The 45,631-nt window shown below is 61.6% G+C and carries 49 protein-coding genes; 26 read left to right on the top strand and 23 right to left on the bottom strand.

Annotation, left to right across the window (positions count from 1 at the left end; all coding sequences use genetic code 11):
- The coding region (locus RA20_RS20360) for an isopentenyl transferase family protein (protein WP_039132996.1) at window positions 1–342 on the bottom strand (342 nt) is incomplete at its 3' end.
- 128 nt (window positions 343–470) lie between these two features.
- On the opposite strand from RA20_RS20360, the gene pyrH reads away from it, so the two are divergent.
- Window positions 471–1,220 (top strand): UMP kinase, encoded by a 750-nt coding sequence (gene pyrH, locus RA20_RS20365; protein WP_039132999.1) that lies wholly within the window; start codon window positions 471–473, stop codon window positions 1,218–1,220.
- A gap of 111 nt (window positions 1,221–1,331) precedes the next feature.
- On the opposite strand, the gene RA20_RS20370 is transcribed toward pyrH, so the two are convergent.
- The gene (locus RA20_RS20370; protein ID WP_039133002.1) at window positions 1,332–1,976 is read right to left on the bottom strand and encodes a hypothetical protein; all 645 of its coding nucleotides are present in this window, start codon (window positions 1,974–1,976) and stop codon (window positions 1,332–1,334) included.
- Window positions 1,977–2,235: 259 nt separating this feature from the next.
- Here RA20_RS20370 and frr point away from each other — a divergent pair, with 259 nt between their 5' ends.
- The 12 genes from frr to lpxB all read left to right on the top strand — a co-directional run bounded on the left by frr (window position 2,236) and on the right by lpxB (window position 13,641).
- Entirely contained in the window at window positions 2,236–2,799 is a 564-nt protein-coding gene (frr, locus tag RA20_RS20375; protein WP_039133006.1) for a ribosome recycling factor, read from the top strand.
- Between the two features lie 9 nt (window positions 2,800–2,808).
- Window positions 2,809–3,567 carry an isoprenyl transferase gene (locus tag RA20_RS20380; protein ID WP_039133009.1) on the top strand — a complete coding sequence of 253 codons (759 nt, stop codon included), beginning with the start codon at window positions 2,809–2,811 and terminating at the stop codon, window positions 3,565–3,567.
- Complete coding sequence (locus RA20_RS20385) at window positions 3,564–4,340, top strand: phosphatidate cytidylyltransferase (RefSeq protein WP_039133011.1); 777 nt, start codon at window positions 3,564–3,566, stop codon at window positions 4,338–4,340. Before RA20_RS20380 ends, RA20_RS20385 begins: the two co-directional genes overlap by 4 nt.
- Before the next feature lie 16 nt (window positions 4,341–4,356).
- Complete coding sequence (gene dxr / locus RA20_RS20390) at window positions 4,357–5,529, top strand: 1-deoxy-D-xylulose-5-phosphate reductoisomerase (RefSeq protein ID WP_039133013.1); 1,173 nt, start codon at window positions 4,357–4,359, stop codon at window positions 5,527–5,529.
- Window positions 5,530–5,533: 4 nt separating this feature from the next.
- Entirely contained in the window at window positions 5,534–6,883 is a 1,350-nt protein-coding gene (gene rseP / locus RA20_RS20395; protein ID WP_039133015.1) for an RIP metalloprotease RseP, read from the top strand.
- A 142-nt stretch (window positions 6,884–7,025) separates the two neighbouring features.
- Complete coding sequence (locus tag RA20_RS26320; protein ID WP_275041467.1) at window positions 7,026–7,151, top strand: hypothetical protein; 126 nt, start codon at window positions 7,026–7,028, stop codon at window positions 7,149–7,151.
- A 127-nt stretch (window positions 7,152–7,278) separates the two neighbouring features.
- Entirely contained in the window at window positions 7,279–9,732 is a 2,454-nt protein-coding gene (gene bamA / locus RA20_RS20400) for an outer membrane protein assembly factor BamA (RefSeq protein ID WP_039133017.1), read from the top strand.
- A gap of 82 nt (window positions 9,733–9,814) precedes the next feature.
- Window positions 9,815–10,351 (top strand): OmpH family outer membrane protein, encoded by a 537-nt coding sequence (locus RA20_RS20405; protein WP_039133117.1) that lies wholly within the window; start codon window positions 9,815–9,817, stop codon window positions 10,349–10,351.
- Between the two features lie 76 nt (window positions 10,352–10,427).
- Window positions 10,428–10,898 (top strand): 3-hydroxyacyl-ACP dehydratase FabZ, encoded by a 471-nt coding sequence (fabZ, locus tag RA20_RS20410; protein ID WP_039133019.1) that lies wholly within the window; start codon window positions 10,428–10,430, stop codon window positions 10,896–10,898.
- Window position 10,899: 1 nt separating this feature from the next.
- On the top strand, window positions 10,900–11,685 hold the full coding sequence (lpxA, locus tag RA20_RS20415) for an acyl-ACP--UDP-N-acetylglucosamine O-acyltransferase (RefSeq protein WP_039133021.1): 786 nt from the start codon (window positions 10,900–10,902) through the stop codon (window positions 11,683–11,685).
- A gap of 4 nt (window positions 11,686–11,689) precedes the next feature.
- Window positions 11,690–12,478, top strand: a complete 789-nt coding sequence (locus tag RA20_RS20420) for an LpxI family protein (protein WP_039133024.1) — start codon at window positions 11,690–11,692, stop codon at window positions 12,476–12,478.
- Entirely contained in the window at window positions 12,475–13,641 is a 1,167-nt protein-coding gene (gene lpxB, locus RA20_RS20425; protein WP_039133027.1) for a lipid-A-disaccharide synthase, read from the top strand. The genes RA20_RS20420 and lpxB overlap by 4 nt, the downstream gene beginning before the upstream one ends.
- Before the next feature lie 274 nt (window positions 13,642–13,915).
- Here lpxB and mnmA read toward each other — a convergent pair whose 3' ends face one another.
- Window positions 13,916–15,061, bottom strand: a complete 1,146-nt coding sequence (mnmA, locus tag RA20_RS20430; RefSeq protein WP_039133030.1) for a tRNA 2-thiouridine(34) synthase MnmA — start codon at window positions 15,059–15,061, stop codon at window positions 13,916–13,918.
- A gap of 149 nt (window positions 15,062–15,210) precedes the next feature.
- Here mnmA and sciP point away from each other — a divergent pair, with 149 nt between their 5' ends.
- The 5 genes from sciP (at window position 15,211) to RA20_RS26325 (ending at window position 21,117) form a co-directional block, all read left to right on the top strand.
- Window positions 15,211–15,498 (top strand): CtrA inhibitor SciP, encoded by a 288-nt coding sequence (gene sciP, locus RA20_RS20435; protein ID WP_039133032.1) that lies wholly within the window; start codon window positions 15,211–15,213, stop codon window positions 15,496–15,498.
- A 117-nt stretch (window positions 15,499–15,615) separates the two neighbouring features.
- Entirely contained in the window at window positions 15,616–16,335 is a 720-nt protein-coding gene (gene ctrA, locus RA20_RS20440; protein WP_039133034.1) for a response regulator transcription factor CtrA, read from the top strand.
- Between the two features lie 171 nt (window positions 16,336–16,506).
- The gene (ligA, locus tag RA20_RS20445) at window positions 16,507–18,759 is read left to right on the top strand and encodes an NAD-dependent DNA ligase LigA (protein WP_052249105.1); all 2,253 of its coding nucleotides are present in this window, start codon (window positions 16,507–16,509) and stop codon (window positions 18,757–18,759) included.
- Complete coding sequence (gene recG, locus RA20_RS20450) at window positions 18,756–20,846, top strand: ATP-dependent DNA helicase RecG (protein ID WP_039133038.1); 2,091 nt, start codon at window positions 18,756–18,758, stop codon at window positions 20,844–20,846. Before ligA ends, recG begins: the two co-directional genes overlap by 4 nt.
- Before the next feature lie 148 nt (window positions 20,847–20,994).
- Window positions 20,995–21,117, top strand: coding sequence for a hypothetical protein (locus RA20_RS26325; protein ID WP_275041468.1), 123 nt, complete (start codon window positions 20,995–20,997; stop codon window positions 21,115–21,117).
- A gap of 241 nt (window positions 21,118–21,358) precedes the next feature.
- Here the strand turns inward: RA20_RS26325 and RA20_RS20455 are convergent, their stop codons facing one another.
- Window positions 21,359–21,811 (bottom strand): iron-sulfur cluster assembly scaffold protein, encoded by a 453-nt coding sequence (locus tag RA20_RS20455; RefSeq protein ID WP_039133040.1) that lies wholly within the window; start codon window positions 21,809–21,811, stop codon window positions 21,359–21,361.
- Window positions 21,812–21,888: 77 nt separating this feature from the next.
- Here RA20_RS20455 and hisI point away from each other — a divergent pair, with 77 nt between their 5' ends.
- Complete coding sequence (gene hisI, locus RA20_RS20460; RefSeq protein ID WP_039133042.1) at window positions 21,889–22,260, top strand: phosphoribosyl-AMP cyclohydrolase; 372 nt, start codon at window positions 21,889–21,891, stop codon at window positions 22,258–22,260.
- A gap of 49 nt (window positions 22,261–22,309) precedes the next feature.
- Here the strand turns inward: hisI and gluQRS are convergent, their stop codons facing one another.
- From gluQRS to RA20_RS20480, 4 genes are all read right to left on the bottom strand, one after another.
- Window positions 22,310–23,170, bottom strand: coding sequence for a tRNA glutamyl-Q(34) synthetase GluQRS (gene gluQRS / locus RA20_RS20465; protein WP_039133044.1), 861 nt, complete (start codon window positions 23,168–23,170; stop codon window positions 22,310–22,312).
- Complete coding sequence (locus RA20_RS20470) at window positions 23,167–23,781, bottom strand: class I SAM-dependent DNA methyltransferase (RefSeq protein ID WP_039133046.1); 615 nt, start codon at window positions 23,779–23,781, stop codon at window positions 23,167–23,169. The genes gluQRS and RA20_RS20470 overlap by 4 nt, the downstream gene beginning before the upstream one ends.
- A gap of 34 nt (window positions 23,782–23,815) precedes the next feature.
- Window positions 23,816–25,159, bottom strand: coding sequence for a methylenetetrahydrofolate--tRNA-(uracil(54)-C(5))-methyltransferase (FADH(2)-oxidizing) TrmFO (gene trmFO, locus RA20_RS20475; RefSeq protein ID WP_039133123.1), 1,344 nt, complete (start codon window positions 25,157–25,159; stop codon window positions 23,816–23,818).
- Window positions 25,160–25,532: 373 nt separating this feature from the next.
- Window positions 25,533–26,321 carry an enoyl-CoA hydratase gene (locus RA20_RS20480; protein WP_039133048.1) on the bottom strand — a complete coding sequence of 263 codons (789 nt, stop codon included), beginning with the start codon at window positions 26,319–26,321 and terminating at the stop codon, window positions 25,533–25,535.
- 58 nt (window positions 26,322–26,379) lie between these two features.
- On the opposite strand from RA20_RS20480, the gene RA20_RS20485 reads away from it, so the two are divergent.
- Window positions 26,380–26,802, top strand: coding sequence for a PaaI family thioesterase (locus tag RA20_RS20485; protein WP_039133056.1), 423 nt, complete (start codon window positions 26,380–26,382; stop codon window positions 26,800–26,802).
- Here RA20_RS20485 and asd read toward each other — a convergent pair.
- From asd to RA20_RS20505, 4 genes are all read right to left on the bottom strand, one after another.
- The gene (gene asd, locus RA20_RS20490) at window positions 26,799–27,689 is read right to left on the bottom strand and encodes an archaetidylserine decarboxylase (RefSeq protein ID WP_039133058.1); all 891 of its coding nucleotides are present in this window, start codon (window positions 27,687–27,689) and stop codon (window positions 26,799–26,801) included. The genes RA20_RS20485 and asd overlap by 4 nt on opposite strands.
- 281 nt (window positions 27,690–27,970) lie before the next feature.
- A complete protein-coding gene (speE, locus tag RA20_RS20495; protein ID WP_039133061.1) occupies window positions 27,971–28,822 on the bottom strand; it encodes a polyamine aminopropyltransferase in 852 nt (283 codons plus the stop codon).
- Window positions 28,819–29,325, bottom strand: coding sequence for an adenosylmethionine decarboxylase (gene speD, locus RA20_RS20500; RefSeq protein ID WP_039133064.1), 507 nt, complete (start codon window positions 29,323–29,325; stop codon window positions 28,819–28,821). Before speD ends, speE begins: the two co-directional genes overlap by 4 nt.
- Before the next feature lie 244 nt (window positions 29,326–29,569).
- Window positions 29,570–29,803 carry a DUF1127 domain-containing protein gene (locus RA20_RS20505; protein WP_039133069.1) on the bottom strand — a complete coding sequence of 78 codons (234 nt, stop codon included), beginning with the start codon at window positions 29,801–29,803 and terminating at the stop codon, window positions 29,570–29,572.
- A gap of 94 nt (window positions 29,804–29,897) precedes the next feature.
- On the opposite strand from RA20_RS20505, the gene RA20_RS20510 reads away from it, so the two are divergent.
- Window positions 29,898–31,301: an aminotransferase-like domain-containing protein gene (locus RA20_RS20510; RefSeq protein WP_039133072.1), complete on the top strand. Its 1,404-nt coding sequence runs from the start codon at window positions 29,898–29,900 to the stop codon at window positions 31,299–31,301.
- A gap of 53 nt (window positions 31,302–31,354) precedes the next feature.
- Here the strand turns inward: RA20_RS20510 and RA20_RS20515 are convergent, their stop codons facing one another.
- The gene (locus RA20_RS20515; protein WP_039133074.1) at window positions 31,355–31,894 is read right to left on the bottom strand and encodes a hypothetical protein; all 540 of its coding nucleotides are present in this window, start codon (window positions 31,892–31,894) and stop codon (window positions 31,355–31,357) included.
- A 292-nt stretch (window positions 31,895–32,186) separates the two neighbouring features.
- Here RA20_RS20515 and rplM point away from each other — a divergent pair, with 292 nt between their 5' ends.
- The 4 genes from rplM to RA20_RS20535 all read left to right on the top strand — a co-directional run bounded on the left by rplM (window position 32,187) and on the right by RA20_RS20535 (window position 34,829).
- Window positions 32,187–32,645, top strand: a complete 459-nt coding sequence (gene rplM, locus RA20_RS20520) for a 50S ribosomal protein L13 (RefSeq protein ID WP_039133077.1) — start codon at window positions 32,187–32,189, stop codon at window positions 32,643–32,645.
- Window positions 32,646–32,650: 5 nt separating this feature from the next.
- On the top strand, window positions 32,651–33,136 hold the full coding sequence (gene rpsI / locus RA20_RS20525) for a 30S ribosomal protein S9 (RefSeq protein WP_039133080.1): 486 nt from the start codon (window positions 32,651–32,653) through the stop codon (window positions 33,134–33,136).
- A gap of 269 nt (window positions 33,137–33,405) precedes the next feature.
- Window positions 33,406–33,774, top strand: coding sequence for a group I truncated hemoglobin (locus tag RA20_RS20530; RefSeq protein ID WP_039133084.1), 369 nt, complete (start codon window positions 33,406–33,408; stop codon window positions 33,772–33,774).
- Window positions 33,771–34,829, top strand: coding sequence for an adenylate/guanylate cyclase domain-containing protein (locus RA20_RS20535; RefSeq protein WP_039133087.1), 1,059 nt, complete (start codon window positions 33,771–33,773; stop codon window positions 34,827–34,829). Before RA20_RS20530 ends, RA20_RS20535 begins: the two co-directional genes overlap by 4 nt.
- 9 nt (window positions 34,830–34,838) lie before the next feature.
- On the opposite strand, the gene RA20_RS20540 is transcribed toward RA20_RS20535, so the two are convergent.
- The 10 genes from RA20_RS20540 to guaA form a co-directional block, all read right to left on the bottom strand.
- A complete protein-coding gene (locus RA20_RS20540) occupies window positions 34,839–35,456 on the bottom strand; it encodes a TetR/AcrR family transcriptional regulator (RefSeq protein ID WP_039133090.1) in 618 nt (205 codons plus the stop codon).
- Window positions 35,449–36,318 (bottom strand): polyphosphate kinase 2, encoded by an 870-nt coding sequence (gene ppk2 / locus RA20_RS20545; RefSeq protein ID WP_039133093.1) that lies wholly within the window; start codon window positions 36,316–36,318, stop codon window positions 35,449–35,451. The genes RA20_RS20540 and ppk2 overlap by 8 nt, the downstream gene beginning before the upstream one ends.
- 61 nt (window positions 36,319–36,379) lie before the next feature.
- Window positions 36,380–37,330, bottom strand: a complete 951-nt coding sequence (locus tag RA20_RS20550; protein WP_039133126.1) for an alpha/beta fold hydrolase — start codon at window positions 37,328–37,330, stop codon at window positions 36,380–36,382.
- A gap of 14 nt (window positions 37,331–37,344) precedes the next feature.
- Window positions 37,345–38,283 carry a homoserine O-acetyltransferase MetA gene (metA, locus tag RA20_RS20555; RefSeq protein ID WP_039133096.1) on the bottom strand — a complete coding sequence of 313 codons (939 nt, stop codon included), beginning with the start codon at window positions 38,281–38,283 and terminating at the stop codon, window positions 37,345–37,347.
- 59 nt (window positions 38,284–38,342) lie between these two features.
- Entirely contained in the window at window positions 38,343–39,206 is an 864-nt protein-coding gene (locus tag RA20_RS20560) for an ATPase (RefSeq protein WP_039133128.1), read from the bottom strand.
- 66 nt (window positions 39,207–39,272) lie between these two features.
- On the bottom strand, window positions 39,273–40,187 hold the full coding sequence (locus RA20_RS20565; protein WP_039133099.1) for a DMT family transporter: 915 nt from the start codon (window positions 40,185–40,187) through the stop codon (window positions 39,273–39,275).
- A gap of 106 nt (window positions 40,188–40,293) precedes the next feature.
- The gene (locus RA20_RS20570) at window positions 40,294–41,388 is read right to left on the bottom strand and encodes an OmpP1/FadL family transporter (RefSeq protein WP_039133108.1); all 1,095 of its coding nucleotides are present in this window, start codon (window positions 41,386–41,388) and stop codon (window positions 40,294–40,296) included.
- Window positions 41,389–41,493: 105 nt separating this feature from the next.
- A complete protein-coding gene (locus tag RA20_RS20575) occupies window positions 41,494–42,366 on the bottom strand; it encodes a DMT family transporter (protein WP_039133109.1) in 873 nt (290 codons plus the stop codon).
- Window positions 42,366–43,016 carry a YdcF family protein gene (locus RA20_RS20580; RefSeq protein ID WP_152618574.1) on the bottom strand — a complete coding sequence of 217 codons (651 nt, stop codon included), beginning with the start codon at window positions 43,014–43,016 and terminating at the stop codon, window positions 42,366–42,368. The genes RA20_RS20575 and RA20_RS20580 overlap by 1 nt, the downstream gene beginning before the upstream one ends.
- A complete protein-coding gene (gene guaA, locus RA20_RS20585; protein ID WP_039133114.1) occupies window positions 43,013–44,581 on the bottom strand; it encodes a glutamine-hydrolyzing GMP synthase in 1,569 nt (522 codons plus the stop codon). Before guaA ends, RA20_RS20580 begins: the two co-directional genes overlap by 4 nt.
- Window positions 44,582–44,719: 138 nt before the next feature.
- On the opposite strand from guaA, the gene RA20_RS25550 reads away from it, so the two are divergent.
- The gene (locus RA20_RS25550) at window positions 44,720–45,412 is read left to right on the top strand and encodes a hypothetical protein (RefSeq protein WP_152618575.1); all 693 of its coding nucleotides are present in this window, start codon (window positions 44,720–44,722) and stop codon (window positions 45,410–45,412) included.
- Window positions 45,413–45,631 lie beyond the last annotated feature (219 nt).

Here is a 45,631-nt window from a genome sequence, read left to right on the forward strand (position 1 = left end):
CATGCCTTCTGTCAGGGCGGTAAAATACAGGCCGGTGCCGCCAACGATGATCAGCCGCTCAGGGCCCTTCAGCAGCGGCAGCGCCTCGCGCAGCCAGTGGCCGGCAGAATACTCCGCATCAAAAGGCTGATGGCCGTAAAGCGCATGCGGCGCCAGCGCTTCTTCCTCAGGCGAGGGGCGGGCAGTGATCACCCGCCAGCAATCGTAAACCTGGCTGGCGTCGGCATTGACGATGACGCCGCCCTGGCGTGCTGCAATGTCCAGCGCCAGCGCCGACTTGCCCGAGGCGGTGGGGCCTGCAATCAGCACAGGCAGGTCCGGGTCGATTTCAGGCAGGTTCATTGCGGCAGGGTCCGTGATTAAGTCCAGTTCCGCAATTCTGCGCGGAAACCGCGCTGCGCGGATTGAAACCGGCAGCGATTTACTCCATTTTGCGCGCAAAATAACCCTCACATCTTCTGGAGCGCAACATGCCTCAACCGCAAGACAAGCCGGAACTGGATCCGGCCGCCGCCTATAAACGCGTCATGCTGAAAATTTCGGGCGAGGCATTGATGGGCGATCAGGGGTTCGGCCTGCATCCGCCGACCGTGCAGCGCATCGCAAAAGAAGTGAAATCGGTCCAGGAGATGGGCGTCGAGATCTGCATGGTGATCGGCGGCGGCAACATCTTCCGCGGCCTGTCGGGCTCGGCCCAGGGGATGGAGCGCACCACCGCCGACTACATGGGCATGATGGCCACAGTGATGAACGCGCTGGCGATGCAGTCGGCGCTGGAAGGCTTGGGCGTCTTTACCCGGGTGATCTCGGCGATCCGCATGGATGAGGTGGCAGAGCCCTACATCCGCCGCCGCGCCGTGCGCCACCTGGAGAAAAAACGGGTCTGCATCTTTGCGGCGGGCACCGGCAACCCCTATTTCACCACTGATACCGCCGCGACCCTGCGCGCCAACGAAATGGCCTGCGAGGCGATCTTCATGGGCAAGAACGGCGTCGATGGCGTCTATGACAAGGACCCGGCGCTGCATGACGACGCCGTGCGCTACGATGAAATCAGCTATGACGAGGTCTTTGCCAAGCGCCTGAAGGTGATGGATGCCTCGGCAATTGCGCTGGCCCGCGATAACAACCTGCCGCTGATCGTGTTCCCGCTGGATGAGCCCGGCGGCTTCCGCGGCATCCTGGCGGGTGAGGGGACTTACACCAAGATTCAGGGCTGAAGCTTACGCTCGCAAGCGGTTCATGGCCGTTTGCCCAAACTGATTTGCGCCGCTGGTTTGCCAGCGGCGTGTTTCGTTTTCAGTAAACAGGAAACGGGAGCGTTGTGCCGGTCACCGCCTGGTTTCTGCCCGTTGGTCCCGTGCGCGCTGTTTTTGCCTGTCATCAAAAAGCTCGATCAGACCTGGTATGTAGGCAAGGCTCATCAAGAAAAGTGCAGCCGGATAAGAATAGACTGCAATCTCCGCAAATTTGACACTGGCAGGTGCAAAGCAGTCTTTGCAAATCGGGTTGCAGGGCCCCCAGGCATTCAGTGCGGGCAATGCCGTTGCCACGGCCAAAAACAGGCTTGCCTTAGTGAGTTCCGCAATTCTGCTGGCCGGCTCATGCAGCGGGTCTGACTGAATCCCGCTCTTCACATAGCGGCCGGCTTCCAGTGACTGTGCCATGCTGCGCAATGTGTCCAGTTCAATGCAGGTGGTATGTTTCGAAAGAAGGTCCCGGGCGCGCGGACTGAATGCCGCCAGCTTTTCCAGGCTTCCCAGAATGGTGTCATTCCTGCCGAACCGGTAAACCGGCATAGAGTTAATGATTGCTTCAATGTCGGTTCCAAATTCCTCTGCGCTCCTGGCAAAAACCTCCCTGTAGTCATCATCGTCGAATCCGAGTTCCGGCAGAGGCGTATCAATCTCCAGTTCCTCTTCGGGTGCTCCAATCACTTCTGACGAGACTTTCAGCAGGATTTGCGTTGCGTCCATGAAGGGTTCTCCTGATCGGCCTTAGGTAGTGCGGCTCTGGGTAGGTCACAATTGCGGCGAAAGTTTGCTGCCGCCTCCAAATGCGTGACTGCGACGAAAGAATTTCCAGATGCCAAGGTGTTCGGATAGACTTTTCTTGAACGCACCAGATGGAATTGCTTCCTGTTAGGAGAATACCCGGCCTGGGGCGCCTATACATCGGTCCTCCAATGGCTTATGAGCCAATGGAAGACCGCCTCAGATAAGGGGAGAGAGCAGCATGTCTGATGATTTCGAACTGGATACCGACGACCTGAAACGCCGCATGGAAGGCGCGATGGCAAACCTGCGCACCGAATTTGCGTCCCTGCGCACGGGCCGTGCCTCGGCTTCGATGCTGGAGCCGGTGATGGTGGATGCCTACGGCTCGATGACGCCGATCAACCAGGTGGGCACCGTGAACGTGCCGGAGCCGCGCATGGTTACCATCAACGTCTGGGACAAGTCGCTGGTGGGCAAGGTGGAAAAAGCGATCCGCGAATCCGGCCTGGGCATCAATCCGCAGCTCAACGGCACCATCATCATGCTGCCGATCCCGGAGCTGAACGAAGAGCGCCGCCGCGAGCTGGGCAAGGTTGCCGGCCAGTATGCCGAGCACGCCCGCGTGTCGATCCGCAACGTGCGCCGCGACGGCATGGACCAGATCAAGAAAGCCAAGGCCGACGGCATGTCGGAAGACGATCAGAAATTCTGGGAGGCCGAGGTGCAGGAGCTGACCGACCAGATGATCAAGCACGTGGATGAGGCGCTTGAGACCAAGCAAGCCGAGATCATGCAGGTCTGACGGCGCAGTATGCCTGGAGATGTAAATCCGCAGACGGGCGCCGCCGGAGTTTCTCCGGCGGAAGGCCCGGGCCCGCGCCATGTGGCGATCATCATGGACGGAAACGGCCGCTGGGCGCAGGCGCGCGGCCGGCCGCGGCTGTTCGGCCACCATGCCGGCGCGCGCCGGGTGCGGGAGATTGTCGAGTGCTGCCCTGGTTTGGGCGTTCAATATCTGACTATTTTTGCCTTCTCGACCGAGAACTGGAAACGGACCCAGACCGAAGTGGCGGGTCTGATGAGCCTGTTCCGCCGCTATATTTCCAAGGAAATGAACGCTTTGGCGGAAAAGAACGTGCGGGTGCGCTTTATCGGCGACCGGGTGCGGCTGGATACCAAGCTCAAAGACCTGATGGACAAACTGGAGCGCAAGACCGAAGGCAACGACGGCACCCAGCTGACCATTGCGCTGAACTACGGCGGCCGTGACGAGGTGGCGCGCGCCACTAAGCGGCTGGCCCGGGATGTGGCGGAGGGCCGCTTGAACCCCGAGGATGTCGATCAGGAAACGCTGCCGCGCTACCTGGACACCCATGTACTGCCGGACCCGGATCTGGTGATCCGCACCAGCGGCGAGGCCCGGATCTCGAACTTCCTGCTGTGGCAGTCGGCTTATGCCGAGTATGAGTTCATCGATACGCTGTGGCCGGACTTCACCAGCGAGGAAATGGCGCGGCTGTGCAACAGCTTCGGCCGCCGCGACCGCCGGTTCGGGGCGGTCAAGATATGAGTGCTGCCAAGGGCCGCTGGGCCGATCTGATGCCGCGGGTTCTGTCCGCAATCGTGATGGTGGCTGCGGGCGGATATGCTGTCTGGGCCGGCGGGCTGGTCTTTGACGTGCTGATTGCGCTTTGCTGCGGCGGCATGATTTGGGAACTGGTGCGGATGCTGCAGCCTGCGCGCGGTGCCACGGCGCTGCAGCTGGGGGCGATCTCCGCCGCAGCGGTGCTGCTGGCCTCTTTGCTGCCGGTTCTGTGGGTTTTGCCGGTGCTGGCTGCGCCGGTTGCAGCGGGTTTCAATCAGATCCGTGAACAGCGGCAATCGTTTACCAGCTTTGCCCTATGGGTGATGCTGGCCGGGTTCGGCTTCATTTGGCTGCGCGGCCAGCTGGGCCTGGACTGGATGCTGTGGCTGATTGGCATTGTGGTCGCCACCGATGTGGCCGGCTATTTTGCGGGCAAGGCAATCGGCGGGCCGAAATTCTGGCCGCGGGTCAGCCCCAAGAAAACCTGGAGCGGCACTTTGGCCGGCTGGCTGGCCGCTGCCATCGTGGGCGCCATCTTTGCGGCGCAGGCTGGTTTGGGCTATGGCATTGTGGTGCTGTCGGTGCTGCTGTCGATGGCAAGCCAGGCCGGTGATGTGGCCGAAAGCGCCTTGAAGCGGAAGGTGGGCGTCAAGGATTCCAGTGCGCTGATTCCCGGCCATGGCGGGCTGTTCGACCGGTTCGACGGGATGCTGGGCGCGGCGGCCATGTTCCTGGCCGTGACCTTCATCTGGAGCTAACCAGACAGGAAAGACCATGCGGAAAGTCTCGATTTTCGGCGCCACCGGGTCGATTGGCCAGAACACCATCGACCTGATCCGCCGCGCGCCGGACGCCTATCAGGTGGTCGCGCTGACAGGCGGTGCCAACATTGCCCGGCTGGCCGAGGACGCCATTGCGCTGCGGGCGGAGATCGCCGTCACCGCTTTTGAGGACCGCTTGCCGGATCTGCGGGCGGCGCTGGAAGGTACTGGCGTTGAGGCCGCCGCGGGGCAGGCGGCTTTGGTCGAGGCGGCGGCACGGCCCGCGGATTGGATCATGTCGGCCATCGTTGGCGCGGCCGGGCTGGCGCCGGGCATGGAAGCGCTGAAGCACGGCACCACGCTGGCACTGGCAAACAAGGAATCGCTGGTATGCGCCGGCAAGCTGCTGCTTGAGACGGCAGAGAAACACGGTGCCCGGCTGCTGCCGGTGGACAGCGAGCATTCGGCGGTGTTCCAGGGGCTGGTTGGTGAAGACATTAGCGCGGTCGAGCGGATCATCATCACCGCATCGGGCGGCGCCTTCCGCGACTGGCCGCTGGAGGACTTGCCGAACGCCACCCTGGCGCAGGCGTCCTCGCATCCCAATTGGGACATGGGGCAGCGGATCACCATCGACAGCGCCTCTATGTTCAACAAGGCGCTGGAAGTGATTGAGACGCGGGAATATTTCGGCGTCCGGCCGGGGCAGATCGAGGTTCTGGTGCATCCCGAATCCCTGGTCCATGCGCTGGTGGGCTTTAATGATGGGGCGATCATGGCGCATCTGGGGGCGGCCGACATGCGGCACGCCATCGGCTATGCGCTGCATTGGCCCGAGCGCCAGCACCTTCCGGTCGAACGGCTGGATCTGGCCCGCATCGGCCAGCTGAATTTCCGTGCCCCGGATCTGGCCCGCTACCCTGCGCTGCGCCTCGCCTATGAGGTGATGGAGCGCGGCGGTATGATGGGCGCAGCCTTCAACGCCGCCAAAGAGCAGGCGCTGGACGAGTTTATCGCCGGCCGCATCCGGTTTACCGATATGGCAGCGGTGACCGAGACGGTGCTGGAGCGATTAGCGGCGGAAAGCGGCCTCATAGATGCCGCAATGACACTTGATAACGTGACCCGGGTTGACCATCTCGCACGCAAACAGGCAGCAAAAGCTGCCGCAGAACGCATAGGGTAGATTTTTGGACGCACTTGCCTTTGTCCCGCAGTTTGGCGGTTTTCTATATACCATCGCCAGCTTTGTCGTTGCCTTGTCGGTGATCGTGGCGGTGCATGAATACGGTCACTACGTCGTTGGCCGCTGGTCGGGCATTCACGCTGAAGTGTTCTCGATCGGCTTCGGCCCGGTTTTGTGGAGCCGGGTCGACAAGCACGGCACCCGCTGGCAGATCGCAGCGCTGCCCTTTGGCGGCTACGTGAAATTCCTGGGCGATGCCGACGCGGCTTCAGGCAAGGATTCCGAGGCGATGCAGGCCGCAGCCGGTGATCCGGCGGCCCTGCGCCGGACCATGCATGGCGCCCCGCTTTGGGCGCGTTCAGCAACCGTTGCAGCGGGCCCGGTGTTCAACTTTGTGATGTCGGCGGCGATCTTTACCGCTGTGGCCCTGTCCCAAGGCGTGATGCGCGACCCGCTGACCATCGGCAACCTGGCGCCGCTGCCCGGGATCGAGAACGGCCTGCAGGAAGGCGATGAGCTGATCACCGCGGGTGGTGTCGAGGTTCCGAACTTCCTGGACACAGATGCCTGGGATGCGTTCCGCACAGCGGTTCCGCAGCAGCAGCCGCTGGAGTATCTGGTGCGGCGCAACGGGGCGGAGGTCAGCGCTTCGGGCCCGTACCTGTATCCGCCTCTGGTGCGTGGCGTGGCACCCCGCAGCGCAGCGTCAGACGCCGGTCTGAAACCTGACGATGTGATTGTGGCTGTGGATGGCACGCCGATCGTGTCCTTTGACGAGCTCAAGCAGCACGTTGAAGCGGCCGATGGCAAGGTGCTGGTGCTGGATGTCTGGCGCGATGGCCAGCAGGTAGAGATGGCGCTGGCGCCGCGGCGCACCGATGAGCCGCAGCCGGACGGCAGCTTTGCAACCCATTGGCGGATTGGGATCATTGGGGGAATGGCCTTTGAGCCGGCCACAGATTCGGCGGGTTTCGGTGAATCTCTGGCGGTCGGCTCCTATCAGGTCTGGGCAGTCGTGGAGACCTCTTTGTCGGGCCTCAAGCACATGATCACTGGCGCGATCAGCACCTGCAATCTGTCCGGGCCGATTGGCATCGCAGAAACTTCCGGAGCGATGGCGAGCCAGGGGGCAGAGAGCTTTATCCGCTTTATTGCCGTGCTGTCGACTGCCGTTGGCCTTTTGAACCTGTTTCCGGTGCCGGCTTTGGATGGCGGCCATCTGATGTTCTACGCGTACGAAGCGGTTACGGGCCGCCCGCCCAGCGACCGGGCTGTACGGGTGCTGATGTCCTTGGGCATCGCCATCGTGCTGTCGCTGATGGTGTTTGCGCTTGGCAATGATTTGTTCTGCTAGGCTTTCTGTGCTGGCGCGGTGAATTGGGGCGGCCATAGTGCCGCCCAACTGCTGCCACATTCCCCGGTTAACCTTTTATCAATCCGCAGGACGCGCAGGGCTGCGCTTCCTTGGGTGACGGGTGAACTCTGGGGAACGACCGATGCAAACACTCACGCATTCCTACCGCGGCCTTGGCCTTTTGATGCGGCTGAACTGGGACCGTGCTCTGGCCGGTTTTACCATCCTGGGCGCGCTGACAGCAGGTGCCTGGCTCGCCACATTGTGATTCCCGCATCCGGCACGGGCGCCTGCCGCGCCGGATGCCGGCCAAATGCGTTTTGTTGGTTTTGACAAGCGCTTTCAAACCCGGTACGCACGTGCCAAAGCTGCTATAATAATCGGGTTCTGAAAAAATGGTTTGGGGGAAAGTCGCAGGCAAGTCCTGTGGTGAGCGCAAGTCGGGCATCAACATCTTGTACCGGAAAGTTTCTGCCATTTCTCTGGCAGTTGCGCTGGGATACGCATTGTCTCCGCTTCCGGCGGAGGCGCAAAGCTTCCGCTTCAATTCGGTTCAGGTCGAGGGCAATCAGCGGATCCAGACGTCCACGGTTGTTGCCTACACAGGAATCGAACGCGGCCAGGCTGTCAGCGCGGGCGAGCTGAATGACGCCTACCAGCGCATTCTTGACAGTGGCGTATTTGAAACAGTGGAGCTGGTGCCCCGCGGCAATACCCTGGTGATCAAGGTCACCGAGTTCCCGACCATCAATCAGATCAGTTTCGAGGGCAACCGGCGTCTTAAGGACGACACGCTGGGGCAGATTATTGAATCGGCGCCGCGCCGGGTCTTCAGCCCGTCGCAGGCAGAACGCGATGCCGCCCTGATCGCCGAGGCCTACAGCGTGCAAGGCCGCTTGGCGTCGCGCGTGACCCCGCGGATCATCCGCCGCAGCAACAACCGGGTCGACCTGGTGTTCGAAATCTCCGAAGGCGATACCGTCGAAGTGGAGCGCGTTTCGTTTACCGGCAACCGGGTCTATTCCGACCGCCGTCTTCGCCGGGTGCTGGAGACCAAACAGGCGGGCTTGCTGCGCGCCTTCATCAATTCCGACACGCTGATCGAAGACCGGCTGGAGTTCGACAAGCAGGTGCTGCGCGATTTCTATCTTTCGCGCGGCTATGTCGATTTCCGGGTCAACAGTTCAAACGCCGAAGTCACCCGCGAGCGGGATGCGGTGTTCCTGGTAGTTGACGTGACCGAGGGGCAGCAGTTCCGGTTTGGCAATATCTCCGTCACCAGTGAGATGCCCGAAGCGGATGCAGATCAGTTCCAGTCAACTCTGAAGATCAAGCCGGGGGTGGTGTATTCGCCGTCGCTGGTGGAGAATGCGATCGACCGCATGGAGGGGCTGGCGGTCAAGAACGAGATCGATTTTCTGCGTGTTGAGCCGCGTGTCACCCGCAATGACCGGGACCTGACTTTGGATGTCGAGTTTGTGCTGCGCCGCGGCCCGCGGGTGTTTGTCGAACGGATTGATATCGAAGGCAACACCACCACTCTGGACCGGGTGATCCGGCAGCAGTTCCGTTCAGTGGAAGGCGACCCGTTCAACCCGCGCTCGATCCGCAACAGCGCCGAACGAATCCGGGCTCTGGGGTTCTTTTCAAATGCGGATGTCGAAACCCGTGAGGGCAGCTCCGGTGCTCAGGTTATTGTCGATGTCGATGTGGAAGAGCAGCCGACGGGTTCGTTGAACCTTGGTGGTGCCTATTCTGTCGAGAATGGTTTCGGAGTGAACATCGGCTTGTCCGAGAACAACTTCCTGGGCCGCGGCCAGCGGTTGTCGTTCCAGCTGGCAACTGCGACCGAGACCGATTCCTATGTTCTAGGTTTTTCCGAACCGTTTCTGCTGGGGCGTGAATTGCGGTTTGATCTGGACCTAGGGCTGAACGAGACCGACTCCAGTTTCTCAGAATATGACACCAAACGTGTCTTTTTCCAGCCGGCGCTGACTTTTAGCACAGGCGAACGCTCCAGGGTGCGTGTCAGGTACACCTGGGAGAACTCTGAGATGATCGCCCGTGATCCAATTAGCTTCGAGGTCGACGACCCTTCGACACCCGATCCGGACGACACGACGACTGTGTCCTTTCCTTCGGCAGGTCCTGTTGTCAGCAGCGAAATTGCTCAGGGAGAGCGGTCAACCAGCAGCATCGGGCTGTCTTATACCTATGACAGCCGTATTTCCGGCCTGGACCCGAATGCCGGATTCCTGGTCGAAGTCGGCGGCGTATACGCCGGTCTGGGCGGGGACAACGAGTACTTCAAGGCCAACGCAAAGTTTGTAGCCCAGAAGAGGATCCTGAACGAAGAGGTCACGCTGCGGGCCACGTTTGAAGGCGGTGCCTTCAGCTGGCAAGGGAATGGCTTCAGCCGGTCGGTTGACCGCTTCGTCCTGTCTCCGTCGATCATCCGAGGGTTCGAGCCTGGTGGTATCGGTCCGCGCGACATGTCGGCACGGGACCCCAGCGACGCGACTTTCGGAAACTACGACGACTTCCTCGGCGGCAACTACTTTGCAGTGGCCCGCCTGGATGCCGAATTCCCCTTGGGACTGCCTGAAGAACTGGGGATGCGCGGCGGCGTGTTCTATGACGTTGGCAGCCTGTGGGGGTTGGGGAACGTCGACACCAGCGGGTCGACTGATATCCGAGGCGCCGACAGTTCGCTTCGTCAGGTGATCGGCGTGTCGCTGCTATGGACCACGGGCATCGGCCCGCTCCGGTTCAATTTTTCCAGGGCGATCCAGAAGGAAGACTTTGACCGGGAGCAGAGTTTCGACCTGACCTTGCAGGCGAGGTTCTGATCTGGTGCGAGGCGGGGCATACTGCACTTGGGCAGCCTGCGGTTTTGCCGCAGCATTTGCCTGGTCGGGTGCGGCCCCTGCACTGGCTCAGCAGGCGCTGGCGCCCTCTGCACTGGCGGGCAGTGAGTTTCCTTTGGGGCTGCCGCAAAGCGGAATCCTGACCATCCAGCCCGAGCGGCTGTTCTCCGAGAGCGCCTTTGGCCAGCGGGTTGAGCAGGAGATTGAAGCTGAGGGTGCAGTCCTGACGGCGGAAAACCGCCGCATTGAGGCAGAACTGCGTGCCGAGGAACTGGAACTGACCGGGCGGCGAAGCGAAATGGAGCCGGACGCGTTCCGCGCGCTGGCAGATGCCTTTGACCAGAAGGTTCAGGAAACCCGCCGCCGCCAGGATCAGAAACTGCGTGAAATCAACCAGCTGGGCGAGGAAGCCCGGCGTGAGTTCATCTCGGCGTCGCTGCCGGTTCTGCAGCAGATCATGCGCGAGACCGGCGCCGGGGCGATTCTGGACCATTCCTCGGTGTTTCTGAGCGCCGACGCGGCTGACATCACCAGCCTGGCCATCACCCGGATTGACGAGGTTCTGGGCGACGGTGCACAGGACGAAGACGGCGAGCCCTGAGCAGGGCAAACTTGCCCAAAAGCCGCCTGCTTGCTAGGGACGGCGCGACACATTTGACGAAAATGGGAAACCAAGCATGACCACCGAGCTGCAAAGCGCTGATATTCAACTGATCCAGCGGATCCTGCCGCACCGCTACCCGTTCCTGCTGGTCGACAAGGTGGTCGATATCGACAGCTACAAGTCGGCCCGCGGCATCAAGAATGTCACCATGAACGAGCCGCATTTCCAGGGCCATTTCCCGGGCACGCCGATTATGCCGGGCGTCACCATTGTTGAGGCAATGGCGCAGACCGCGGGTGTGATGCTGGGCGTCGGCATGGATATGGTCGACACCGATCTGCTGATCTATTTCATGAACATCGACAAGTGCAAATTCCGCCGCAAGGTGGTGCCGGGCGATGTGCTGGAAATGCATGTGGAAACCCTGCGCGGCAAGCCGGGCGGCAAAATCTTCAAGTTCCTCGGCCGTGCAACCGTTGACGGTGAAGTCGCTGCTGAAGCTGAATTCACGGCCATGGTCGACCGGCAAAGCGAGGACGGCTGACATGAGCGGCATCCACCCCAGTGCAGTCATCGAAAAAGGCGCCAAGCTTGGGCAGGACTGCGAAATCGGCCCGTTCTGCGTGGTTGGTGCCGATGCGGTGCTGGGGGACCGTGTTGTTTTGAAGTCCCATGTGGTTGTCACCGGTGATACCGAGATCGGCGACGAAACCGTGGTTTTCCCCTTTGCGGTGCTGGGAGAGATTCCGCAGGACCTGAAGTTCAAGGGCGAGAAGTGCAAGACCGTGATCGGCAAGCGCAACCGCATCCGCGAGCATGTGACGGTGAATGCCGGAACCGAGGGCGGCGGCGGCGTGACCCGCATCGGCGATGACGGATTGTTCATGGCGGGCTGCCATATCGCCCATGACGCGCAGGTCGGCGACCGGGTGATTGTGGTGAATTCTGCCGCCGTGGCGGGGCATTGCGTGCTGGAAGACGACGTGATCATCGGCGGCTTGTCCGGCATCCACCAGTGGGTGCGCATCGGCAAGGGTGCCATCATCGGCGCGGTCACCATGGTGACCAATGATGTGATCCCCTACGGCCTGGTGCAGGCGCAAAGGGGCGAGCTGGACGGGCTCAATCTGGTCGGCCTCAAGCGCCGCGGCGTTGCCCGCAGCGACATCACCGCTTTGCGGGCGGCGTTCCAGATGCTGGCCCAGGGCGAGGGGACCTTTCAGGAACGCGCCAAGCGTCTGGGGGATGAAACCGACAGCGCTTATGTGCAGGAGATCGTTGCCTTCATCACTGGTGAAAGCGACCGCTCTTTCCTGACACCTGGAGGCTGATCCGATGCTGGCAGTGATTGCAGGCACCGGCGCGCTGCCGGGGGAAGTGGCGGCGCGGGCTCCGGGCCGTCCGCTGATCTGTGCGATGGCAGGGTCCGAGCCGGATCTGGTGGATCCCGAGATCACCTTCCGCTTTGAACAGCTTGGCACCTTTCTGGAGCGTCTGAAGGCGGCTGAGGTCACTGAGATCTGCATGGCAGGCGCTGTGCGCCGCCCGAACATCGATCCCTCCGCCATCGACGCAGCCACCATGCCGCTGGTTCCGGTGCTGCAAGGCGCGCTGGCTGCTGGTGATGACGGCGCCTTGCGGGCAATTATCGGCATTTTCGAACAAGCGGGTTTTGCGGTGCGTGCCGCCCATGAGGTTGCGCCGGATCTGCTGATGGCCGAGGGAGTGCCGACCAAGGTGCAGCCGGGCGAGCTGGACAAGGCGGATGCCGTCCGCGGGGCGGAGATCGTTTCGGCGATGTCTGCTGCCGATATCGGCCAGTCCTGTGCGGTGCGCGGACGGCAGGCGATTGCGGTGGAAAATCTCTTTGGAACCGACTGGATGCTGAATGCGCTGCAACAGCGTCCGGACGGGCAGGGCGGCCTCCTGTTCAAGGCGCCGAAACCCTCCCAGGACCGCCGCGCCGATCTGCCAACAATCGGCGTTGGGACAGTTGAATCTGCTGCTGCAGCAGGGCTTTCTGGCATCGTGCTGGAGGCAGGCGGGGTGATCGTGCTGGACCAAGAGGCGGTGATCGCGGCTTGCGACCGGCTCGGCTTGTTCTTGTGGTTGCGCCCGGCATGAGCCTTAGGGTCTTTATCCTGGCTGGCGAGCCTTCGGGCGACCGGCTGGGCGGGGCTTTGATGGCGGGGCTGAAGCAGCTGGAACCCAGTGTCCGTTTTGATGGTATCGGCGGTGCGCTGATGGCGGAGCAGGGGCTGGTCTCGCGCTTTCCGATGGATGAACTGTCGGTGATGGGGCTGGCTGAGGTGCTGCCAAAGTACCGCCACCTGAAACGCCGGATCCGTGAGACCGCTGAAGCGGTACTGGAAACCAAGCCTGATGTGCTGATCACCATCGACAGCCCGGATTTCTCTCTGCGGGTGGCGCGGCTGGTCAAAGAGCAAAGCGATATCCGTACCGTGCATTACGTGGCGCCGTCGGTCTGGGCCTGGCGGCCCAAGCGGGCGGCAAAGATGGCGGAAGTCATTGACCATGTGTTGGCACTGCTGCCGTTTGAGCCGCCCTATATGGAAGCGGCTGGAATGGACTGCGATTTTGTCGGCCATCCGGTGGTGGCTGAGCCGCGGGCTACGGAAGCAGAGATCGCTGCCTTCCGGGAGGCGTTCGCTCTGAGTGATGCACCGTTTGTGCTGGCGCTGCCCGGCTCCCGGCGTTCGGAAGTCTCCCGGTTGGCGCCGGAGTTCGGCGGGGCTTTGGCCGGGTTCTCAATAGCTCACCCGCAGTACCGGATTGTGGTGCCGGCAGCTGCGCCGGTTGCGCCATTGGTCCGGGAGGCCTTGAGGGGCTGGCCGGAGGGAACGGTGCTGGTGGACCCCGGCCTGTTTGATCCCTCCACCGCCAAGGCGCATAAACGCGCGGCCTTTGCCGGCGCGGAATTGGCGTTGGCGGCCTCCGGTACCGTGTCGCTGGAACTGGCAGCATCAGCCACACCAATGGTGGTCGCTTACAAATTCCAGTGGCTGACCTGGCAGATCATGAAGCGCATGGCGCTGATCGATACGGTGACGCTGGTCAATCTGGTCAGCGATACCCGCGTGGTCCCTGAGTGTTTGGGGCCGGACTGCACGCCACAGGCCATTGCAGCGGAGCTGGAGAAGCTGGCGGCTGAGCCGCATGCGCAGCGCGAGGCGATGGCGCTGACCATGGAGCGTTTGGGGCTCGGCGGTGAAGCGCCGGGGCTGCGGGCGGCCCGCGCGGTTCTCGAGAGGCTGCCCGTTAAGTAGCGCAGAGGCGCAGCAAAAGCGGAGCTTTCACTGCGCAGATTCTGGTGGCGCGGGCGCTTTGCGCCCGCGCGGGCCTGCCGCAACAGCTGCGCGGAACATGGGCACCAGGACAAGATGATCCGGGAGAAAGTGTTTTGCTGAGAAGCGCCTAAGGGCAGGTCTGCCCTTGAGGCGCATTTTCGATTTTGAACTGGTTTTCCGCGTCAAGGGCAAGCCGCGCGTGCCGCGCGGAGGCTGCGCCTCCCTTGACCCGGTGCCGCGGATGTTCTGCGCCTCAGTAGCCGCGCCAGATCCAGCCGCCGCCGAAGATGCGGCTGCCCTCAGGCGCGTAGAACACGCAGGCCTGGCCGGGGGAGACCCCTTCCTCAGGCGTCAGCAGCTCAACCTCGGCTGTGGTGTCCGTCAGCGGCCGGATGATGGCCTCGCGCGGGGGGCGGGTGGAGCGGACCTTGACCTTCAGGTGCCACTCCTTGCGTGAGGTGAAGGGCTCATCGCCCAGCCAGTTGATCTCGCGCACCGGGATGGTGCGGGTGGCCAGCAGTTCCTTGGGGCCAACGACAACCTGTTTCTTGTCCACATCGAGGCGGACCACATAGAGCGGTTCCGACAGGCCGCCGATGCCCAGGCCGCGGCGCTGGCCGATGGTGTAGTGAATCACCCCCTCGTGGCTGCCCAGCACCCGGCCGTCGTCATGCACGATCTCGCCGGGTTCAGCCGCGCCGGGGCGCAGTTTCTCGATCACGGAAGCGTAGTTGCCGTTGGGCACAAAGCAGATGTCCTGGCTGTCGGGCTTATCGGCCACGGCCAGCCCATATTGCGCCGCCATTTCGCGGGTGGCGTCCTTGGAGGGCAGATGCCCCAGCGGGAAGCGCAGGTAGTCCAGCTGCTCAGGCGTGGTGGAGAACAGGAAATAGCTCTGGTCGCGGTTTGCATCCTCAGCTGAGTGCAGTTCCGGCCCGTGCGCGCCCATCTTGCGCTGGATGTAATGGCCGGTGGCCATGCAGTCGGCCTCCAGATCCTTGGCAGTTTCCAGGAGGTCCTTGAACTTTACCCGCTCGTTGCAGCGGATGCAGGGAACCGGGGTTGCGCCGGCCAGATAGCTGTCGGCGAACTCGTCAATCACCGCATCTTTAAAAATGTTCTCATAATCCAGAACGTAATGCGGGAAGCCGCGCTCCTCCGCCACACGGCGCGCATCGTGGATATCAATGCCCGCACAGCAGGCGCCTTTTTTCGCTAGCGCCGCGCCGTGGTCGTAAAGCTGCAGCGTCACACCAACCACGTCATAGCCCTGATCGGCCAAATATGCAGCAACAACAGAGCTGTCGACGCCGCCGGACATGGCCACCACAACCCGGGTCTCCGAGGGCGGTTTGGCAAAGCCGAGCGAGTTCAGGTTCGAGTCGTGATCCAGCGCCATGGGGGCAGCTCCTAAAGGCAAGGGGGCAGGCGCCGCAGAATATAGGAAAATCCTAACGACTCTCAAGGGGCGTGGTTCACGCGCCGTTAAGCCTGATCGGAAATTCTTTTGCCGACCCCAACGAAAAAGATCTTCGAGAGGGAAGACGAATGTTTTTGAAGAAAGTCGACGGGCCGCGCGCGGTCACCCTGCCGGACGGCACCATTATGACCCGGGCAGACCTGCCGCCGGAAACCACCAGGCGCTGGGTGGCCTCGCGCAAGGCGGCGGTGGTGCGCGGCGTGCTCTACGGGCTGCTGCCGCAGAAGGAGGCAATGCGCCGCTACGGGTTGAGTGAAGAGGAATTCCGCAGCTGGGTTGCGGCGGTTGCCGACCATGGCGAGGAGGCCTTGAAGACCACCCGGCTCAAGAAATTCCGCAACCCGGACGGAAATTAATTTTCGCCGCCCTTGAGTTGCATTCGTAAATTAACCATCATGGTAACGAGGCATTAACTTTTTTCCACCAAGGTTAACGCGACCTGAGGGAAACAGTGTACAGGCGGAGAAAATAATATGCGCATTCTTCTGGTTGAGGATGACCCGACCACAGCGAAGAGCATCGAGCTGATGCTGACCCATGCCAACCTGAACGTCTACTCGACGGATCTGGGCGAGGAAGGCATCGATCTGGCGAAACTTTATGATTACGACCTGATCCTGCTGGATCTGGGGCTGCCCGATATGAACGGCCATGAGGTGCTGCGCCAGCTGCGCATGTCCCGCATCGAAACCCCCATTCTGATCCTGTCCGGTGCTGATGATACCGACAATAAAATCAAGGGGTTCGGCTTTGGCGCGGATGACTATCTGACCAAGCCCTTCCATCGGGAGGAACTGGTGGCGCGGATCCACGCGATCATCCGCCGCTCCAAAGGCCATTCGCAGTCGATCATCAAGACCGGCAAGATCTCGGTCAACCTGGATGCCAAAACGGTTGAGGCTGACGGCAAGGCAGTTCATCTGACCGGCAAGGAATACCAGATGCTGGAGCTTCTGTCCCTGCGCAAGGGCACCACGCTCACCAAGGAGATGTTCCTTAACCACCTCTATGGCGGCATGGATGAGCCGGAACTGAAGATCATTGACGTTTTCATCTGCAAGTTGCGCAAGAAGCTGAGCAATGCAACGGGCGGCGAAAACTATATCGAAACTGTCTGGGGCCGCGGCTATGTGCTTCGTGATCCGCAGGAGGACCACATGTCCGGCGATCACCGGATGGCGGTTGGCGCCTGAAAGGGCGAGGACCTGGGCGGCACATGACGCATGTGCCGCCGGTTGCAAGGACCTGCCGGCAGGCGGGTCTTTTTGCTTTCCGGGACCCCTGCGCCGATGGGCCGCCGGATGCGCTGGACGCGGCGCGCGCAGCACCTTATCACCGATGGTGAGAACGAAGAGGGACCGCGCGTGGCAGAACAATCAGAAAAAGACGTGGCCAGCCTGACGGCAGAACAAGCCAAGGCAGAGTTTCTGGCCCTGGAGGGCCGGCTGCAGGCCGCGGACCTGGCCTATCATCAGGCGGATGCACCAGAGATCAGCGACGCGGAGTATGATTCGCTGAAACGGCGCTACCGGGCTTTGGCCGAAGCGCATCCGGACCTGGCATCTGAAGCCACCCGACTGGAAACCGTCGGTGCACCCGCAGCCTCGGGCTTTGGCAAGATCAGCCACGCCATCCGCATGCTGTCCCTGGGCAATGCCTTTGAAGACGAGGATGTCACGGATTTCGACCGCAGCATCCGCAAGTACCTTGGCCTTGCAGGCAGCGACAGCCTGGGGTTCACCGCAGAACCCAAAATTGACGGGCTCTCTCTGTCTTTGCGCTATGAGCAGGGCAGGCTGACCCAGGCTGCGACCCGAGGCGATGGCTCGGTTGGGGAAAATGTCACCGCAAATGCCATGACAATTGCCGATATCCCCCATCAGCTGGAAGGCGCGCCGGATGTGCTGGAAGTGCGCGGCGAAGTCTACATGAGCCACGCGGATTTTGAGGCGCTGAACGCGCGTCATGAAGAACGCGGGGGCAAGACCTTTGCCAATCCGCGCAATGCCGCGGCAGGCTCTTTGCGGCAGCTGGATGCAGAGATTACCCGCGCCCGGCCTTTGCGGTTCTTTGCTTACAGCTGGGGTGAGCTGAGCCAGCCGCTGGCAGAAACGCAAATTGAAGCGATATCGCGGCTGCAAGCTCTGGGCTTTCAGACCAACCCGCTGACCCGGCTTTGCGCCACGGTGGCAGAGATGATCGCCCACTACCGTAGCATCGAGGAACAGCGGGCTACGCTGGGCTATGACATCGACGGCGTGGTCTACAAGGTAAACAACCTGGCTCTGCAGGGCCGGCTGGGTTTCCGCTCCACCACCCCCCGCTGGGCGATTGCGCATAAATTCCCGGCGGAACTGGCCTGGACCCGGCTCGAAGCCATCGACATTCAGGTCGGCCGCACCGGGGCGCTGAGCCCTGTGGCGCGTCTGGCGCCGGTAACTGTGGGCGGCGTGGTGGTTTCCAACGCGACGCTGCACAATGAGGACTACATTCAGGGGCGCGATTCCAAAGGGGAAGAAATCCGCGGCGGCAAGGACATCCGCGCAGGCGACTGGGTGCAGATCTACCGCGCAGGCGATGTGATTCCCAAAGTTGCGGATGTGGACCTGTCCAAACGCCCCGCTGAGGCTGAGGCCTACGCCTTCCCGCATCTTTGCCCGGAATGCGGCAGCCCGGCGGTGCGCGAAGAGGGCGATGCTGTGCGCCGCTGCTCGGGCGGGATGATCTGCCCGGCACAGGCGGTTGAGAAGCTGAAGCATTTCGTCTCCCGCGCGGCCTTTGATATCGAAGGCCTCGGCGCCAAGCAGGTGGAGCAGTTCCACAGCGATGGCTGGATCAAGGAACCTGCAGATATCTTTGATTTGCAAGCGAATTACGGCTCTGGGCTGCAGCAGTTGAAGAACCGTGAAGGCTGGGGGGATAAATCCGCCGACAATCTTTTTGCCGCGATTGAGGAAAAGCTGACGATCCCGCTGGCCAAGCTAATCTTTGCCCTGGGCATGCGCCACGCGGGCGAAGTTGCGGGCCGTGATCTGGCGCTGCACTACCGCAGCTGGCAAGCAATGGCTGAGGCGGTTGATACGGCCCGCCCGGCCGCTTTGGCGCATCGGGCTGCGGATGAAGCGGAGGAGGCGGAACGCCAGGCCGCTGCCGGCGAGGGCCGCCGTGCCAGGATCTCTGATACCCGTGCCGCTGCCGTGGCTGCCTGCAATGTCCCTGTGGCCGCTGCGGCGGCTTGGGCGGATCTGATTGGCGTTGACGGCATTGGCGCGGTCCTGGGCCTGTCGCTGTCGGATGCTTTTGCCAATCCTGAGGAACGCGCCGCGATTGACCGGCTGGCGGCCAAGCTGACCATTGTTGCGCCGGATGCACCGGCGGCAGACAGCCCGGTTGCGGGCAAGACCGTGGTCTTTACCGGCACGCTGGAAAAGATGACCCGCGCCGAGGCCAAGGCCCGCGCCGAGGCGTTGGGCGCCAAGGTTTCGGGTTCGGTGTCGAAAAAGACTGATATTCTGGTGGCGGGTCCTGGCGCTGGCTCCAAGGCCAAGAAAGCGGCGGAGCTGGGTATTCAGACGCTGGATGAAGACGGCTGGCTGGAGCTGATCGCAGAGGCATGAGCGGGCGTCCCGAAATTCTGTTTCCGCTGTTTGCCGGCGCCGAAACCCTGCAGGGTGTCGGCCCGAAAACAGCGCAATCCCTAAGCCAGATTGATATAGAAACGCCTCGGGACCTTTTGTTTTCGCTGCCTTATTCCGTGGTGGACCGGCGGCGGCGGACGTCAATTCAAGGCGCCGAGCTGCCCGCCACGCTGACGGTGGAGGTCACCATCGGCCGCCACCGCCCGGCGCGCAACCGGGGCGGTGCCTACCGGATTCATGTGGAAGATGCAGAGACCGAATTCCAGCTGGTCTTTTTCCACGGCCGCAGCCGCTATCTGGAGGCGCAACTGCCCGAAGGCTCCCGCCGGGTGGTTTCGGGAAAGGTGGAGTTGTTCGACGGCATCGCCAATATGGTGCACCCGGACCACATGCTGCCGCTGGCCGAGGCAGATAGCATCCCGTCCTTTGAGCCAGTCTACCGCCTGACACACGGGGTGACGCAGAAGACGATGTTCAAGGCGGCGCAAAGTGTCTTGGAAAGGGTGCCTGAGCTGGAAGAATGGATCGACCCAGCGCAGGCCCTGAAAGAGAACTGGCCTGCCTGGCACGAGGCGATCGCCGCGGCGCATGAACCGCAGGGCGCGGATGACTTGGCGGCCGAGGCTCCGGCACGGGCGCGATTGGCTTATGACGAGCTGTTTGCGCACCAGCTGACCCTGGCGCTGGCCCGGCAGACCGAGCGCAAGGCACGCGGCATTCAAAGCGTGGCAACCGGACGTCTGCAGTCCCGTGTTCTGAAGGCGCTGCCGTACCGGCCCACCGGCGCGCAGGCCCGGGCGATCGAAGAAATCTCGGGCGACATGGCCGCGGACAAGCGCATGAACCGGCTGCTGCAGGGGGATGTTGGCGCGGGGAAAACATTGGTTGCTTTCATGGCTTTGCTGGTTGCAGTTGAAGCGGGCGGGCAGGGGGTGATGATGGCCCCGACCGGCATTCTGGCGCAGCAGCATATGGAAGGCCTGGCGCCGCTGGCCGAGGATGCCGGCGTGGTGCTCGAGATCCTGACCGGGCGTGACAAGGGCTCTGAGCGCAAGGCCAAACTGGCGGCGCTCAAACGCGGCGACATTCATATCCTTGTCGGCACCCATGCAGTGTTTCAGCAGGATGTGGAATTTCGCGACCTGCGGCTGGCGATTGTCGACGAACAGCACCGGTTCGGCGTGCGCCAGCGAATGGAGCTGGCAGAAAAAGGCAAGGGCGCCGATGTGCTGGTAATGACAGCGACGCCGATCCCGCGGTCCTTGGCGCTGGCGCAATACGGCGACATGGATGTTTCGGTGCTGGATGAGAAACCGCCGGGGCGCAAGCCGGTTAAAACCGCGGTGATCAGCACCGAGCGGATGCAGGAGGTGGTGGACCATCTGCGCAAGGCAATTGCCGAGGGGCGGCAGTGCTACTGGGTGTGCCCGCTGGTGGATGAGTCCGAGCTGAGCGACCTGACCGCGTCCGAGGAACGCTTCAAACATTTGCGTGCGGTTCTGGGTGAAGGCACGGTTGGCCTGGTGCATGGCCAGATGCCGCCCGCCGAGAAGGATGCCGCGATGGCGGCGTTCCAGGCGGGCAAGACCAAAGTTCTGGTCGCCACCACGGTGATCGAGGTGGGGGTGAACGTACCCAATGCCTCGATCATGGTGATCGAGCGGGCTGAGATATTTGGCCTGGCGCAGCTGCACCAGCTGCGCGGCCGGGTCGGGCGGGGCAGTGCCGAGTCGACCTGCCTCCTGATGTATCAGCCGCCGCTGACCGAAGGCGGCCGCAAGCGGCTGGAGGTGCTGCGCGAGACGGAGGACGGCTTCCGGATCTCTGAAACCGATCTGCAGATGCGCGGGGCGGGCGACATGATCGGCACCGCGCAATCCGGCCTGCCGAAATTCCTTATTGCCGACCTCGAACGCCAGGCCGGGCTGATGGCGGTTGCGCAAAGCGACGCGCGGGCGCTGCTGGCGGCGGATCCGGCGCTGGAAAGCCCCCGCGGCAAGGCGGCGCGTGTTCTCTTGTGGCTGATGAAGCAGGATCAGGCAATCCGTTTGATTACAGTAGGTTAGGGCCCGCACTCGCAAGCATTGCCTGGCGATGTTCCACTCTGTTCGCAAATGTTCTCAAAAAGTTCTTTACAGGTGTCCTGAAAAATGAGAACAAAGGGGCAACAAGGTTGCCAGAGAGCAGCGAGACAGACTGGAGGAGGCCCGAGCCATGATTGCACAGATCAAAAGCACTATTCAGAATGCCCACTCGACCCTGCTGCAGGACGCCATTGGCGCGGCCTCGCTGATGGTGATGCTGGTGGCTGCGCTGCATCTTCCGGGCCTGCTTTGATCCGGCAGCGTTTTACGTTTTCCTGATTGCATCTGCTGTGCCGGGCCGGCCCTTTCCTGTCCCGGACTGCTTCAGAGATCATCCGCCTGTTCCGATCTCTATTTGGATTGCCTCAAGATCCTGCCTGGCCTGCCCGGGTCCCGCATAGCAGAGCAAAACTGCCGCCGCCATCTGCCCGGATGCGCGGCGGTTTTTTCATTGGCTCAGGTGAAGATGCCGCAGAGCGGCAGGCCGGGTCGCCTTAGGCGCATTGCTCCTTGGCGGCGGTCTGCATGGCTTCCAGCGTGGCCTCCAGCGCCAGCATGATCGAAGCGTGGCGGTTCTTGAATTCCTTGGCGGGCTGCAGCACTTCCAGGCCGTCAAAGGGCGCGCCCGGCACCGGACCGTCCTGAGTCAGCATGGCCTTGAGCTGGTTGCGGGCGGTCTCAACCTCTTCCAGCGAGCGGCCGATCACATTGGCGCCAACCACTGCGGCGGAGGCCTGCCCCAGGGCACAGGCCTTTACGTCCTGGCCGAAATCCGAGATCCGCCCGTCCTCGACCGTGATGTCGACGGTCACGGCGGAGCCGCAAAGCGGCGAGCGCTTCTTGACTGTGGCGTCCGGGGCCTCCAGCCGTTCCAGGTGCGGAATATCCGCCGCCAGCGCCAGAATGCGCGAGGAATAGAGCTTGATCAGATCGGAGTCGCCAGACATGTGCTTCCCGGGGTTTCCCTGTTTCACCGTTCCCCATACATAGGGAGCCAAACAGCAGATGCAAAAGGTTTTTGCCCATGTCTTCGCCCTTGTCTTTCGATCCCGCGAGCCTGACCTACAACGAGGCCGGTTTGATCCCCTGCATTGCCCAGGATGAAACCTCGGGCGAGGTGCTGATGATGGCCTGGATGAACGCCGATGCGGTGATGCAAACACTGGAAACCGGCCGGGTCACCTATTGGTCGCGCTCGCGCCAGTCGTTCTGGATCAAGGGCGAAACATCGGGGCACGTGCAGGAACTGGTCGATCTGCGGGTGGATTGCGACCGCGACTGCCTGCTGGCAGTGGTGCGCCAGACCGGGGCGGCCTGCCACACCAACCGGCGGACCTGCTTCTATACCGCGGTGCGGGATGGGGACGAGGTTGAACTGATGAAGCCGATGGGCTGAAACGTTTCAGGTACGGCCCTGGCGGGCCGTGCCTCCGGCGGGGGTATTTTCATCCAGAAAGAAGCGGCAGGCCCACCATTTTGCGGATGTCCTGCGGAGTGGCGCCCTCGGCACGGTATTTGGCGATGGCGCGGGCGTCGTCGCGTTTGGCGAGACGTTTGCCCTGATCGTCGCGGATCAGGCGGTGGTGGTGGTAGACGGGTGTGGGCAGGCCCAGCAGGCTTTGCAGCAGCACGTGGATTTGAGTGGCCTCAAACAAATCCGCCCCGCGCACCGCATGGGTAATGCCTTGGTCCGCATCGTCGGTGACAACCGAGAGATGGTAGGAGCTGCCCATGTTGCGGCGCACCAGAATGATGTCGCCGACCGTTGAGATGAGCTGGTCCGGGTCCAGCTGGTGCTGGCCCTCGAACTCGGATCCGGTCTCGGTGAAGCTGCGCAGATCGGTTGCGCGCACGGCCTTTTCCATATTCAGACGGATCACGTCCTGACCGGTGGCTTCAACTGCCGGGCGGTTGCGGCAGGTGCCGGGGTAGATGCGGCCATCGGGGCCGAATTGCGGAACGCCTTCCTGCGGCGCGCCGGCTGCGGCCTCAATGTCAGCACGGTTGCAGCGGCAGGGATAAGTGAGACCCATGGCAGTTAGCTGTTCCAGCGCGGTGCGGTAGCGCGGCAGCCGGTCCGACTGGCGCATCACTGGCTGCGGCCAGGAGAGGCCGAGCCATGCCAGATCCTCATAGATCTGCGCCTCCCAGGCAGGGCGGGCACGGGATTGGTCGATATCTTCGATGCGCAAAAGGAACGTGCCGCCCTCTGCCATGGCCATATCATGGGCCAGCATCGCCGAATAGGCGTGGCCCAGGTGCAGCGGTCCGGTTGGCGAGGGCGCAAAACGGGTGGTGAATATCACGCTTTCTCAATCACATAGACGGTGGATTTCAGGTCTAGCCCGGGGAGGTGCTCCCCGTGTTCCTGAAATAGCAGCCTTGCGGCGCCAACGTCGACCCATTCGATGAGCTTTCCGGTATAAGCGCGGTCCGCCAGGGCGTGATCATTGTAGGAGAAAGTGAACAGCCCGCCCCGGGGCAGCGCGTGCAGGATCATGTCGAAGACTTCCGGCGGCGCCGCGCCGGTGCCCAGCACGCCGCAGCCGGTGACCAGCCGGTAGGCGCCGCGCGGGATCGGCTTGCGGTTGGCGGTATCAATTTGGGTGATCTTGCGGTAGGCGCCTTTTGCCTGCGCCTGGGCCAGCATTTCTGCCGAGGGTTCCATGCCGTCGACGGTTTCAAACCCCTGCCGCCGCAGCGCCAGGCCCGAAAGCCCGGTGCCGCAGCCGAAGTCCAGCACAGGCTCGCTCAAGTCTGATTGGAACTGCGCCAGCGCCTCGGCAATCCGCCCCGGGGTTGCGTAGCCGTTTTCGGCAATCTCGGCATCATAGGAAGCGGCCCATTGATTGTAAAAATCCTGGGTCGCTTCCGGTGTTTCAAGGTCGTAGGCCTTGTCCAGAAACTTTTCGCTCATGCCTTGAAGCTTAGGCGCGGCAGCTGCAATCCGTCTAGGAAAAGTTACCAAGCCATTGCTGCCAGACATCCTTGGCGCGGTCGGTGTAGGCCTTGTAGCGGTCCTTGCGGCCGCGGCGGCCGCCTTTGAGGCCGTCAACGGGGCGGAACAGGCCGAAGTTCACGTTCATCGGCTGAAAGGTCTTGGCTTCCGCGCCGCCGGTGATGTGATGGATCAAAGCGCCCATGGCGCTGTCCTGCGGCACTTCCGGCAGGTCCTGGCCCAGGATCTCGGCGGCGGCCATGCGGCCTGCGAGCAGTCCCATGGCTGCGCTTTCCACATAGCCTTCAACGCCGGTGATCTGGCCGGCAAAGCGGATGTGGGGCTTGGACTTCAGCCGCATCTGGCTGTCCAGCAGGGTGGGCGAGTTCAGGAAAGTGTTGCGGTGGATGCCGCCGAGGCGGGCAAAGCTGGCGTTTTCCAGACCGGGGATCATCTTGAACACCTCGGTCTGGGCGCCGTATTTCATCTTGGTCTGGAAGCCGACGATGTTGAACAGCGTCCCCAGTGCATTGTCGCGGCGCAGCTGCACCACGGCGTGGGCCTTGGTCTCGGGCTGATGCGGGTTGGTCAGGCCGACCGGCTTCATCGGCCCGTGGCGCAGGGTTTCGCGGCCGCGTTCGGCCATCACCTCGATCGGTAAGCAGCCGTCGAAATAGCCGGCTGTTTCGCCTTCGTGGAACTCGGTCTTGTCGGCAGCCAGCAGCGCGTCGATGAAGGCCTCGTACTGGTCCTTGGTCATCGGGCAGTTGAGATAGGCGGTACGCTCTTCCTCGGTCTCGCCCTTGTCATAGCGCGACTGCATCCAGGCCTGGGACATGTCGATGCTTTCAGCATAGACAATCGGGGCGATGGCATCGAAGAAGGCCAGCGCTTCGGCGCCGGTCTCTGCTTGAATGGCCTTGCCCAGCTCTGGCGAGGTCAGCGGGCCGGTGGCAAAGATCCAATGGCCGTCTTCGGGGAGCCCGGTGATTTCTTCGTAAGAGACTGAGACATTCGGATGCGCTTTCAGCTTGGCTGTCACCGTTTCGGCAAAGGGATCGCGGTCCACGGCGAGGGCGCCGCCGGCGGGCAGGCGGTGCTCATCCGCTGTGGTCATGATCAACCCGTTTGCGGCGCGCATTTCCCAATGCAGCAGGCCCACGGCGTTCTGCTCATCATCGTCCGAGCGGAAGGAGTTGGAGCAGACCATCTCGCCCAGGTTGCCGGTCTGGTGGGCAAAGGTTTCGACTTTGGGGCGCATTTCGTGGATCACCACCTGTACACCCATGTTTGCCGCCTGCCAGGCCGCTTCCGAGCCGGCCATGCCGCCGCCCACGATATGCAATGTCTTTGTCATGCCCCGCGACATAGGGCAGGGGGCGGGCCGGTGCAACAGATATGGAGGCCCAAGGCGGGCCACTATGCTGCCACATTTCCCGCATGAATGCAGTGGAGTGCTTAATCTGGGGGCCTGGAAGGGATATTTGGGGCCGCCGCTGCGGGAATGGTACACCGGAGAGAGAGATCCGGCTGGAGGGACCCTTCCGCAGCAGCAGCCCAAATTGTGCCAGCCGGTGATTGCTCGTCGGCTGTGCCCAATCTTTGCCATCTTTCCGCCCGAATTGAAAGCGGATCATTGGCTTCTTATGGAAACAGTTAGTGCGGATTAGTAAACAAAGCCTAAAATTTTCGGAGAATTCCATGTTTTGTGCTGGAATTCTCCGTCAGGCTCAGCTGTCCTGCCAGTCGGGCGCGCGTTTTTCGATAAAGGCGGCCATGCCTTCGATGGTGTCGCGGTACATCAGGTTCTCGACAATCACGCCGCTGGTATAGGCATAGGCCTGATCTATCGGCATCTGCAGCTGTTCATAGAATGCCTGTTTGCCGATCTTCACCGCGGCGCCGAGTTTGGAGGCGATGGTTTCAGCGAGTTTGGTGGTTTCTGCTTCCAGCTCCTCCAACGGTACAGCCCGGTTGGCCAGGCCAAGCTCGACGGCGCGGGCGGCGTCGACGAACTCGCCAGTAGTCAGCAGCTCAAACGCCTGCTTGCGGGGGATGTTGCGGGACAGCGCCACCATCGGGGTGGAGCAAAAGAGGCCGATGTTGACGCCGTTGACGCCAAACCTGGTGCCTTCCGCTGCTACGGCCAGATCGCAGGAAGCAACCAGCTGGCAGCCCGCCGCCGTGGCGATGCCGTGGACTTGGGCGATTACCGGCTGGGGCAGGGACTGCAGCCCGGTCATCACGCTGGTGCAGCGGGCAAACAGATCCTGAAAATAGGCCTTGCCGCCATCCTCGGCCGCTCGGCCTGCGGTCATCTGCTTGATATCATGGCCTGCGCAAAAACCTTTGCCGGTGCCGGACAGGATCACCACCTTGATGCTGCTGTCTTCGCGCAAAGCATCGATCTGCTCCTGCAGTGCGGCCAGCATCTCGTCCGACAAGGCGTTCAGCTTCTCCGGCGTGTTCATTGTCAGCCGGGCTATGCTTCCCGTGTCGCAACGTTCCAGAATTGCCATCTTGCTCTCCTATCAAGGGTTGCGGCAACTCTAGGCGGGGTTAGCGGAAAGGAAAAGCATGGCGCTGGCATTTGATGTCGCAGGGCTGACGGAGTACCTGCACGAGATCTTTCCCCAGGTGCGCGAGGATTTTTCCATCGACGCGATGGATGAGAGCGGTTTGCGGATGCGGCTGCTGACCGCTGAACGACACTTGCGGCCCGGCGGCACCGTGTCCGGCCCGTCGATGTTTACGCTGGCCGATTGCGCAATCTATGCGCTGATCCTGTCGCGGCTGGGGCGCGAGGCGCTGGCGGTGACCACCAACTGTTCGCTCGATTTCATGCGCAAACCGGTTGCGGGCGCCGATGTGATTGCCGAAGCGCGGCTGCTGAAGCTGGGCCGGGTTTTGGCGGTGGCCGATGTGCTGATGTATTCCGAAGGCCAGGCAGAGCCGGTGGCCCGCGCCTCGATGACCTATTCGATCCCGCCCAAGCGTTAGAGTGCGGTGGCAAAGGGCTGGCCGACCTTGACCAGGGTTTCCCGTCCCTTGGCGCTGTTTGCTACCAGATCGCCCGAGAAACGGATCTTGCCCGGTTCGAACACCACCACCACAGTGGAGCTGCCGAACTTGAAATAGCCCTTTTCGTCCATCTTCTGCACGTCGCCGGAGGTGCGGGTGTTGACGATGGAGCCGACACCGAAGGCGCCGACCTCGACAAAACAGTAGGTGCCGAAGGTTTCGGTCTCGATCAGTGTCCAGGACCGTTTGTTTTCGCCGAACACATCCGGGCCGGCCCCCAGCGCAATCGGGTTCACCGAATGCAAAGCGCCGTTGATGTCCCGGGCAGCAGTGATCCGGCCAGCGGCAGGGAAATGGTAGCGGTGGTAATCCGCCGGGCACAGCCGCACGATGGCCAGCGCGCCGCCGATAAAGCGCTCGGAAATGCCGGGCAGCATGGTGTTCAGCGACATCGGAAAGCCTTTGACCGGGACAAAGACATCCTCAGTGAGTTCCGGAAACACCAGAACCCGGCCGTCAGCCGGGGAGACAATGTCGCGCGGGTCTTCGCTGTAGGGGCGGGCCTCAGGCTTCAGGTTCCGCACAAAGAAGTCGTTGAAACAGGCGTAGCTTTCCGCCGGGGCGGTGGCCTCATCCATGTCGATGGACAGCTCGTCAATCACGGCGGAAATCTTGCCCTTGGAAAACCGCGAGCCGAACCAGGCGCCCATCAAGCGGCTGACGATCGCAGAGCGGAACAGCAGTTTTTCCACCGGCTTGGCGCTGGCGTTCTGATAGGCCCAGCGGATCCACTTCTCGCCCAGCACCACCTCTTCAAAGGTTTCGCCGGTGTCCCGGTCAACAACAAGGATCGGATCGCGCTGCATGGGGCCTGCCAGGTCTGATGAAACTTTCGCCGCGCCTAGCAAGATGCGGAGCCCGGGCCAAGGGGGAAATGCGCGGCAATCGTGGATAAGGGGCGCTGCCCCTCTTGGCCGTTGGCCAATTCACCCCGGGGTATTTGAGACCAGAAAGAAGCAGGGCCGGGGCGTCGCCTGAGTGTGGAAGAGCTTTGCAGAAGGCGGCCTGTGCGGGGGATGGCCAGGCCGCAAGCGTAAAGGCCGCGTAAATGAAAAAGGGGGCCACGGCCCCCTCAATCGGATGTTTCTTAGGGAAACAGCTTTTTCACGTAGTTCGGCAAGGCAAAGGCAGCCTTGTGGATCTCCGGGTTGTAGTAGCCGGTTTCGATCCCGGCAGCGGCAAAGCGCGCCTCGACGTCGGCGAGGCTCACGTTGCGGGCCTTGTCAGAGTGGCTGCCCCAGCCAAAGGCCATCGGCCCGCCGGCATAGGTCGGCACCGAAGCCAGATAGCAGGAGGCGTCCGAAAACAGCGCCTGGAACGCGCGCAGGGTTCCGGTCAGCTCGTCGCCCTGCATGAAGGGGACGCCGTTCTGGGTGACGATGATGCCGTCCTCGGTCAGCGAGCGCGCCGCGTGGCCATAGAAGGTGTCGGTGAACAGCACTTCGCCGGGGCCGATCGGATCGGTCGAATCCACGATGATGACATCGAATTTTTCGGTGTTCTCTTTCATGAAGAGCGCACCGTCGTTGATCACCAGGTTCAGGCGCGGATCGTCAAAGGCGCCGTCGCTCAGCATCGGCAGATACTCTTTCGAGAAATCCACCACACCGGCGTCGATTTCCACCATGGTGACATGCTCAACCGAGGTGTGGCGCAGCGCTTCGCGGGCCATGCCGCCGTCGCCGCCGCCGATGATCAGCACGCGCTTGGCATTGCCATGGGCGAGGATCGGCACATGGGTCAGCATCTCGTGGTAGATGAAGTTGTCGCCTTCGGTGGTCTGCACCACGTCGTCCAGGGTCAGGATGCGGCCGAACTGGCCGTTCTGGAACACTTTCAGGCGCTGATGCTCGGTGTTGCTGTCATAAAGCATCTCATCGACGCGCAGACGCTGGGCGTAATGCGCGTGCAGGCTCTCGGTGACCCAGTTATCGCTCATGCCGCCACCTCTTTGGCGATCAGCTCTTCACCGCGCAGCAGTTCCTTGACCTCGACCAGATCGGTGCCAAAAGCCTCTTTCAGCACGCCGATGGCTTTCCAGGGCTGCGCATCGCCGCACATGAAGACGTCAAAGGCGCCATAGCCGATTTCCGGCCAGGTGTGGACCGAGATGTGGCTTTCCGCCAGCACGGCCACGCCAGAGACGCCCTGGGGCGAAAACTTGTGGGTGTGGATGTGCAGCAGGGTGGCGCCGCAGACATCGACAATCTTGCGGAAGGCGTTCTGGATGCGCTCTTCGCAGTCCAGGCCGGTGCCCTTCATCACTTCGATGATCAGGTGGGTGCCGGCGAACACTTTTCCATCGCGGCGGATGAAATGGTCTTCGCGGTCGGAATCAACAACAGCATCGAGATTCGCGGCAGTTACACCGCGGGCGGTATCTTCCTCATGGGCGCCTGTCTCCAGACCGATCCCCAGTTGGAAGAGGTTGGCGTCTTTCATGACACTCCCCTTCGTTCCAGTAGATGACAATCCAGCCGGCCCTTAGCGCCCCCCCGGATAAGAGTCCGGGGTTGGGATCGGTACCGAAAGTGAGGGGCGTTTAGGCCGGGGGGGAGATTCGATCAACATTTATTTTTTGCATAGCCGGTAACCCGCGGAGGCCTGCATCCTGCGCGCCATAGGCCGGGCAAAAAAAAGGGCCGGGGCGAGCCCCGGCCGTCAGGTTGTTCTTTTGCCCAGGGGATCATGGGCGCCAGAACGGAAGAGTGGCTTCATAACGGGCGTCCTCGCGGCTAACCCCGATGTCCTTCAATTGCGCGTCGCTCAGATGTTTCAAATGGGTTCGTGTGCGCTGGCGCATGCTCCACTTGGTCACCAGCACTGCAAAGGAGACGGCCCATTGCGCCAGCACCGGCAGGGCCGGGCGGCTGATCAGAAAGGACATGTTCGAGTGTGCAATATGCGTGTGCTGTACCATAGTGGTTATCCTGTATTGTGTTGATACAATCCTGTTGATTTGTCGTGTTGTTTTGATACAAAGGGTTCAGCATGTTGTCCAAGGATGGATTGTAATGGGTACAATTTGGCCGCAAACCTTAGGTGAGACAAAAGGTCCCAAGTATAAAAAGGTGGCAGATACAATCCGGTCTGCCGTGGAAACAGGCAGTTTGAAAATTGGTACAAAGCTGCCGCCGGTTCGCGACCTCGCGTACCAGTTGGGTATCACGCCTGGAACTGTCGCCCGTGCCTACAGCATCCTGACCGATGAGGGCGTCCTGGAAGCCGAGGTCGGGCGCGGCACCTTTGTAGCTGAAAAGAAGACACCGGTGCCCGATGACGTTTGGTCGCGGGAGCTGCATTTGCTGGAAGCGCGCGACCCGGGCCATGTCAGCCTGTTCAGCCCGCGCATCGCCGATATGGGGCAGGTGGCGGCGGTTCGCGAGGCGATGCAAAAGGCGGCCGGGAGCGAGGCCGCCAAATTCCTCAACTATCCGACCCGCAATGCCTATCTGCCTGTGCGGCAGGCGGCAGCGGATTGGCTGGCGCAATCGCCGGTCGGCAAGATATCGGAAAACGATATTGTACTGACACACGGCGGCCAGAACGGGCTGATGGTGGTGCTGCAGGCAATCCTGCTGGGGCCGCAGCCGGTGATCATGGTTGAGGACCTCTCGTATGCCGGTTTTCGACGCGCCGCCGAACTGCTGCGTGCGCAAGTGGTCGAAGTGGCCATGGACGAGCAGGGTATCCGCCCCGACTCGATTGAGCTGGCAATCCGCAAGACCGGTGCCACGGTGCTGTGCACCAGCCCCGAAGTGCACAATCCGACCGGCAATTACACGCCTCTGGAGCGGCGCAAGCAGATTGTCGCCATTGCCCGGCGCCACGGGGTGCAGATTGTCGAGGATGACTGCTACCGGCTGGGCGAGGCGCGGGCGCCCAGCTACCGGGCGCTGGCGCCGGAGCTGGCCTGGCATGTGTCTTCAATCTCGAAACTGCTGACGCCTGCGCTGCGCGTCGGCTTTGCTTTGGCGCCAGAAGGGCGGGCGGCGGATCTGCGGCGGGTGGCGGAGTACGGCTACTTCGGCTTGGCGCAGCCGTTGGCAGAAATTGTGCGTATCCTGCTGACCGATCCGCGGCTGGCGGACCTTGTGGCGGCAGTTCGGGCCGAAATGGCGCGTTATGTGCGGGTGGCGGTCAATGCGCTTGGCGGGTTTGACCTGACTTGGAACCCGGACGTGCCTTTTGTCTGGCTGCGGCTGCCATCCGGCTGGCGCGCAGCTGCCTTTACCCGCGCGGCTGAGGCCAACGGCGTGCAGATCCGTTCAGCGGATGAATTTGCCCTGCGTGACGGCCGTGCACCGCACGCGGTGCGCATTGCCATCAACGCGCATGTGTCGCTGAAACGCTTCGAGGAGGCGATGCTGCGGCTGCGGGCGCTGCTGGACAACCCGCCGGAACAGATAAGCGTGTGAAACAGAAGAGGCCGCCTTGGCAGGCGGCCTCTTATTGGAGCTGAAAGAGATTACTAATCTTCCAGTTCAATCCACAGCGGAACTTCATTGGCGCCAAAGGACCAATTGTCCTTGCTTGCCGCAACGCCTGCAGTGACGGCGGCTGCAACCAGGCCGGCAATTGAGGCACCGCCGACAATCACGCCGTCCAGTGTGGGTTGTACCTTTGTCTCAGCTTCTTGCTCAGGTGTCCGGCAGTTCACACGGAGCGGCGTCGGCCGGCCCTTGAATTTTGGCAGGCGTACAACAGCAGGAGTGGTGAAAGATGCAGAAAACTCAGCTGAGTCCAAAGTGCAGGCAACGCCGGCGACCTCTGTCCGGTCATTGCTTACATTGGAACGGTTGATCCCAGAGAGCGCCAGTTGCTTCCTTTCTTCTGCATTCAATTCAAAGAAAAAGGTGCGCACAACCGGTTCAGTGTACCCGGTGACGCGGCTCGCGATGTGATCGGTCTTAAAAGCAACTGCGACTGGCGGCTGGTCCACAGGCGCATACTGCATGCAGCCGCTTGCCGCCAGGGCCAGCGGCAACAGGACAAGGGAGGAAAGTTTCAAATTGGGTACTCTCTGGTTGAATTTCTGCAGATGGATTAACGGTGCGATTGGTTTCAGGGCAAGCTGGTGCAAAAACAGGATAGAAAGTGTTGCTTTATTGGCTCGCTCCAGGCGGGAAGGCCGAATGGATGTGGGGTAATATATTACCTATTTCATAACCTATTGAATTCAAACATTTTATTATTGCCTTACTCTGTTGACCTGTCTTTTCGATCCCCGTAAACCCCCTCCATCGCATTCAGGCGCTTCCCGTTGGGGATTCTGCCTTCACGACAAACAGGATTGACCTGCCATGAAAACCTTCTCTGCTACTCCGGCAGACATCGAGAAGAAGTGGATCCTGATCGACGCCGAGGGCGTTGTTCTGGGCCGTCTTGCCTCGATCGTCGCCATGCGTCTGCGTGGCAAGCACAAAGCGTCCTTCACTCCGCATATGGACATGGGCGACAACGTCATCATCATCAACGCCGACAAGGTCCAGATGACCGGCAAGAAGCGCGATGAGCACTTCTACTGGCACACCGGCCACCCGGGCGGCATCAAGTCGCGCACCAAGCAGGAGATCCTGGAAGGTGCACACCCGGAGCGCGTTGTGACTCAGGCTGTCAAGCGCATGCTGCCGGGCAACCGCCTGTCGCGCCAGCAAATGACCAACCTGCGCGTTTACGCCGGTGCCGAGCACCCGCACGAAGCCCAGGCCCCTGAAGTTCTGGACGTCAAGTCCATGAACAAGAAAAACACCCGGAGCTGATATTGATGTCTGATCAGATCAACACTCTTGAAGAGCTCGCAGCTGCAACCGGTGTGGAAGCAGTGGCTGAAGAAACCATCGCGCGTGAGCCGGTTCGTGACGAACTGGGCCGTGCTTATGCCACCGGCAAGCGTAAAGACGCTGTTGCCCGCGTCTGGATCAAGCCGGGCTCCGGCAAGGTCGAAGTCAACGGCCGCGAAATCAACAAGTATTTCGCCCGCCCGGTGCTGCAGATGATCCTGCGCCAGCCGTTCCAGGTTGCCGGCGTCGAAGACCAGTTCGACGTTTACGCCACCGTCAAAGGCGGCGGCCTGTCCGGTCAGGCCGGTGCGGTCAAGCACGGCATCTCCAAAGCTCTGCAGCTGTTCGACCCGTCCCTGCGCGGCGCACTGAAAGCAGCCGGCTTCCTGACCCGCGACAGCCGCGTTGTGGAACGTAAGAAATACGGTAAGCGCAAAGCCCGCCGTTCGTTCCAGTTCTCGAAGCGCTGATTTCGGAACACAATTTTTCTGGAAGGGGCCTGCCGTTGGCAGGCCCTTTTCCTTTGCGGCCTGTGTCCTGTTGCGCCGATAAAGCCTGTTCAGCCAGCAGTCGAGCTGATCGATGGGCGGCAGAGCATTGCTGCCGATTAGGCCGCTTATTCAGGGGAAATCCCCGCCTGAGCGCGGGGCCGGACCAGCCTCTTTCCTGCGGCCCCGTTAACTTTTCGGAAAAATTGGCGTAAGATGGGCGGCACTGCATCCTGTGGGGGACTGCTGACATGCCGCAAACGATTTACGAGAAGTACGGCGGGTTCAGCGCCATCAGCCGCGTCGTGATGACATTTTATGAGATGGCGCTCGATTCAGATCAGATTGGCGATTACTTTGCCGATGTCGACATGCCGCGGCTGATCGACCATCAGACCAAGTTCATTTCCTCGCTGCTGGGCGGGCCGGCCTCTTTCAGCGACGAGAGGCTGGAGGCGGTGCACAGGGCCTTGGGCATTTCCCATGCGGACTTCGATGAAATGGGGGCGCTACTCAAGGAGGCGCTGATACAGCATGGTCTGTCAGATCCGGATGTCCGCACCACTCTTGGGGCAATCGAAGCCAAGCGCAACATCATCGTCACCCGGGACGCGGCATGAGCATCGCCGCCATCAACGAGCAGCTGCTGCGCGCAATTGGCGTGGGAGTGGCCGTTGTCCGCGCCTCTGATCTGGGTTTTGTGTTTCATAATCAGCCCTTCGCCGAATGGTTCGGCACTCCTGGTCCTGACGCCTCTCTGACAGATGCAATTGAAGGATTGAGTGCTGAGGACCTTGGCCCCTTATGCGAGGAGGGGCTGCGGTATTCGGCCGAACTGAAGATAAAGCGGAAGCGGCGCACGCTGGTCTTTGCGATCAATATCTCTCAGGCCAGCCACCGGGACGAGGCGCTGCTGGTGGTCGAATGCCAGAACATCACCCGCATCCGCGAGCTGGAGAGCATGATCGACAGCTATTCTGCCATGGTCGAGCGCAACACCCGTGAGCTGGAGCGCGAAAAAGAGCGGGTGGAGCGGCTGCTGCTCAACCTGATGCCGCGCTCGGTCTATGAAGAGTTCAAGACTTTCGGGGTGGTGACCCCGCAGCTTTATCCCACGGTTTCGGTGGTGATGCTGGACTTCGTGAACTTCACCGATTTTGCCTCGCGCACCGACCCGACGGTGACCCTGGGCGAGCTGAATGACATTTTCACCGCCTTCGACCGCATTGTCGAGCAATACGGCTGCGAGCGGATCAAGACCATCGGCGATGCTTACCTTGCGGTCTCAGGCATGCCCGAAGCCGCGCCGGATCACGCCACCGCCGTTGCTCATTGCGCAACCCGTTTCCTGCGCTACCTGGAGCGGCGCAACCAAAGCCATCAGCACAAATGGGAGGCCCGGATCGGGCTGGGAACCGGCTCTGCCGTCGGTTCTGTGGTCGGTATCCAGAAGTACGTCTATGACGTCTTCGGCCCCGCAGTGAACCTGGCGTCGCGTCTGCAAGTCTTTGCCAATCCGATGAAAATCGTGGCGCCGGAAGAGATGAAAGAGGCGCTGTCCGAGGAATTCCGCGTTACCGACATCGGCCCGGAGGACATCAAGGGCATCGGCGAAGTGCATCTGGTCAACGTCGGCGATGAACTCAGCGCGCCGCAGCCTGCGACCCGGTTCTAGCTGCGTGCGTCAGTTGTCGGGTGCAATCAGCCCCAGGCCGCGCAGGTAAATCCCGATGCCGCTCTCAAGTAAATCCTCGGGCGGGAAGGGGGAGGCAGCCCCCGGAGAATTCCGTGCATAAAGCTCCACCACCCCATGGCTCATCGCCAGCACATGGGCCGAGAACATCGAGGCGGGCGGGCGTTTATCCTCGGGGATATGCTGGCTGAGGTCGGCCGCGGCGCGTTCCAGGATCGCCCGGGCGCGGGCTGCTGCGTCGGCCAGTTCCGGTGTGCGGTTCACGGAAATGCCGCTTTCGAACATGGCGATGTAATGGCCGGGATGCTTGCGGGCAAAGGCCAGATAGGCGCGCCCGGTTGCCTCAAAGGCCGCCAGCGCCGAAGGCTGGTACTTGTCATAGGCGTGCTGCATCAGGTCGGCGAACATCACGTATCCCTGGCGCGAGGCCTCGGCGATCAGGTCTTCCCGCCCTTCGAAGTGGCGGTAGACAGCCGCCGGTGTGACGCCCGCCGTCTTGGCCGCTTCCGACAGTGTAAAGCCGGTCGGCCCCTTGGCCTCGATCAGCTGCAGGGCCGCCTCGACCAGCGCCTGGCGCAGATTGCCGTGATGATAACCGCGTTTAGGCATCCCAGATGTCCGGGCCTCCGCAAACTTCCGGATCCAGGGCGCCGATGGCCTTGGGATCCTTGTTCTTGTATTCAATGCTGCTCAGCACCTGGCGGATCGCCATCAGCCGCGCCCGCCTTTTGTCATCCGAGCGCACCAGGGTCCAGGGGGCCTCAGGCGAATGGCTGCGTTCCAGCGTCTCGGAAATGGCGGCGGAATAGGCGTCCCATTTCTCCAGCCCCTTCACGTCAATGCTGCTCAGCTTCCACTGCTTCAGCGGATCGGATTCGCGGGCCAGGAACCGCCGCAGCTGCTCGGCCCGGCCGACGTTCAGCCAGAACTTGAACAGCTGCACACCGTCCTCCACCAAAGCCCGCTCATACCCGTTGACCTGATGAAAGAACCGCTCCCGCTGCGCGTCGGTGCAGAAGCCGAATACTTTCTCGACCACGCCGCGGTTGTACCAGCTACGGTCGAAAAAGACGATCTCGCCGCCCGCAGGCAGGTGCTGGGTGTAGCGCTGGAAATACCATTGGCTTTGCTCGGCCTCAGTGGGTTTCGAAAGGGCCACCACCCGCGCGCCGCGCGGGTTCAGGTTTTCCCGGAAGCGTTTGATGGTGCCGCCCTTGCCGGCTGCATCGCGGCCTTCGAACACGATGGCAATTCGGGCGCCGCTGTCCTTGACCCAGGCCTGCAGCTTAACCAGCTCGACCTGCAGCGCTTCCAGTTCTTTTTCGTATTTCTTGCGTGCCATCCGCTCCTGGTGGGGATAGCTGCGTGAGAGGATTTCATCCTTGTCCGCGCCCGCAATAGCCTTGCGGACCGCTTCCGGCGCGCCGGTTTCAAAAAACCGGCTGATGGCCCCGTCAAATGGCAGCGGCATGTGTAAAACCCTTCTGTCCTCAATCCCTTATATGGGGAATGAGTATGGGATGTGAATCACCTTAACGCAAATTTGCGCGGACCGCGGCGCGGCGGACCGCGGCGGCTACATCATCGGTTGCCACGTGGTGCGGCATATGGCCGATGCCCTCCAGCAGGGTGACATTTGCGGTTTCAATGTTGCGCGCCAGGCCTTCCGCATGAAGTTCCGGGCTGACCAAATCGTCTGCACTGCCATGGATCACCTCCAGCGGCACCCTGATTTCGGGATAGCGTGGAGACAGGGCAATGACCTCTTCCAGCAGATTGGCGCGCTGACGGGCATTGGCCCGCATCGAGCTGCGGCGCAGTGTCAGGCCCGTTCCAAAGTGCGCGGCATAACCCTCCGGAGCTGGCTGCGGGGCAAAGACATCTTGCAGGGAGCTCTCAACTTTTGCGCGCGGTACAAAGGCCGTCAGCAGCGGCACCGCCAGGGCGCTGCCCGCACGGGAGGACGTGACCCGGTAAAGCGGATCCAGCGGCGTGGTCCAGGGGTAGGCTACCCCTGACACCGTCACGAGCGCCGAGAGGCTGCCGGGATGATCCACCGCCCAGGCGAGCGCGACTGCACCGCCATAGCTTTGCCCCAGCACGATCGGTTTTTCCGCCCCCATTTGACCGGCGGCCTGTTGCAGCACTTCGGCTTGGCGGCGGATGCTGTCCCCGCCGCCGAGCGGGCTGGAGTACCCCAGCCCGGGGCGGTCAAAGATCAGAATCCGGTAGTCGTCTGCCAGCGCCGGCGCCAGCCGGAACGTCATGTCCCGGATGTTGCCGCTGGAGCCGTGGATCAGCACCAGATCCGGAGCGCTGCCCTGCGGCTGGCCCATCTCGACCGCATGGACCTGGTGGCCGCCCACCTGAAGGAACCTGCCTTGCGGCGGATAGGCGGCCTCAGCCCGGGCCTCATTGACAGATGCCTTCCAAAGAGTGCCGCCCCAGGCCAGGGCGGCCAGAACAAGCAGGGAAGCACTTATTGCCACGGCTTTCTTCAGGCGCGCAGGTCCGTCATCTCGACGCCGATCCGGTTGATGTCGTAGGGCGTGGTTTCATAGATCTCGCTGATCCAGTTGGTGTACAGAAGATGCGCATGGCTGCGCCAGCGGTTCAGCGGCTGGCGGCTGGGATCGTCGTCCGGATAGTAGTTGCCCGGCACGTTGATCGGAGTGCCATTGGCCACGTCGCGGTCGTACTCCTGCTTCAGCGTATCGTTGTCGTATTCGAAGTGGTTGAAGATATAGAGCGCCCGGTGCGCCGGGTCCTCAACCAGGCAGGGGCCGACCTCGTCGCTGCCCAGAAGCGTTGTCAGCCCGGGGGCGGCGTCGATTTCATCCTGCTTCATCTCGGTCCAGCGGCTGACCGGGATCACGAAATCATCCGAGAATCCGCGCAGATACGGAGAAGCCGGCGCCAGGTTCTGGTGCCGGAAACAGCCGAACGCCTTGTGGTCCAGCATGTGTTTCTTCACGCCATGGAAATGGTTGATCATCGCCATGCCGCCCCAGCAGACGCCAAAGGTGGAATGCACGTTGGTCTGGGTCCAGTCCATCACCTCGCGCAGTTCGTCCCAATAGGTCACATCGGTGAACTCAAGATGCTCGATCGGGGCGCCGGTGATGATCAGCCCGTCGAACTTCTCGTGCTTCACCTCCTGGAAAGGGCGGTAGAACTCGGCCATATGCGCAGCCGCAGTGTTCTTGGTGCGGTGCTCGCTCATCCGGATCAGGTTCAGGTCGATCTGCAACGGCGTGGCGCCGATCAGCCGGGCAAACTGGTTCTCGGTCTGGATCTTCTTGGGCATCAGATTGAGCAGCCCGATGCGGATCGGCCGGATATCCTGACGTGCCGCCTGATCCGGCGACATGACCATCACGCCTTCGTTCTTCAGAACGTCATAGGCGGGAAGGTCTGCGGGGATCTTGATGGGCATGTCAATGTCCTGATTTGCGGATGGTTGTACGATATAGCGGAAGCCGACAGATAAGCGTCTTAGCCCCGGGCCTCAAGGGCGTTGGCGATCAAATCCACGAAACCAGCCTCGTTCTTGACGGCTGAGATCTGGTCGGCGGTGACGGTGACGCCCCAATTGTCCGCCATCGCCTGATAGCGCGGCTGGCGGTGCGCCAGCGCCTGGGCATAGGTCCAGCGGATAAAGGCGTCGGGGTCCACATCCCCTTCATCTATCCCGTTTTCCTGAAGATACTCTTGCCAGACCCGGTCCAGGAACTCGGGCTGATAGGACATCGGCTTGGGGGCGCGGTCAAAGCGGCGCACCAGCTCCTCGGTATGGGCCTCGCTGCCCTTGATCCAGACCATCAGCGTGTGTTTGCTGAGCTCGGACAGGATCTGGTCCTCGGGGTCATTTGCATCAACCCATTCGCAGATCGAGCCGCCGGTGTCGCAGATGAAATTCGGATAGCCATAGAGCTGCTGGGCGCGGCCCTCGAAATACTCAGTGTCCAAAAGCGCGCGGATTTCGGCAATCCGGAACTGTTCCTGCCGGTGCTTGTATTCGGCAATCGGCAGCCCGCCCTTGGCCTCGTCGCCCGGCTTGCCCAGATAAGAGGCGACCGGAGTCAGGTTCTCAAAGGTGATATTGGAGCCGATATAGATCGAATCCGACAGCAAGAGCTCGCGCAGGAACGGCACTTTCATCGCTTCGGCTTTGGCGTTGTCGGCGATGTATTCGCCCATGTAGCGGGTGCCGATGCGGTAATCGATCGAGTAATGGAACCAGCTGCCGGCACCGCGCAGGATGTTGCTGACATAGGTTTTGCCAAGCCCGGACATGCCAAAGAACAGCACCCGTTTGTTGGGCGCATCGCGCCAGTCCTGTGCGGAAGAGTAGAGCATGAGATCCAAGTCCATGAAGGTTTCACGCCTTGCTAATCACCTGCGCGGGCTTGGTCAATTGCGAGGTCAGTTCCGTGCGCGTTTGCGCCGCAACAAGGGTTTGCCATTGAGGATCACCAGCCCGGCGGCCAGCAGGGCAAAACCGGCATAAGCCTGCGGCTTCAGCTCTTCCCCCAGCACCCAGGCGCCCAGCACGATGGCCACAGGCGGGATGATCAGTGTGACCAGCATCAGGTTGCCGCTGCCCGCCAGCGCCAGCACCCGGTAGTAAAGCAGATAGGCGCCGGCAGTGGCGATCAGGGAGAAATAGGCGATGGAGATCCAGGTGCCGGTTTCCAGGCTAAAGGAGACAGGCCCGTCTATCAGCAGCGCGGCCGGAACCAGGCACACAGTCGAGCCTGTCAGCATTCCCGCCGCTGCCACTTGCGGCGCCAGGCCGGACAGTTTCAGCCGCGCCCAGGCGCTGGCGAATGCATAGGAGACGGTGCCCGCAAGCACCGCCAGCTGCGCGGTGCTGCGGATGTCGAAATTGGCAAATTGCTCGAGCCCGATGGCAGTGGCGACGCCCAGGAAGCCCAAGCCAACTCCCAGCGCCTTGCGCGCTGTCAGCCGCTCGTCGGCAAAAAACAGGGCGGCAACGATAACGCCGAAAATGGCCGTGGCCGCATTCAGGATCGAGGTGAGGCCGGTCTCAATGTGAAGCTGGCCCCAGGCCATCAGTCCGAACGGGATCACATTGTTCAAGAGCCCCATAACCAGGAACGCGCCCCAGATACGCGGCTCTTTTGGAACCGGCAGCTGCATTGCCAGAACGGCGGCCCAGAGGAACAGGGCGGCCCAGCCGCAGCGGTGCAGCACCAGGGTCACAACAGGAATTTCATCCAGGGCAATGCGGATCGACAGGAACGATCCGCCCCAGATCACGCCGAGCAGGATCAGCTCGGCCCAGGCACGGGGGGATATGGTCTTTTGCGGGCTCATGGGGATCAGCTAGCGCGGCCCCGGCAGGCAAGCGACCCGTTTCTTGCGGCAAAAGAAAACCCCGCCCGGTTAGGGGCGGGGTTGATGCGCGCACAGAGCCGCTGGTTCAGAAGTGATAACCCACTTTAAGACCGAAGCCGACAGACGTGTTGTCACCAAACTGCGAAGTGGCGAGCGGCGACCGGTTGACAACCGTTTGAGCGCTGCCGACACGAGTGACGTTCACGCCGCCGGAGATTGACATGTTGCCCTGCTTGTACTTGGCGCCAATGGTCAGCCCAAGGCGGCCGTCCTGCGGGCTGAGATTGGATTGGAACCCGCCTAGGGTTTCTTCGTAGCTGACCGAAACGGACCCCGACCAGTTCTCATTGAACTTGCGGCCGACACCTAGAGTGTAAGTATAGCGGTCGTCGGCAAAAGACACCAAGGGTGCGCCGATCAAGGTGCCGGTATAGAACGTGGGCGAAATGTTGAAGTTGGACCATTCCACCCAACGCACGCCGCCGAAAAGAAGTGTATCCTTGGCGATCCCGGTCTGGAAATCCAGATTCAGGGCTTGCGGCGTGTTGATGGCGGTAGGCGTGGTCAGGCCTGCAGGCAGGCCGCCGCCTGTTTCCACTGTATTCAGATCGTGGTCGACTTCTGAGAAATAGGTCAACGCGATCCGCATTGCGATATCCGGGCGCTCATAGGCAACACCTACCAGGTAACCGAATCCTTCATCCTGGTCGCCTGTCGCCGCATAGTTTCCAAATACGGGAATTGAGACCTCGGCCTCCATCGTTTGCAGCCGGACACCACCGTAAACGCTGAAATTCTGATTGAACTTATAGCGCAGAATTGCGGAGATCGCGTTGGAATTCAGCTCGGCGGTAGCACCCTGGAATACGTATCCGGTTCCCGCGGGGTATTCCACGTCAGCGCCGAAAGGCTGATCGAAAATCAGTGCAAAGCTCAACTGATCATTGATGTCGCGCTTGTAGGCTGCGCCAAGCTGCAAGTGCGCCCCGACCATGTCACCGGATCCCACACCCAGCGCTGTCCCTGAGACATCCGGGCTGACGTGGCCAATCGAAAACTCTGCGTAGGTGCCTTCTTCAAACAGCGCGCCGAGCGTCTGTCCGGACCGGTCGACGCCGCCGGCCATTGCAACACCCGGCAGCAGCGCCAGCGCCATGGGCGCAGCGTGGATCTTCTTCATCTGTTCCTCCCTGTAGGAAAGCCTTTCCGGCTTTTTGTTCTGAGACCGTAACCGGCGGAATTTCGGCAAATCAATGCTAACGAAACGGAAACCAGCCGGAATCGGTCAATCTTGAGCGGTTTTCACAGGTTTCTTTGCAACTATGTTGATATAATTTGCAATGCAAATGATTGCGGCTCCGCTCAGAACCCAAGCATCCAATGCTTCGCCGTAGATCAGCATGCCTAGAACCGCGATGGCGGGCAGGCGGGCAAAGTCGACCGGCACGACCACGCTGGCGGGGGCCAGCGACAACGCGGTGGTCAGGCAGAAATGAGCGGTCAGCCCGGCAATGCCGATCAGCACCAGCCAGGGCAGGGTCACCGCATCCGGCAGGGCCATGTCACCGTCCCAGCCGGCCGCCAGCAGGCCCATCACCAGCTGCATGGCGGTCAGCCAGAATAAGATCGACGCAATATCCTCGTGCCGGGTCAGGCGCTTGGTCAGGATCGCCGTCAGCGCAAAGAAAATGGCGCAGGCTGCCGCAGCAGCAAGGCCCGGGCTCAGCGTGTCGGGGCTTGGCCGTGCGACAATCAGGATGCCGGCAAAACCCAGCAGAACTGCCAGCATCCGCCGCCGGGTCAGCACTTCGCCCAGCAGCAGCGGTGACAGGATGATCACCCACAGAGGGGATGTGAACTCAAGTGCAAAGACCTGGGCCAGCGGCACCAGGGTAACCGCCAGAAACCAAAGGTTCTGGCCGGTGAAATGAAACATGTTGCGCAGCAGATGCACGCCCAGCCGGTTCCGGCGTACCTGATGCCATCTGCCGGTTGCGCTCAGCACTGCCAGCACGATCAGCAGCCCCACCAGGCTGCGGTACGCCATGATTTCAAAAGTATCGAGCGTCAGCCCGGCCTCGCGGCCGGCAATGGCCATCGCCGAGAAAGAGGCAATAGCGCCAGTCATCCAGAGCGCAGCCCGTGTTGTGTTCGTCATCAGTGCAGCCAGCCGTCATCTTGCAGGTTCAACGGGGCCGCTGCGCTCCAGGCAACGGCTCTGAACAGGTTGAACCAGACAGCGGCGGTCTCCCGCAAGAGGATATTGAACCCGGGTCTGCCGGTTTCCGGATTCCGGCGCACCTTTTCCGAGGCTGCCAGGTGCAGCCGGTTTGCCCCGGCCCAGCGGAACGAAGCCCAGGACCGCGGCAGGTGGAAGGCTTCGGTCACAAGGATAAGATCCGTCTGCTGCGGCAGCAGCGGCAGGGTAAACAGCGCATTCTGCAAAGTGGACTGAGATCTGTTTTCAGAGATCATCGCAGCTTTCGGGACACCAAGGCTGACAGCCAGCGCTGCCATCTGCTCTCCGGCTGACGGACCGCCCGGAGCTGCGGTGCCGCCGGTAAAGGCGACAAGCGGCGCACGGTCCGCATGATACAGCTCTGCGCATTTGGCCACCCGCTGGCGTGTTGCCGTATGCAGGGTCCCATCTGCGGACATACCGCCGCCCAGGCAGATGATTGCATTAGCCCGGGGCAGCTCCGAGGCTTGTCTTTCAGGCCAAAGAAAAGTCCATAACAGCACGGCACCAAAAGTAAAAAGCCCAGTGGATGCAAACCACTGGGCAATTTTTTTGATGCGCCGGATCATTCCCACTCGATGGTGCCCGGAGGCTTCGAGGTGATGTCATAGGTGCAGCGGTTGATGCCTTTCACCTCATTGATGATCCTTGTGGCGGTCTCGCCCAGAAACTCATGGCTGAACGGATAGTAATCCGCGGTCATGCCATCAACGGATGTCACGGCGCGCAGGGCGCAGGCGTAGTCATAGGTGCGCCCGTCGCCCATCACGCCGACAGTGCGGACCGGCAGGATCGCCACGAAGGCCTGCCAGATCTCGTCATAGAGCCCGTGCTTGCGGATCTGGTCGATATAGATCGCATCCGCCTCGCGCAGGATCTCCAGCTTTTCGCGGGTGATCTCGCCGGGGCAGCGGATCGCCAGGCCCGGTCCGGGGAAGGGATGGCGGCCGATGAAGCTTTGCGGCAGGCCCAGTTCACGGCCCAGGGCGCGGACCTCGTCCTTGAACAGCTCGCGCAGCGGCTCGACCAGTTTCAGGCCCATCTTCTCCGGCAGGCCGCCCACGTTGTGGTGCGACTTGATGGTGACGGAAGGACCGCCCGAGAAGGATACGGATTCGATCACATCCGGATACAGGGTGCCCTGCGCCAGGAACTCGGCGCCGTCGATGGTATCGGCGTGCTTCTGGAACACGTCGATGAACAGCTTGCCGATGATCTTGCGCTTGGTTTCCGGGTCGGATTGGCCGTCCAGCTCGCCCAGGAACAGATCGCTTTCATCTGCGTGGATCAGCTGGATGTTGTAATTGTCGCGGAACATCGAGACGACTTCTTCCGCCTCGTTCTTGCGCAGCAGGCCGTGGTCGACGAACACACACGTCAGCTGATCGCCGATCGCTTCGTGGATCAGGATCGCTGCGACGGAAGAGTCGACGCCGCCGGACAGACCGCAGATCACCTTCTTGTCGCCGACCTGCTCGCGGATCTTCTCGATCATCTGCTCGCGGTAGGCGCCCATGGTCCAGTCGCCTTCGAAACCCGCCAGATTGACGAAGTTCTCATAGAGCTTGGCGCCATTGGGGGTGTGATGGACTTCCGGGTGGAACTGCACGGCGTAAAAGTTGCGGGAGACATCGGCGGTGATGGCAAAAGGCGCGTTGGGGGAGGGGCCGTAAACCTCGAACCCCGGGGCGATTTCACTGACGTGGTCGCCATGCGACATCCAGACCTGCTCACGGTCGGCATCGTCGGCGAACCAGCCGTCCAGCAGCTCCAGCCGCTCGACCGTCGGGGTCACAAAGGCACGGCCGAATTCGGCGGTGCCGTGGCCGCTTTCGACCTTGCCGCCCAGCTGGTGCATCATCACCTGCTGGCCGTAGCAAATGCCCAGGATCGGCACGCCGAGATCAAAGATCTCCTGCGGCGCGCGCGGCGAGCCTTCACGGGTCACACTGTCCGGCCCGCCCGAGAAGATCACCGCTTTGGGCGCCATCTTGCGCACAAAGTCCATGGTGACGTTCTGATAGGGGTGGATTTCGCAATAGACGTTCAGCTCGCGCAGGCGGCGCGCAATCAGCTGCGTGACCTGGCTGCCAAAGTCGATGATGAGAAGGCGGTCATGGGATGTCTCTGTCATGCTTGGCTCATAGGGCCTGCGCTCATTGGTGGCAAGAGGTCATGGCAGCAGTAGCGCGCAAAGAACACCCTAGTAGTCGCCTAAGACGGGAACAGCGCTAAGTTCAACACTGTTTTCGCGATTGCCCGGGAGAGAGACATGCCGGCAGAAACAGGATTTGGAATTAACAAGCGTCAGAAGCTGTACAAAGACCGGCACCCGGTAGTGCATCATAAAGGGTCGGCAAAGCGGCCCAAGTGCGGTTGCGGTTCCTGGCTGAACCATTGGCTTGTGTATACGGGAAACTATTCTGCAAAATGCGTCTATATGGGGTGTTCTTCGGATGCCGAGGATGGTGCCCATGTGCGTTTTGTGCGCAAGAAGTCACCGTCCAGCAGCACATATGTTCCTTATGGGGCTTCATTTATTGTGCCCATGTGCGGATTGCATAACCGGTCCAGGTTCACCAATCCGTTCTTCATTCACAAAGATCGCTGGATGATAGATGATACTGCTCGGGACTTGTGCGAAACAGCGACCTACCGTCTGAACAGACAGAACTACTTCTATATGCAGGTAAAAAAAGGCAACGGCAAACCTAAGTGCGGGTGTCGGAGCTATCTTCGCCACTATCAGCTGGCTTCTGGCAGCAGCCGGCGCAGATGCGCTGCAATGGGATGTTCCAAACCGGCTGTCATGGCCGGACCAATGAAGTCTCTGGACAAGCGCACAGACTATGACCGCTGGGTGGCGCCGCTGTGCCGCAAGCACGGTCAGCCAGGTGCGGAAATCTACATCAAAAGAAAGGCCGAAGTGGTCAGCCCGAGGAAATGCGACGATTGCGGGCAGTAGAAATCCGGGCGGTCTTCCAGGCACATGCCTGGTGAATTGGGGGAAATTGCTCCGTGAATGTCGCTTTTCAACTTGAATGGCCGTTATCCTGCGGCGCGCAAAGCCGGGAGGCCGGTAGAAACTCATGCCATGAATTGCCCTTGGTGAGGAAACAAGAATGACCGAAGCAGCACCGCGCCGTCGCGCCCGGGGTGGCGGCGGCGCCGCCCGCCGCGCTGA

The sequence above is a fragment of the Leisingera sp. ANG-Vp genome (genome assembly GCF_000813725.1).
Taxonomy (GTDB): domain Bacteria; phylum Pseudomonadota; class Alphaproteobacteria; order Rhodobacterales; family Rhodobacteraceae; genus Leisingera.

Bases quoted from the DNA above. Each gene is read 5' to 3' on its own strand.
- pyrH (WP_039132999.1), top strand. From the start codon at position 471: ATGCCTCAACCGCAAGACAAGCCGGAACTGGATCCGGCCGCCGCCTAT.
- RA20_RS20370 (WP_039133002.1), bottom strand. From the start codon at position 1,976: ATGGACGCAACGCAAATCCTGCTGAAAGTCTCGTCAGAAGTGATTGGA.
- frr (WP_039133006.1), top strand. From the start codon at position 2,236: ATGTCTGATGATTTCGAACTGGATACCGACGACCTGAAACGCCGCATG.
- RA20_RS20380 (WP_039133009.1), top strand. From the start codon at position 2,809: ATGCCTGGAGATGTAAATCCGCAGACGGGCGCCGCCGGAGTTTCTCCG.
- RA20_RS20385 (WP_039133011.1), top strand. From the start codon at position 3,564: ATGAGTGCTGCCAAGGGCCGCTGGGCCGATCTGATGCCGCGGGTTCTG.
- dxr (WP_039133013.1), top strand. From the start codon at position 4,357: ATGCGGAAAGTCTCGATTTTCGGCGCCACCGGGTCGATTGGCCAGAAC.
- RA20_RS26320 (WP_275041467.1), top strand. From the start codon at position 7,026: ATGCAAACACTCACGCATTCCTACCGCGGCCTTGGCCTTTTGATGCGG.
- bamA (WP_039133017.1), top strand. From the start codon at position 7,279: ATGGTTTGGGGGAAAGTCGCAGGCAAGTCCTGTGGTGAGCGCAAGTCG.
- fabZ (WP_039133019.1), top strand. From the start codon at position 10,428: ATGACCACCGAGCTGCAAAGCGCTGATATTCAACTGATCCAGCGGATC.
- lpxA (WP_039133021.1), top strand. From the start codon at position 10,900: ATGAGCGGCATCCACCCCAGTGCAGTCATCGAAAAAGGCGCCAAGCTT.
- RA20_RS20420 (WP_039133024.1), top strand. From the start codon at position 11,690: ATGCTGGCAGTGATTGCAGGCACCGGCGCGCTGCCGGGGGAAGTGGCG.
- lpxB (WP_039133027.1), top strand. From the start codon at position 12,475: ATGAGCCTTAGGGTCTTTATCCTGGCTGGCGAGCCTTCGGGCGACCGG.
- mnmA (WP_039133030.1), bottom strand. From the start codon at position 15,061: ATGGCGCTGGATCACGACTCGAACCTGAACTCGCTCGGCTTTGCCAAA.
- sciP (WP_039133032.1), top strand. From the start codon at position 15,211: ATGTTTTTGAAGAAAGTCGACGGGCCGCGCGCGGTCACCCTGCCGGAC.
- ctrA (WP_039133034.1), top strand. From the start codon at position 15,616: ATGCGCATTCTTCTGGTTGAGGATGACCCGACCACAGCGAAGAGCATC.
- recG (WP_039133038.1), top strand. From the start codon at position 18,756: ATGAGCGGGCGTCCCGAAATTCTGTTTCCGCTGTTTGCCGGCGCCGAA.
- RA20_RS26325 (WP_275041468.1), top strand. From the start codon at position 20,995: ATGATTGCACAGATCAAAAGCACTATTCAGAATGCCCACTCGACCCTG.
- RA20_RS20455 (WP_039133040.1), bottom strand. From the start codon at position 21,811: ATGTCTGGCGACTCCGATCTGATCAAGCTCTATTCCTCGCGCATTCTG.
- hisI (WP_039133042.1), top strand. From the start codon at position 21,889: ATGTCTTCGCCCTTGTCTTTCGATCCCGCGAGCCTGACCTACAACGAG.
- RA20_RS20470 (WP_039133046.1), bottom strand. From the start codon at position 23,781: ATGAGCGAAAAGTTTCTGGACAAGGCCTACGACCTTGAAACACCGGAA.
- trmFO (WP_039133123.1), bottom strand. From the start codon at position 25,159: ATGACAAAGACATTGCATATCGTGGGCGGCGGCATGGCCGGCTCGGAA.
- RA20_RS20480 (WP_039133048.1), bottom strand. From the start codon at position 26,321: ATGGCAATTCTGGAACGTTGCGACACGGGAAGCATAGCCCGGCTGACA.
- RA20_RS20485 (WP_039133056.1), top strand. From the start codon at position 26,380: ATGGCGCTGGCATTTGATGTCGCAGGGCTGACGGAGTACCTGCACGAG.
- asd (WP_039133058.1), bottom strand. From the start codon at position 27,689: ATGCAGCGCGATCCGATCCTTGTTGTTGACCGGGACACCGGCGAAACC.
- speE (WP_039133061.1), bottom strand. From the start codon at position 28,822: ATGAGCGATAACTGGGTCACCGAGAGCCTGCACGCGCATTACGCCCAG.
- speD (WP_039133064.1), bottom strand. From the start codon at position 29,325: ATGAAAGACGCCAACCTCTTCCAACTGGGGATCGGTCTGGAGACAGGC.
- RA20_RS20505 (WP_039133069.1), bottom strand. From the start codon at position 29,803: ATGGTACAGCACACGCATATTGCACACTCGAACATGTCCTTTCTGATC.
- RA20_RS20510 (WP_039133072.1), top strand. From the start codon at position 29,898: ATGGGTACAATTTGGCCGCAAACCTTAGGTGAGACAAAAGGTCCCAAG.
- rplM (WP_039133077.1), top strand. From the start codon at position 32,187: ATGAAAACCTTCTCTGCTACTCCGGCAGACATCGAGAAGAAGTGGATC.
- rpsI (WP_039133080.1), top strand. From the start codon at position 32,651: ATGTCTGATCAGATCAACACTCTTGAAGAGCTCGCAGCTGCAACCGGT.
- RA20_RS20530 (WP_039133084.1), top strand. From the start codon at position 33,406: ATGCCGCAAACGATTTACGAGAAGTACGGCGGGTTCAGCGCCATCAGC.
- RA20_RS20535 (WP_039133087.1), top strand. From the start codon at position 33,771: ATGAGCATCGCCGCCATCAACGAGCAGCTGCTGCGCGCAATTGGCGTG.
- RA20_RS20540 (WP_039133090.1), bottom strand. From the start codon at position 35,456: ATGCCTAAACGCGGTTATCATCACGGCAATCTGCGCCAGGCGCTGGTC.
- ppk2 (WP_039133093.1), bottom strand. From the start codon at position 36,318: ATGCCGCTGCCATTTGACGGGGCCATCAGCCGGTTTTTTGAAACCGGC.
- metA (WP_039133096.1), bottom strand. From the start codon at position 38,283: ATGCCCATCAAGATCCCCGCAGACCTTCCCGCCTATGACGTTCTGAAG.
- RA20_RS20560 (WP_039133128.1), bottom strand. From the start codon at position 39,206: ATGCTCTACTCTTCCGCACAGGACTGGCGCGATGCGCCCAACAAACGG.
- RA20_RS20565 (WP_039133099.1), bottom strand. From the start codon at position 40,187: ATGAGCCCGCAAAAGACCATATCCCCCCGTGCCTGGGCCGAGCTGATC.
- RA20_RS20570 (WP_039133108.1), bottom strand. From the start codon at position 41,388: ATGAAGAAGATCCACGCTGCGCCCATGGCGCTGGCGCTGCTGCCGGGT.
- RA20_RS20575 (WP_039133109.1), bottom strand. From the start codon at position 42,366: ATGACGAACACAACACGGGCTGCGCTCTGGATGACTGGCGCTATTGCC.
- RA20_RS20580 (WP_152618574.1), bottom strand. From the start codon at position 43,016: ATGATCCGGCGCATCAAAAAAATTGCCCAGTGGTTTGCATCCACTGGG.
- guaA (WP_039133114.1), bottom strand. From the start codon at position 44,581: ATGACAGAGACATCCCATGACCGCCTTCTCATCATCGACTTTGGCAGC.
- RA20_RS25550 (WP_152618575.1), top strand. From the start codon at position 44,720: ATGCCGGCAGAAACAGGATTTGGAATTAACAAGCGTCAGAAGCTGTAC.